The organism is Microcoleus sp. B7-D4, from assembly GCF_036705125.1.
GTDB lineage: Bacteria > Cyanobacteriota > Cyanobacteriia > Cyanobacteriales > Microcoleaceae > Microcoleus.
Genome location: NZ_JAUBTT010000035.1, coordinates 484 through 58,154, shown reverse-complemented (window position 1 = coordinate 58,154; position 57,671 = coordinate 484). Strand labels below are relative to the sequence as shown.

46 protein-coding genes (1 of these 46 running past the window's edge) are annotated in these 57,671 nt (G+C 45.7%); 19 read left to right on the top strand and 27 right to left on the bottom strand.

Annotated features, from left to right (window positions below):
• Both QUB12_RS15915 and QUB12_RS15910 read right to left on the bottom strand, forming a co-directional pair.
• A protein-coding gene (locus tag QUB12_RS15915; RefSeq protein WP_333138948.1) for an aldo/keto reductase crosses the window boundary here: on the bottom strand, positions 1-1,117 show its 5' portion. 14 nt of this gene lie to the left of the window's left edge; only the first 1,117 of its 1,131 coding nucleotides appear in the window; its start codon is at positions 1,115-1,117; its stop codon lies off the left edge, out of view.
• Between the two features lie 5 nt (positions 1,118-1,122).
• Positions 1,123-1,629, bottom strand: a complete 507-nt coding sequence (locus QUB12_RS15910) for a bifunctional nuclease family protein (RefSeq protein ID WP_015176672.1) — start codon at positions 1,627-1,629, stop codon at positions 1,123-1,125.
• Positions 1,630-2,268: 639 nt separating this feature from the next.
• Here QUB12_RS15910 and ribE point away from each other — a divergent pair.
• The 8 genes from ribE (at position 2,269) to QUB12_RS15870 (ending at position 10,771) form a co-directional block, all read left to right on the top strand.
• Positions 2,269-2,982, top strand: a complete 714-nt coding sequence (gene ribE, locus QUB12_RS15905; protein ID WP_333138950.1) for a riboflavin synthase — start codon at positions 2,269-2,271, stop codon at positions 2,980-2,982.
• A 406-nt stretch (positions 2,983-3,388) separates the two neighbouring features.
• Positions 3,389-4,603: a glycosyltransferase family A protein gene (locus tag QUB12_RS15900; RefSeq protein ID WP_333138952.1), complete on the top strand. Its 1,215-nt coding sequence runs from the start codon at positions 3,389-3,391 to the stop codon at positions 4,601-4,603.
• Positions 4,578-6,374 (top strand): ABC transporter ATP-binding protein, encoded by a 1,797-nt coding sequence (locus tag QUB12_RS15895; RefSeq protein WP_333307534.1) that lies wholly within the window; start codon positions 4,578-4,580, stop codon positions 6,372-6,374. The genes QUB12_RS15900 and QUB12_RS15895 overlap by 26 nt, the downstream gene beginning before the upstream one ends.
• Positions 6,375-6,395: 21 nt before the next feature.
• Positions 6,396-7,619 (top strand): glycosyltransferase, encoded by a 1,224-nt coding sequence (locus QUB12_RS15890; RefSeq protein ID WP_333138956.1) that lies wholly within the window; start codon positions 6,396-6,398, stop codon positions 7,617-7,619.
• 60 nt (positions 7,620-7,679) lie between these two features.
• Positions 7,680-8,177: a glycosyltransferase gene (locus QUB12_RS15885; RefSeq protein ID WP_333307531.1), complete on the top strand. Its 498-nt coding sequence runs from the start codon at positions 7,680-7,682 to the stop codon at positions 8,175-8,177.
• The gene (locus QUB12_RS15880; RefSeq protein ID WP_333307527.1) at positions 8,177-8,653 is read left to right on the top strand and encodes a hypothetical protein; all 477 of its coding nucleotides are present in this window, start codon (positions 8,177-8,179) and stop codon (positions 8,651-8,653) included. Before QUB12_RS15885 ends, QUB12_RS15880 begins: the two co-directional genes overlap by 1 nt.
• 46 nt (positions 8,654-8,699) lie before the next feature.
• On the top strand, positions 8,700-9,977 hold the full coding sequence (locus QUB12_RS15875) for a glycosyltransferase (protein WP_333307524.1): 1,278 nt from the start codon (positions 8,700-8,702) through the stop codon (positions 9,975-9,977).
• A 29-nt stretch (positions 9,978-10,006) separates the two neighbouring features.
• Positions 10,007-10,771 carry a class I SAM-dependent methyltransferase gene (locus QUB12_RS15870; RefSeq protein ID WP_333138961.1) on the top strand — a complete coding sequence of 255 codons (765 nt, stop codon included), beginning with the start codon at positions 10,007-10,009 and terminating at the stop codon, positions 10,769-10,771.
• A 62-nt stretch (positions 10,772-10,833) separates the two neighbouring features.
• Here QUB12_RS15870 and QUB12_RS15865 read toward each other — a convergent pair whose 3' ends face one another.
• The 3 genes from QUB12_RS15865 to QUB12_RS15855 form a co-directional block, all read right to left on the bottom strand.
• Positions 10,834-12,231 carry a hypothetical protein gene (locus QUB12_RS15865; protein ID WP_333138963.1) on the bottom strand — a complete coding sequence of 466 codons (1,398 nt, stop codon included), beginning with the start codon at positions 12,229-12,231 and terminating at the stop codon, positions 10,834-10,836.
• 61 nt (positions 12,232-12,292) lie between these two features.
• On the bottom strand, positions 12,293-13,813 hold the full coding sequence (locus QUB12_RS15860) for a glycosyltransferase (RefSeq protein ID WP_333138965.1): 1,521 nt from the start codon (positions 13,811-13,813) through the stop codon (positions 12,293-12,295).
• Positions 13,810-14,247 (bottom strand): GtrA family protein, encoded by a 438-nt coding sequence (locus QUB12_RS15855; protein WP_333138968.1) that lies wholly within the window; start codon positions 14,245-14,247, stop codon positions 13,810-13,812. Before QUB12_RS15855 ends, QUB12_RS15860 begins: the two co-directional genes overlap by 4 nt.
• Before the next feature lie 243 nt (positions 14,248-14,490).
• Between QUB12_RS15855 and QUB12_RS15850 the strand changes: the two genes are divergently transcribed.
• A complete protein-coding gene (locus tag QUB12_RS15850; RefSeq protein WP_333307521.1) occupies positions 14,491-15,831 on the top strand; it encodes a glycosyltransferase family 4 protein in 1,341 nt (446 codons plus the stop codon).
• Between the two features lie 364 nt (positions 15,832-16,195).
• Here the strand turns inward: QUB12_RS15850 and QUB12_RS15845 are convergent, their stop codons facing one another.
• The 4 genes from QUB12_RS15845 to QUB12_RS15830 all read right to left on the bottom strand — a co-directional run bounded on the left by QUB12_RS15845 (position 16,196) and on the right by QUB12_RS15830 (position 21,149).
• Positions 16,196-16,450: a hypothetical protein gene (locus tag QUB12_RS15845; protein WP_333138971.1), complete on the bottom strand. Its 255-nt coding sequence runs from the start codon at positions 16,448-16,450 to the stop codon at positions 16,196-16,198.
• A 30-nt stretch (positions 16,451-16,480) separates the two neighbouring features.
• Positions 16,481-18,799, bottom strand: coding sequence for a hypothetical protein (locus tag QUB12_RS15840; RefSeq protein ID WP_333307518.1), 2,319 nt, complete (start codon positions 18,797-18,799; stop codon positions 16,481-16,483).
• Between the two features lie 186 nt (positions 18,800-18,985).
• Complete coding sequence (locus tag QUB12_RS15835) at positions 18,986-20,728, bottom strand: peptidoglycan DD-metalloendopeptidase family protein (RefSeq protein WP_333307516.1); 1,743 nt, start codon at positions 20,726-20,728, stop codon at positions 18,986-18,988.
• 259 nt (positions 20,729-20,987) lie between these two features.
• Positions 20,988-21,149: a hypothetical protein gene (locus QUB12_RS15830; protein WP_333138977.1), complete on the bottom strand. Its 162-nt coding sequence runs from the start codon at positions 21,147-21,149 to the stop codon at positions 20,988-20,990.
• Between the two features lie 150 nt (positions 21,150-21,299).
• Between QUB12_RS15830 and pgeF the strand changes: the two genes are divergently transcribed.
• Both pgeF and QUB12_RS15820 read left to right on the top strand, forming a co-directional pair.
• A complete protein-coding gene (gene pgeF, locus QUB12_RS15825) occupies positions 21,300-22,178 on the top strand; it encodes a peptidoglycan editing factor PgeF (protein ID WP_333138979.1) in 879 nt (292 codons plus the stop codon).
• 243 nt (positions 22,179-22,421) lie between these two features.
• On the top strand, positions 22,422-23,033 hold the full coding sequence (locus QUB12_RS15820) for a CPP1-like family protein (RefSeq protein ID WP_333138982.1): 612 nt from the start codon (positions 22,422-22,424) through the stop codon (positions 23,031-23,033).
• Between the two features lie 261 nt (positions 23,034-23,294).
• On the opposite strand, the gene QUB12_RS15815 is transcribed toward QUB12_RS15820, so the two are convergent.
• A complete protein-coding gene (locus QUB12_RS15815; RefSeq protein ID WP_333138984.1) occupies positions 23,295-23,978 on the bottom strand; it encodes an HAD family hydrolase in 684 nt (227 codons plus the stop codon).
• 631 nt (positions 23,979-24,609) lie between these two features.
• Here QUB12_RS15815 and QUB12_RS15810 point away from each other — a divergent pair.
• Together QUB12_RS15810 and QUB12_RS15805 are read left to right on the top strand one after the other, a co-directional pair.
• Positions 24,610-26,739, top strand: a complete 2,130-nt coding sequence (locus tag QUB12_RS15810; protein ID WP_333138986.1) for a diguanylate cyclase domain-containing protein — start codon at positions 24,610-24,612, stop codon at positions 26,737-26,739.
• Positions 26,720-27,253, top strand: a complete 534-nt coding sequence (locus tag QUB12_RS15805; protein WP_333138988.1) for a GNAT family N-acetyltransferase — start codon at positions 26,720-26,722, stop codon at positions 27,251-27,253. Before QUB12_RS15810 ends, QUB12_RS15805 begins: the two co-directional genes overlap by 20 nt.
• A gap of 20 nt (positions 27,254-27,273) precedes the next feature.
• Here QUB12_RS15805 and hppD read toward each other — a convergent pair whose 3' ends face one another.
• The 9 genes from hppD to QUB12_RS15760 all read right to left on the bottom strand — a co-directional run bounded on the left by hppD (position 27,274) and on the right by QUB12_RS15760 (position 39,356).
• Positions 27,274-28,335 (bottom strand): 4-hydroxyphenylpyruvate dioxygenase, encoded by a 1,062-nt coding sequence (gene hppD, locus QUB12_RS15800; RefSeq protein WP_333138990.1) that lies wholly within the window; start codon positions 28,333-28,335, stop codon positions 27,274-27,276.
• Between the two features lie 399 nt (positions 28,336-28,734).
• Positions 28,735-29,442, bottom strand: a complete 708-nt coding sequence (locus QUB12_RS15795) for an SDR family oxidoreductase (protein WP_333138992.1) — start codon at positions 29,440-29,442, stop codon at positions 28,735-28,737.
• Positions 29,443-29,808: 366 nt separating this feature from the next.
• The gene (locus tag QUB12_RS15790) at positions 29,809-31,218 is read right to left on the bottom strand and encodes an NYN domain-containing protein (RefSeq protein WP_333307513.1); all 1,410 of its coding nucleotides are present in this window, start codon (positions 31,216-31,218) and stop codon (positions 29,809-29,811) included.
• A gap of 42 nt (positions 31,219-31,260) precedes the next feature.
• Positions 31,261-32,592: an APC family permease gene (locus QUB12_RS15785; RefSeq protein WP_333307509.1), complete on the bottom strand. Its 1,332-nt coding sequence runs from the start codon at positions 32,590-32,592 to the stop codon at positions 31,261-31,263.
• A 601-nt stretch (positions 32,593-33,193) separates the two neighbouring features.
• Entirely contained in the window at positions 33,194-34,045 is an 852-nt protein-coding gene (pstB, locus tag QUB12_RS15780; RefSeq protein WP_333139000.1) for a phosphate ABC transporter ATP-binding protein PstB, read from the bottom strand.
• A gap of 56 nt (positions 34,046-34,101) precedes the next feature.
• Entirely contained in the window at positions 34,102-35,082 is a 981-nt protein-coding gene (gene pstA / locus QUB12_RS15775) for a phosphate ABC transporter permease PstA (RefSeq protein ID WP_333139002.1), read from the bottom strand.
• A gap of 82 nt (positions 35,083-35,164) precedes the next feature.
• Positions 35,165-36,166, bottom strand: a complete 1,002-nt coding sequence (gene pstC, locus QUB12_RS15770) for a phosphate ABC transporter permease subunit PstC (protein ID WP_333307505.1) — start codon at positions 36,164-36,166, stop codon at positions 35,165-35,167.
• Between the two features lie 511 nt (positions 36,167-36,677).
• On the bottom strand, positions 36,678-37,706 hold the full coding sequence (pstS, locus tag QUB12_RS15765) for a phosphate ABC transporter substrate-binding protein PstS (protein ID WP_333139007.1): 1,029 nt from the start codon (positions 37,704-37,706) through the stop codon (positions 36,678-36,680).
• A gap of 210 nt (positions 37,707-37,916) precedes the next feature.
• The gene (locus tag QUB12_RS15760) at positions 37,917-39,356 is read right to left on the bottom strand and encodes an IS1/IS1595 family N-terminal zinc-binding domain-containing protein (protein WP_445300667.1); all 1,440 of its coding nucleotides are present in this window, start codon (positions 39,354-39,356) and stop codon (positions 37,917-37,919) included.
• A gap of 183 nt (positions 39,357-39,539) precedes the next feature.
• On the opposite strand from QUB12_RS15760, the gene QUB12_RS15750 reads away from it, so the two are divergent.
• Positions 39,540-41,048, top strand: coding sequence for a UbiD family decarboxylase (locus QUB12_RS15750; protein WP_333307502.1), 1,509 nt, complete (start codon positions 39,540-39,542; stop codon positions 41,046-41,048).
• A 174-nt stretch (positions 41,049-41,222) separates the two neighbouring features.
• On the top strand, positions 41,223-41,495 hold the full coding sequence (locus tag QUB12_RS15745; RefSeq protein WP_333139009.1) for a hypothetical protein: 273 nt from the start codon (positions 41,223-41,225) through the stop codon (positions 41,493-41,495).
• Positions 41,496-41,780: 285 nt separating this feature from the next.
• Here QUB12_RS15745 and QUB12_RS15740 read toward each other — a convergent pair whose 3' ends face one another.
• Both QUB12_RS15740 and QUB12_RS15735 read right to left on the bottom strand, forming a co-directional pair.
• Positions 41,781-41,993: a helix-turn-helix domain-containing protein gene (locus tag QUB12_RS15740; RefSeq protein ID WP_190663748.1), complete on the bottom strand. Its 213-nt coding sequence runs from the start codon at positions 41,991-41,993 to the stop codon at positions 41,781-41,783.
• Positions 41,994-42,013: 20 nt separating this feature from the next.
• The gene (locus QUB12_RS15735) at positions 42,014-42,226 is read right to left on the bottom strand and encodes a helix-turn-helix domain-containing protein (protein WP_096831645.1); all 213 of its coding nucleotides are present in this window, start codon (positions 42,224-42,226) and stop codon (positions 42,014-42,016) included.
• A 127-nt stretch (positions 42,227-42,353) separates the two neighbouring features.
• Here QUB12_RS15735 and QUB12_RS15730 point away from each other — a divergent pair, with 127 nt between their 5' ends.
• Both QUB12_RS15730 and QUB12_RS15725 read left to right on the top strand, forming a co-directional pair.
• Entirely contained in the window at positions 42,354-42,596 is a 243-nt protein-coding gene (locus QUB12_RS15730) for a hypothetical protein (protein ID WP_333139012.1), read from the top strand.
• A gap of 157 nt (positions 42,597-42,753) precedes the next feature.
• Positions 42,754-43,542 carry a DUF4058 family protein gene (locus tag QUB12_RS15725; protein ID WP_333139111.1) on the top strand — a complete coding sequence of 263 codons (789 nt, stop codon included), beginning with the start codon at positions 42,754-42,756 and terminating at the stop codon, positions 43,540-43,542.
• A 99-nt stretch (positions 43,543-43,641) separates the two neighbouring features.
• Here QUB12_RS15725 and QUB12_RS15720 read toward each other — a convergent pair whose 3' ends face one another.
• Together QUB12_RS15720 and QUB12_RS15715 are read right to left on the bottom strand one after the other, a co-directional pair.
• On the bottom strand, positions 43,642-44,313 hold the full coding sequence (locus tag QUB12_RS15720; protein WP_333307499.1) for an ABC transporter ATP-binding protein: 672 nt from the start codon (positions 44,311-44,313) through the stop codon (positions 43,642-43,644).
• A gap of 23 nt (positions 44,314-44,336) precedes the next feature.
• A complete protein-coding gene (locus QUB12_RS15715; RefSeq protein ID WP_190663726.1) occupies positions 44,337-44,606 on the bottom strand; it encodes a hypothetical protein in 270 nt (89 codons plus the stop codon).
• Between the two features lie 221 nt (positions 44,607-44,827).
• On the opposite strand from QUB12_RS15715, the gene QUB12_RS15710 reads away from it, so the two are divergent.
• Entirely contained in the window at positions 44,828-44,959 is a 132-nt protein-coding gene (locus QUB12_RS15710; protein ID WP_333139016.1) for a hypothetical protein, read from the top strand.
• A gap of 31 nt (positions 44,960-44,990) precedes the next feature.
• Here QUB12_RS15710 and QUB12_RS15705 read toward each other — a convergent pair whose 3' ends face one another.
• The 4 genes from QUB12_RS15705 to QUB12_RS15690 all read right to left on the bottom strand — a co-directional run bounded on the left by QUB12_RS15705 (position 44,991) and on the right by QUB12_RS15690 (position 54,402).
• On the bottom strand, positions 44,991-46,691 hold the full coding sequence (locus QUB12_RS15705; RefSeq protein WP_333307496.1) for a calcium-binding protein: 1,701 nt from the start codon (positions 46,689-46,691) through the stop codon (positions 44,991-44,993).
• A 145-nt stretch (positions 46,692-46,836) separates the two neighbouring features.
• Entirely contained in the window at positions 46,837-50,967 is a 4,131-nt protein-coding gene (locus tag QUB12_RS15700; protein ID WP_333307492.1) for an ELWxxDGT repeat protein, read from the bottom strand.
• A 212-nt stretch (positions 50,968-51,179) separates the two neighbouring features.
• On the bottom strand, positions 51,180-52,961 hold the full coding sequence (locus QUB12_RS15695) for a calcium-binding protein (protein ID WP_333307489.1): 1,782 nt from the start codon (positions 52,959-52,961) through the stop codon (positions 51,180-51,182).
• Between the two features lie 253 nt (positions 52,962-53,214).
• Entirely contained in the window at positions 53,215-54,402 is a 1,188-nt protein-coding gene (locus QUB12_RS15690; RefSeq protein WP_333139022.1) for a patatin-like phospholipase family protein, read from the bottom strand.
• A gap of 314 nt (positions 54,403-54,716) precedes the next feature.
• Between QUB12_RS15690 and QUB12_RS15685 the strand changes: the two genes are divergently transcribed.
• Entirely contained in the window at positions 54,717-56,735 is a 2,019-nt protein-coding gene (locus tag QUB12_RS15685; RefSeq protein ID WP_333139024.1) for an NB-ARC domain-containing protein, read from the top strand.
• Positions 56,736-57,671: the final 936 nt, after the last annotated feature.

Here is a 57,671-nt window from a genome sequence, read left to right as displayed (position 1 = left end):
GCCTGCCTGCTTTGCCGCCCAGTCGCTGGTGAGTATCTTTGAGCAAAGTTGGGATGTCTAACTCTTCGGGACACCGGGGCAAACATTCGCCGCAATCGGTGCAGCGGTTGCCTTTGCTGCCGGGAAACCAGTGTCCGGCATTTTCAAACATGGCGTAGCGGTATTTGCCAAAGTCAGTCATGTCGCACCCGACGGCGAGATTGCGGAGTCGCAATACTTCGGGAATGTTGATGTTTTCCGGGCAAGGCAAACAGGCATAGCACTGGCTGCATTTGTCGGTTTTCAAAGTTGCTGCAATAACCGATTCTAGCCGATCGAACGCAGCGATTTCGGAGTTGGTGAGGGGAAAGTCGCGATCGCAATATTTCAGGGGTTGCTCTAATTCTGTGGCATTTGCAGGGCCCACACTCAAAGTCCCAATCCTAGTATCGCTGAGTAAAAATCGATAGTTCAACTCTAAAGGCGAGAAAGGCGAGCACAATTGTGCGAGAGTTTCCGGGGGCGTGTAGAGTTGCCCTCCTTTATCTGCCGGGGAAATGATGAAAACGCCCATATCTTTGTCTTTGGCGAGTTCAATTGCCGGGGCGTTGCGCTGAAAAAAATAGTAATAATGCAGATTGACAAATTCAAACAAATCTGTATTGATTGCAGCCAAAATCAGATCCAGAGGCCCGTGAGTCGAAAAGCCGACGTGCCTAATGATCCCATCAGCCAGGGCTTTGCGTACAGCTTCCATGCAGCCTGTGGGATCTCGTACAATCGCCAAATGTTCCCAAGTATTCAAACCGTGAATTGCCAGACAATCGATATAGTCTAAATTCAGGCGTTTGAGGGATGCGTCGATGCAGCGTTCCATTGCTGCTGCATCCTCGGTTGGGGAAATTTTTGTAGTGACGTGGAGGCGCGATCGATCGACAGACAAACCCGCCGAAAGGGCCGCGCCAAGATATTCCTCGCTGCAACCGTAACCTGCAGCCGTTTCCAGGTGATTGATTCCCTGAGACACTGCCTGTTGTACAGTCTGACAGGCAGTTTCCTCAGAAGCCAAATAGCGCATGGTTCCCAAGGAAAATACAGACAGGTGCAACTCCGTTTTGCCAAACCGTCGATAGCGCATAAAGTTTAGGAAGTTTCGCCCGGGCCCAAGCCACTTCTCTTAATCAAATCCTCTGGACGGAGGTTTGAGATAAATTCCCGGAAGGCCCGGCGTTCTGCCTCATCAGCATCTCGATCGACCGGTATCGAAGCATCGGCGACGACTTCTTCCATCACCCAGATGGGGCAGTTCGTTCGCAAGGCTAGGGCGATCGCGTCGCTAGGTCGGGCATCGATCTCTTTTTTAACTTCTCCCTGACGGACGATCAGTACGGCATAGAACGTGTTATCTTGCAGCGAGTGAATAACTATGCGCTCCAAGGTAAGACTCCATGCCTCTAAAAAATTGACCATCAGATCGTGAGTTAAAGGCCGAGGAGGCTTGTGGCCTTCGATCGCGCTAATAATAGCCTTTGCTTGCTCCTGACCGATATAAATAGGCAAAGCCCGTCGCTCAGTAGCGTCTCTCAATAGGACAATAGGACTGCGCGTGGCTGCATCTAAGGCAATTCCAGCGACTTTCATTTCAATCATAAAAATGCTCGGTAAGTGGGAAACTCAGAGACTTTAGTCCTGAGAGGGAAACAACATGGGCGGTTTCAACACATTCGACTACGCTCAGTGAGCACCACCTTGAATCCCCTTTCCCCTTTCGGGGGTAGAGGGGTATGGTTGCCCCTCTTTGGAGATATGGTTGTCTCCGGCTCCCTTTCGGGGTAATGTTCGCTTGTCGGTCAATGTTATGAGAGCTTGTTAGACTTGCAACACTGTCGAGCGTGACCTTAAGACTGTTTAATTGCAAATGACAGAGCCCAAAACTAGCGTCGCATTCAAGGAGTGTCGTGACTCAAATAACGTAGCCAGTTAAGGCTGAGGCCCGTCAGCACAGCTTGCTTCGATTGCTCTTACAAGCTCAGTCCCTGGTTTTAGGGCTGGGTTACTGACAGAATTAAGAAACTGCAAGGCGGTAGAAAACTCGGACATAAAGATGACCTAAATCCAGTATGACTCGATCTTCGCCTGAATCTGCAACTGATCTGGGACTATCGATTTTAGATTTGAGATTTTAGATTTTCGATTGACTCCGGGGGACAGGGGGACGGAAAAACCTCCTGCGTCTGGTTTGTGCCTGTGGTTTCATGTAAATAAGCGATCGACTAAGGAAAAATACTTATGTTTACAGGACTAATTCAATCTCTCGGAAAACTGAAGTCGCTAGGCAACGATTATTTCCAAATTTCCTGCACATCAAACAACTCCTACCAGATTTTACAAGATTTAGCCATTGGGGACAGCGTAGCCGTGGATGGAGTCTGTTTGACGGTAGTGGAAGTTTTGCCGCAAGGTTTTGTCGCCGTCGCTTCCCCAGAAACTCTCCGGCGCACTACTCTGGGATCATTCCCCGATGCTTTGGTGAACCTAGAAACCTCCCTGCGCGCCGGTAGCAAATTGGGGGGACATTTCGTGACGGGGCACGTAGATGCGATCGGCACTTTAGCGACATCAACCCAAACCGCCAACGCTTGGGAGATGCGGTTTACTGCCCCACCATCCGCCAATTCGGGATGGCAACGTCAAATCGCACCTTACATCGTTTCCAAGGGCAGCATCGCCGTCAACGGCATCAGCTTAACCGTGGCAGATTGCGATGCTGACGGGAATTGGTTTGAAGTTGCTGTCATTCCCCACAGTTTTGGTGAGACAAACCTCAGCTATTTGCAACCAGGAAGTTTAGTAAACTTAGAAGCAGATATTCTGGGCAAATATGTCGCCAAATTTCTCCGCAGCGGCTCAAAATCCCATCCCGAACCGTGGGAAGAAACCCCGGCAATCAACAGTTTGGGAACAATTACACCAGAATTCTTAGCAGAACACGGATTTATTTAATCAATGAAACAATAAAAATCATTGCTGAACGAAGTAGCTGTGGGCCGAGGAGCATCTCTTTATCATTTAGAATATAACTTTTAGTTGTAAGCTGTTGGGAATCTAAATTGTATTTTTTGGGCGGGCTTTCTGGCCCAACCCCTACTCCCCACAAGAATTTTCTTAAATTTGACTATACAATTTAAATGCACTTCAGCTTAGTCTATCACCATTCTCTTGATTTGCAAAACTCATTGATACGTGCTATATACCATTGACGTTGAACAGAGAATGCGGTACAATTTTTATTAGGGGTTTCTTGGCTATCTCTTCCACCGACTGTGTAAGTCCTGACTGCGACGAGTGTAAGGTAGAGAGGCCAATCTACAAAGCAAAAAAAAAATTTGAAAAACCTTGTTAAAAACCAATGCAGCCAGATTCTCAAAAATCTCCCAATTTACCTCTCGTCTCAGTCATTATCCCTGCATACAACGCTGAGCAATTTATTGAAGAAACTCTCAAATCTGTTCTGGCTCAAACTTATCCAGCCATTGAAGTTTTAGTAGTCGATGATGGTTCCCAGGATCGAACCGCTGAAATTGTCGAAAAAATCAGCCAAAAAGATTCTCGCGTCCAGCTTTTGAAACAGCCCAATGCTGGGGTCGCTGCTGCTCGCAACTTAGGAATTCAGAAGTCGAGAGGAGAATACATTGCCCCCCTTGATGCCGATGATATTTGGTATCCTGAAAACATAGAAAAACAAGTTCAATGTATGATGGAGGGAGAGCCATCGTTAGGAGTCGTCTATTCTTGGTCATTAGATATTGATGAAAAGGGATCTTTAACCGGGGGACTCCGCGCTTTTACGATGGAAGGTGAAGTTTATGCAACCTTAATTTGCCACAACTTTTTAGGCAATGCTAGCGCTTCGATGATCCGGCGTTCTGCTTTAGATAAGGTGGGCTTTTACGCCACTAGCTATATAGAGAAGAGTGCTCAAGGCTGTGAAGATTGGGACTTGTACCTGCGACTGGCAGAATACTATCAATTCGGAGTGGTGCCGGAATTTCTAATTGGATACCGCAAAGTTGACAGCAGTATGTCTAGCAATTATATGGTGATGGCGAAGTCTCACGCATTAATGCTGCAAGATGTAAAGCAACGGCATCCGGAAATTCCCGAGTTCCTACACCGATTGTCAGCCAGTAATTTTTTGATGTATTTAGCACACCAAAGTAGTCGGAATGGCCGCGATCGCACCGCGCTATTTTGGTTATTCCAAGCTTTAAAAGCTGAGTGCATCTCACCGTTGTCCCGTTATGGTTTTTACAGAGTATTGGGGAAGAGCCTTTTAAACCTATTATCCCAGTTTTGGAAACCTCAAGCTGCTCTGGAGACACCTCTGAGTTCACAAGAGCCGCAATCCTCTGACTGTAAACTCAGCAGCCGAGAGCTGCTGGTTGAGAGTCGGCGCAAAAATATCGAATCGATGGTAAGGATTGGGAACATTTTTCACCGCTCAATTTCCCGCATTGTCAAGCGAAATCAAGCAGATATTGACATGCTCCCTCAAGTGAACATTAGCGCCACTCCATCGGCACAGGCAGAGTTGTCTTATGAAAAAAGAGATTCAGGCTATTAAAACTCTGCTTCCCCTCCTCAAGATATACCCTTGGGCCATCCCGGCAATGATTTCCTTGGGTATGCTTGCTTCCCTTTCCGACGGCTTTGGCATTAGCTTATTCATTCCCTTTTTGCAAACTTTACAGCAAGAAGAAACTCAGGCTGTAACTGGCAATTCTTTCATTGATTCTCTGATGAAGATATTCGCTGCTGTCCCTGATAGCTATCGGGTCTTAATCATCCCCTTGTGTATTTTAGTCAGCATCCTCATCAAAAACCTGATTGTCTATAGTAATTCTCTGCTTTTTGCTTGGTTAAATTCGCGAATTAGCAACCGATTGCGCTGCCAAATTTTTAACCAAACTTTAACCGTTAGCTACTCTTTCTTAGAGCGCAGCGAATCGGGAAAGATTATGAATATTTTGGCGACAGAGAGTTGGCAGACTAGCAAAGCTTTGAGTTTGTTTGTTAACTTGATTACGTATGCTTGTACGATTACTGTCCTGGCAACACTGTTGCTACTCATCTCTTGGCAACTCACCTTAATTATCAGTATATCCCTCTTCCTAATTTCGCAGTTCATCCAATTTGTGACGCGCCGAGTCAAACATCTCGCACAGCAAGCTGTAGACGCCAATTCTCAGCTCGCTGTCCGAATGTGGGAAGGATTAGGGGGGATGAGAACCATCCGCTCCTTTGGACGGGAACCTTATGAGCAAGAACGCTTCGATCGCGCTTCCCAGCAGGTGCGAAACACCTTTTTCCAACTCGATATGCTGGGAGGGCTCATCAATCCGCTCTATGAAGTTTTTTCCGCACTCCTCCTGCTAGGAATTTTGGGGCTCGCCCTCCTGCAAAACCAGTCAGCTATGCCAACGCTGCTGACTTTTTTATTCATACTCTACCGCTTGCAACCACAGGTGCAACAGCTAGATGTAGCGAGGCTAGGTTTAATATCTACCGCCAGTTCTGCTGAACTGGTGATGGCTTTTTTAGACACTTCTGATAAACCTTACATCCGCTCAGGTAACGTTCCCTTTGACAAGTTGAAGCAGGCGATCTATTTTGAGTCAGTTTCCTTAACTTACAACCCTGAAGATCGGCCGGCAATAGAGGCTGTCTCCGTCGAGTTCAAACGCGGCCAAACGACGGCTTTAGTGGGGCCATCTGGTGCGGGAAAATCGAGCATTATCAGCCTACTCTGCCGCTTTTACGAGCCAACTTCAGGAGAAATTTATATTGACAACAGCCCCTTACAAGAACTGAATTTAACGGACTGGCGAAAGGGAATTGCGATTGTCAGCCAAGAGGTTCATATCTTTAGCGGGACGGTGAAGGATAATATCGCCTACGGGCGCTTGGAAGCAACGGAGGCAGAAATTTTTGACGCTGCAAAACTTGCCAATGCTCACGATTTCATTAGCCAACTGCCGGAAGGGTATGACACGAAAGTGGGCGATCGCGGCGTTCGCCTTTCTGGCGGACAAAGGCAGCGTATTGCCCTCGCTCGCGCGATTGTCCGCGACCCCGATATTCTAATTTTGGATGAAGCAACGAATGCTCTAGATAGTATTGCTGAAAACTTGATTCAGGAGGCCCTCAACACGCTCAGCCAGAACCGCACCGTCATTGTCATTGCTCATCGCTTATCGACGATTGAAAATGCCGATAAAATTATTGTGATGGAAAATGGCAGGGCGATCGAACAAGGGAACCTCCAGTATTTGCTAAAACTCGATGGCTTGTTTGCCAAGCTTTATCATCTGCAACACCGCAACTTACAAAACTAATAGGAATTTGGTGAATCACTTATGCCTTATCCGATTATTGACATTGAAGTGACACAGCCCCTTCCCACTCTGACAATTTCTGAGGAAGATACAGGAATTGCCTTAGTGGTGCGGCGAAAAGATAAAGCTGTTGGTTTGATCATGCAGCCTCTTCCTCCAAAGAGCGTCCTTTCTCCTGAAGATTTAGCTAAAATGATTGAACGGGAAGTCGGCGCTAAGTTACTTCAGGAAGCGATTAGAGAAGAGTTAAATCCTACCGAAAAAGGCGATACTTTTCCCTCGCTCACAGTGGCAATTTGTACGAAAGATCGGCCGGAAAACCTGGCCCGGTGTCTGCAACATTTACTCAAGTTGCAAACACCTATTTCCGGTGAAAATCTTAACTTTGAAGTGTTAGTAATTGATAATGCACCTTCTAATGAAAAAACACAAGAATTGGTAGACTCCCTACCAGGAGTTCGCTATGCCAGGGAACCAAAACCCGGTTTAGACTTCGCTCGCAATCGCGCCTTGCAGGAAGCAACTGGGGAAATATTAGCTTTTCTAGATGATGATGTCACGCCCGATCGCCAATGGCTGAACGGATTGAGGGAAGCTTGGGCAGAAAATCCCGATGCGGGTGGTTTTACAGGGTTAGTGCTACCTTATGAGTTAGCCACTGAAGCCCAAATTTTATTTGAAAGTCGGGGCGGTTTTCGGCGCGGATTTGAGAAAATTCGTTATGGCAAAATATTGCCTCACAATCCGTTATACCCCTGTGGTGCAGGCATATTTGGAGCTGGCTGCAATATGGCATTTCGCCGCGATGTTTTACTCAAACTAGGGGGATTTGATGATGCACTCGATACAGGTGCGCCCCTCCCCGGCGGTGGCGATTTAGATATTTTTTATCGAGTTGTTCGCGCTGGCTATCCCCTCGTCTATGACCCTCGCTATCTGGTGTTTCACCAACACCGCCGGGAATATGAAAAACTGCGCCGCCAGTATTGGACTTGGGGGTTAGGTTTTATGGCTTTTGTGATAAAATCCTATCAGACCGATCCTGCCAAGAGATCGCAGCTAATCCGGCTGATCGCTTGGTGGATGGGCTATCAGTTAGATGAATTGCAAAAGAGTATTAGGGGCTGTCATCCTTTGCCCCCAACGATGATTTTAGCTGAAATGTGGGGTGGGATCGTAGGGCTTTTTGGCGAGTACCCCCGTTCTTTAAAACGTATCGAGCAGATTCGGCGGCAATTTGCCTAAAAAAAGGAGATTTGCTTCAGAAATCTATTTCTCGTTCCATGCAGGAAACGACAATTAAATATGACTAAGCTTCCGCCCATTGATATCGTCATCTGTACTTATAACAATGCTCCTCTTCTCAACAAAGCTCTATCGGCCCTTGCCCAACAGCAAGTGTCGCCCGAATTAGAGTGGAAGGTGTTAGTGGTCGATAATAACTGCACGGATAACACGCAGGAAGTTGTCGAAAAATATCGAGTGTCGGGAACAATTCCCTACCTTTCTACAGGCTCAGAAACACAGCAAGGATTAACCTATGCGCGCCACTACGGGGTTCAAAATACAACGGCTGATTGGATTGCTTTCGTAGATGACGATTGCTTCCTGGCAGAAGATTGGGTGGAGCAAGCTGTTAAATTTGCTGCGACTCATCCTGACTGCGGCGCTTTTGGTGGGCGAGTGATTTTAGATTGGGAAACTCCACCGCCTAAATATGTATTGAATTATGGTTACTCCTTCGCACAACAAGAACACGGCACAGAACCCAAAAAAAATCTTGTCTCGTGGGAGCAGGATTAGTGTTGAATAGAGGAGCTTTGGCACATACTGGTTGGATTGATAAACCGTTACTTCACGATCGCATCGGCACCAAGCTGATATCAGGGGGAGATGTGGAAATTGCTTTGCGGATTTATGGTGCGGGATACGATCTTTGGTACACTCCTGATTGCCAGTTAAAGCACTTTATTCCAAGTAGGCGTACTTCTCAAAAATACTTGATAGATATTAACTATGGTCTAGGGACTTCTCAAGTTTTGGGCGATTCTCTTCTCTGGTCGGGTTCTTATCAAGATTGGTTGTTTAAATTTATTTGGGATGGGGTAAAAGCTTCCCAAAATATCGTAATTCAATCTTTAAGAACGGCTTTGGGGCGAATGAATCCGGCGGAAGTGGAGATCAACAAAAGTTTTGTGCGGGGTAAGTGGGCCGGAATTAACCGGATGATCCGCATGAACCGGAGGAACGCCGAGAGTTCTTGGGTCGGGCAAAATTAGTCGGTTAGCCACCCGATAAATCTATTGCTACTTTGAGGTAATTTCTGTGAGCAACTCCTGGAAAGTTATTAACGTAGAGCTAAGTAAAGCCATTCCTGACTTGCCTTTAATTCCTGGTTATGGGGGCATTTACACTGTATTTTGGTGGCATAATATACCCCTTGGTCAACAGGAGATTTTAGCCGCTCAGTTGCCAATGTCAGCAACAGAATTGACTAATTTAGCGGTACAAGCAATTACTCCTACCATCGGTAGCCATTTGCTAGAGCAAGGTTTTAAAGCAGCTTTGCCAGTTATTTCCAAGAATCCGGCGCGCGATCGCCCCCCTGAGTTCCAAGCTCTAATGGCTTTGGAACAACCTCTTGCAAAGCTTGAGCAACACTTTTCACACTTAAATAGTGAAACTGTTTCTGTTGTGATCTGTACTCGAAATCGACCAGAACAATTAGAGCGATGTTTGCAATCCTTCCAAAACTTATCCCATCTCCCCCACGAAATTATTGTTGTTGACAATGCTCCTAGTTCAGACGCTACGCAGCAATTAGTTGCCAAAATACCAGAGGTTAAATATGTCTTAGAACCTCGCCCTGGTTTGAGCGTGGCCCGCAATACTGGCATCCGTCACAGTACAGGCAATATAATTGCTTTTACTGATGATGATGTGATTGTTCATCCTGATTGGATTGCCAGAATTGCCCAAAGTTTCCAGGGCGATCGCGTCATCGCCATGACGGGACTTATTCTACCAGCAGAACTTGAAAATGAAGCCCAATTGATCTTCCAAAAAGGTCATACTGGCTTCGGATGGGGATACCGCCCTACAACCTTTGATACTCAATTTTTTGAGGAAATGAAGCCGTTCGCTGTCCCCGTTTGGCGCATTGGTGCAGGGGCAAATATGGCGTTCCGGCGCGAACTTTTTGATAAAATTGGATACTTTGACGAACGGTTGGGTGCAGGCGCTTCTGGGTGTAGTGAAGACTCTGAAATTTGGTATAGAGTGCTTGCCGAAGGCTGGTTTTGTCGCTATGAACCAACAGCGGTCGTTTACCACTACCACCGCGGCGATCTGGATAGCTTAAAACACCAAATGTATCACTATATGCGCGGACATATCGCAGCGCTTTTTGTGCAGTTTGAAAGGTACAAACACTGGGGCAACTTGCGTCGCGTTTTCATCGCTTTGCCTAGATATTATGTCAAGCGATTCATCATAGGATCGTTGACAGGATTTAGAGGGGTCAATAAAACGCTCTTTTCTGAGGCGTTAGGCTGTTTGGCTGGAGTACAATTTTATATCCAGAATCAGAGTCACAAAAATTAGTAATTTTTGGAGTTTATAGGAAAAAAACAATGGTAGCAATTCATCCGTCAGAGACAAGAGGAAATAAAGAAAATTTGGGTCGTTTTTTATCCCGCAACCCCTTTCCGCATGGTTTGACTCAAGGATTCTTTTATCGGGAAAAGATGCGAGCAATTTACCGCATTGCCCCTGACGTTCCCTGTAAAGAAGTATTAGAAGTCGGAGGCGGTCAAGGCGGCTTGACGGCTTTACTCTATCCGCAAGCACAGATTACCAACATTGACCTCGATCCTAAATATGCAAATGCCCCTTGTAACCAACAAGAAAAAGTCCGCTTCATCTGCGGTGATGCCACGAATTTACCGTTTGAAAATGAATCATTTGATATAGTAACGATGTTTGACGTGATCGAGCACGTTCCCGACCATCAAAAAGCAATCTCAGAAGCGCTGCGAGTGCTCAAACCCAAGGGATTTTTATTAGTGAGCACTCCCAATGAAAATTGGCGGTTTCCCTACTATGGATTTATGAAACCACTTTGCCCACCGGAAGCGGAGGTGATGGCAGAATGGGGTCATGTCCGGCGCGGCTATACGATCGATGAACTGACAGCATTAATTGGTTTTCCTTGCCAAATCTCTGCGACTTTTATTAATCCATTGACGGTACTTTGTCATGATGTTGCTTTCTCCCGTTTATCTTCTCTCAAGCGCCAATTTTTTTGTACTGCACTCACTCCTTTAACCTGGGTGAGCTATTGGCTGCATAAACCTGAATCATTGGGGACGGAAACTGCATACGCTTGGCAAAAGTAGGGAGAAACATCAGGCGGAAGGCAGGAAATGGTGCGTTCGCAGAGGCGCTGTTAAAAACTGATTTACTGGGCAATATTTTTATCGGAATCATTAACCGTATCTTCTCGCATTTGAGCAAAAACTCCTACTCGAGCTTGGTAAAGCATCTGCATATTATCTGCCAATTCCCGATCGCTCCACCAGTGAACCAGAGAATCTCGGTGACGCTTAGCGAGGAGCGATCGAGGAATTCCATTAGCAATATCTTGCTCAACTGAGTCCATGACACCATCATACCAATTGCCAAACATCTGAAACCCAGCTAGGGTATTTAAAGGAAGCAGTAGCAACATCCCTAAAAACAGTCCCCACTGAACAATTTGTTGCCATTTTCGAGAGCCGTACAATTCCCAAATAAAGAAGGTTGTACATAGCATGGGAACTGCAAACATCACGTATCGCATGGGGAATCCTTGAGATGGAATCAGTCCAGCTCTACCATAGCCTACTGCTAAGGAATAAACACCGAAAACACCACATAATAAGAGCATTGTCAAGGCTCGCTGTCTCTCCAAACCTTGATGGCTTACAATGCCTAAAATGACTACTCCCAAAGTAGGCATGAAAATCCCAAAGGCTATCAATACAAAAAAACTCCACGAATAAGCAGCAACGCCTCCGAAACTGTAAGCTAAAAATTTAGCAACTGTCTGGAGTGTGGGCCCTAAACCGGGACTGGGGGGATTCCAAGTGGGACGTTGATAGCCAATAAAATATACACCTATTAAACACAAGGCAATCGCTGCCAAACTGATTGAAATAATACTCGCCGATCGCTGTTTATCTTTGGAATCCGTAGCGTAGAAGTTGATAAAGCCACGATAGATGAACCAAGGTGCGAGCAAAGGAACTAATAACAACCCATTCGCTCCACAAAAGGGAAGTGCAACCAAACTCACCCCACCGATTGCTACTGCTAAAGGCGTTGTCAGAGTGGGTTGAATGACAAAGACAAAGACTATAATGTAGGTGAGGGCAGTAGGCAAGACTTGGGTAAACTGCCAACTCCAAAACAGATTAGGCCAATTGCTGATATTCAATAAAGCAATGGGAAAAAAGGCATCCGCATAGCTGGTTTTTCCCCCTCGCAAAGAGCGAGCGACTTGAATGGCAGCCGCAGCAACAAAAGCGAATGTCACGACATTAAGTACCATCCCTGAACGAAAATCACCCTTAGTAAACTTGAGCAAAGTTAACAAAATTAGGCGTGGTAAAGGGATACGATGTTCATTATTCTGCTGCCATAACCAACTAACTAGGTGGGGTTCATGTCCTGTCAAGGGCTTAACCAACAACCAATCTTCGGCCAGGGGAATATTTCTCCCATAGTTCGCTAAACAGATGAAAGCAGCGATTAGCATTGCTAACCAAATACCCCAGACAAATAGCTTGGAGTTGCGATCGCTGGAAACAATAGACATAGAAGTATAGTCCTAATGTACTGTTAATCACGAGATTTTGAACTGGCGAGTGATGATTTTGTTAGCGCCTTTTCTTGAACAGATTTTTTAACCACAATTGCCACAAAACTTGCCCATATCCCCCACCTACTCGGATCAGTCGAAACGATGAAATTCCCATATCTGGGGTACGATTAATCCAAGAAATGGGAACTTCAATGAGTGAATAACCTTTCAAAAGAGGTTGCAGTCCTGTCTCTGCATTGATGGCAAATCCTGGCTGAGTAAGTTCTAGGTTCTCAACTACCTCTCGCCGCATGAGTTTGAGATTATTGGTTAAATCCCGAAAATTTCGCAGGAATAATATCTGTGCCAAGAGATGAAATCCTCGATTGACAATTATTTTAGATAAAGGGTAATTAAGCAATACGCTATGGCGGGAAAATCGACTGCCCACTACTACATCATAGCCCTGATTTGCCTTGTCAAACAAATCGCGAATTTCTGGAAGAAGATGCTGAAAATCACAATCCATTGATAAAATATACTGCCCTGTCGCTACTCGATAGCCATCTGCAAGCGCTCTTCCTACGCCATTGGGTGGAACCCGGAAGACAGGTTTAATCAAGGGATCTGCGTCTGCTAAACGTTGAATTACTTCACGGGTTCTATCTTGACTATTGTCATCGACGGGAATAATTTCGTGGAGATAATCGCCAAAAAAAACCTTGAGTCGAGTAATTAGGGGTTCGATGTTCATCTCCTCATTATGGCAGGGAATGACGACAGAGACTGCTCCCCGTAACTGCTCGTGTTCACACAGAGAGATTTGGGGACTGTTAATAACTCTAGGTGGCTTTTGAGCATGAATGAGAATTGATCCCGCCAGGGTCTTTAACCCAGGAGTATTTTCGAGAATAATCGAAAGATTTCGTAATAGCCAAATCAAGTCTTTGGTGAGGGGAGCATAAACAAAATCGTTGAAAATAGCAAAGATTCTAATAAAGCCAATTTCGGAAATTAGTTCATATAATTCTGGACGATTGAGGAGTTTTCTGGGGTCTTTATTTCCAAAATTTTGAGAAATAAATCGACGTAATCTCAGAACGATATTCCAGGGATTACTGTCATAAAAAATGACTTGACCGCCCGGATTTAGAAGTTCATAAACTTTTTGGAGAAACCAGCCGCTATTTCGCTTATCCAATAAATCCATTGCCACAATCAAATCAAAATGTCGTCCTTCAAGGGTTCCTGGGATAGACATTGCATTGATAAACTCAACTGAAGAAACCAAAGTATCTGGTTTAGGGAGTTCGGTAAAGGTAACTGCTGTGATCGGATTTTCTCCGCGAGATACGGTGAGAAGTTGTTCTGTAAAAAGACCTTCGCCACAGCCAATTTCTAAGATGGTTTGACCCGGAATTAGGTGAACTAGATGACGGAAAGTTTGCGCTCTCCAGAGGAGTCTATCTTGATAAATGGCATCGCGCTTTTTCCAATACTGATCTCGATACTGCTCTCGAATCCCTAAAATTTGACTCTGGAGTAGATCTGGATCGTCTTGGGTAGGTGGTATGTTTGCAGAATTGATTTTAATCATTTGCTATCTCCCGATTGAGCAGAATTTTTATTTTTTGTGAAGACCCATTTTTCACTGATAACATAGTTGATAACAGATCCGAGAATAATCCCCGTTAAGGTATTAATTTGATAATTCACTTTTAACCCCTCTAAAATAGGGAAAACCAAGAAGCTTCGAGTAGCGACAACTAATCCACAAGAGATGTGGTAGCGAGGGATCTGCTGCCCTAAAATCTCTTGCCAACTTGAGTGATGACTTACCAAAACCCACGTTCGATAAACAAAAAAACTAAATAATAAAGAAATTTCAATCGAAATAATATTGGCAACATTGCGGAGAATTTGTGTGTTAAATTTCCAAGTTGCGATAATAAGATAAATTAACACAACATTGAAAATTGCTGTAATAATCCCACAAATTAAATATCTAAAAATTCGTTGTTTAGATTTCACTCTAGCTCGAGTCCTAATTTTTTTATAACTTGCTAGTTTTGTTCGGTCAAGTGACTTTTAAAGTTTTACATCCTTTTTATAAAAAAGTTCCAACGCTCGCTCGCTCAAAGTTGAGCCTCTCGTTCAACGGCTACTCATCCCGTAACATTTCTGTAGATCGGGGATTGCGTATGTATCTATTTGATCCCGTGCCTTATTTAGTTGTTTACTGGATATTATATAATGAGCATTGATAAAAAGTAAATGAAGTTTGATAATAGCCCACCAGAACCAACGATCGCCCTCCTGCACTGGGGCGATTTAATCGAAGATTTTTTAGATACCATCGGGGTTTCCTTTGAAGCTTTTTGCAACGAAATGACGGGGGGTTGGATGTTTGGCTACATTGAGGCGCTGCGACGGGCAGGGGTGCGGACAGTGTTATTCTGCATCTCTGGTAGCGTGGCTGAACCCGTGCGCTACACCCACAAAGACACAGGAGCAACAATCTGCACCCTGCCGGCACCTCAACTTTACCAAGCTGTCCGCCGCCAGATGGTTAACCCTCAAGGGTGGACGGTTCAGGATATGTTTGGAGAGGTTCGAGGCCTGGGCCGTCTGATGTTGGCAGGAGTGAAAAGCGTTACTCCTTACCTGGCTACACCGCTGGGGTTGCTGGCTGCAGAACTGCGACGAGAAAACTGCCAAGCGATTCTCTGCCAAGAATACGAGTACCCGCGCTTCGACGCTTGCACTTGGTTGGGGTGGCGGATGGGGCTGCCTGTTTTTGCCACGTTTCAGGGGGGCGATTTTCAGGTTAGTCCTTGGGAAGGTTTGTCGCGCCCGATCGCCCTCAAAGCGAGCGCGGGTTTAATTATTGCTTCGCAAACCGAGGTACAGCGCGTGCAAAGTCGCTATGGCGTGCCTCCTGCCAAGATTGCCCGCATTTTTAACCCGCTGGATTTGGAACTGTGGCGGCCAATGGATCGCGCTGAAGCTCGGCAACTGCTGGGTTTTCCCGGTGACGCTGAAATTGTCGCCTGTCACGGGCGGATTGACATCCGCCGCAAGGGGTTAGATATTTTGCTGGAAGCTTGGGAAGGGATCTGTCGCGATCGCCCAGGCCGAGATTTGCGGCTGTTGCTGGTGGGGACTGGTAGCGACGCGGAGGAATTGAGCCAGCGAATCGCTCAGATGCAGCTTTCGGGCATTGTTTGGGTGAATGAATATGTGCGCGATCGCGCTTTGATGCGACAGTACCTATCGGCTGCTGACGTTTATACTTTGCCTTCTCGGCATGAGGGGTTTCCGGTTGCACCGCTGGAGGCGATGGCTTGCGGGTTGCCCGTTGTGGCTGCTGACGCGCCTGGAGTGCCTGATATTTTCGAGGGGGGCGAAGCTGACGGCGGGATCGTTGTGCCCCGTGAGGATGCAACCGCTTTGGCAGGGGGGATCGGTCGGGTTTTAGACGATCGGGCGTGGGGGCGGGAGTTGGGCAAGCGCGCTCGCATTCGGGTGGAAACTCATTTTTCTCTGGAGGCGATCGGTGTGCAACTGCGGCAGTTTTTGTGCGATCGCTCTTTAGCGCACATTCGGCATATCTGACTCGCAGCACTGGGAATGCTTGAAAAATTCCCGCCCGAAAAATTTATCTCCGCCTAATTTTTCGGGTTTTATTGTCACTTTTTGTGCCAATTATCGGAGACTTAATAAATTTTACTTAACGGATTTTTTTAATATATTCATTCTTTCAACTAAGCAATTTATTCTGGGATGGTGACAAAGATGTCTAGGAACTAGAACGACTCAGGGTTTCTCCCTGTATACGCTGTTGATAAAAGCTAATTTTATTACGAGCTAACTTGATTAATTATTGCACAGGTTCAGAAGATTGTTCCAGATAATTTACCCGCTGCCATCCATCTCAACCAAGGCCAAATCTACTCCCTATTCGGTGTTTTTGGCTCGGTTATTTACTGCGAGATACATATCTTTGCACCTGCATTTTATGAATATTAGTTCCTTCAAATCCAGCATTTTGAGAACTGAAAAATGCCGCGCGATCGCCTATAGCATTATAGTAGCTGTAAAGGTAATCGATCAGTTGCTGGCTGCCAGTAGAATAGATATTATCCGGCAGCGCGTTTACCGTTAGACCTCCGATTAAGCAGTGTGGTGTTTCCACAAATCGATTTTCCCGATTTTGCAGCCAATCTGCCGCCACTGAACCGTATTGAATTATAACTGCTATATTTTAATTTTTCAAGCGATACAACACCGACTCAGTATTAAAATCTTTTCCGAAAACTTGTTGCAGCGGGCCCTGGGCACTTGTCAGCCAAGATAGAGCTTTTCTGGTAGCTGCGTCTGTCCCAGTATGGGGCCCGAATCCCACAGTCCTAATTTTATTTCGCCGGAGGTTGTCAATCCATGCCGAAAGTCGATCGGCTCTAAACGGCACAGATAAAACTTGTCTGTCCAAATTTCTCCCATAAAACAGGTAGCTGCGGGAACTTAAAAAGAAGCCTATTCTTTCATCAGGTACTGTATTTTTATCAATATATTCGTAAATACCGCGATACAGTTCGGTGCGTGCAAAATCTCGCTTTTCCCTCCAATGACCAATTACTATCAATCCTATACAGACACAAATTATCACTATGTAAATCGATTTTTTTCGAGTGGGAAATAGATGACTCAGCCATCTATAGCCAGGATTGATTTTCCACAATATCGCAGCCAGCGTCACTGACACAATATAAAATATCGGATCTCTTAATATATCTTGCCAACTGGGGCCTAATATTTTCCCGATAGTATTAATAGCTTGTATTGGGTTAGACTTAAAATTGTCAATCAACAAACTTCCCCAAACAATACTATCTCCGGTGAAAGAAGCATTTTTAATATAATCAAAAATTGTGTTGCTAGTAATTCCGAACAAACCACTAACCAAAACCACTGCCAGAACAACTTGATTTGGAGTTTTTATCCGAGTTGCTGTAGCTGCAGCGGCTATGCCCAGCAAGCTTAAAAAGGGAAAACCGTATCTGAGATTAAAACCCAGTAAAGGGCTGATTTTACCGATCGAATCTCCCGCAGTACCTGACGTGTAAGGTGTAATTAAATACAGAATTCCGGTGCTGGCGAGAACTACAATTAAAATGATATTATTTTGATTGATTGTTCTGGTTTTACCTCTGATAAAAGCCAGAGGTGCTGCCAATACCTGAAGTGCGATCGCCAGAAAGGGCAGTTGCAATCTCATGATAATTTGTAAACCTAGAGTTTGCCAGTGGGAAATATTGGTGGGATTAAATTGAGCTGCTAAAGTGCTTTGCCAAGCATTGAAAGACGGCGAAGCGAGCGGCACAAGTAGGATAGGTGTGGGCTGCTGTACGGGAGGTATTGGCGTAGTTACTGGAGACTGTAAGGGAACAGGCTGTAAGGGAACTTTAATATTGCTGGTATCGGCGACAGGATAATTGATGTGCAGCAAGTTTCTCGCATACCAAAAACCTCCTAAAAACAAGCAACAAGCTAGGCCGCACAGCAAGACTGGTTTGATAAAGTGGCGAATTCTAAAATTAGCTGGTGTGGAATTTTTATTAACCGCGAATCTTTTAATTTCTAAGATGGCTAATCCTACTAAAAGTGAGGCTGCATAGACTATCCCCGTGATTTTTATTCCGGCTAGCATTCCTGCGGCTGCCAAAAATAGGGATAGTTCGGATTGCGATCGGCTGCTATGATAGGATAAACCTAGATACAAACCCGCTGTAAATATTGCAGCTAGCGGTAAATCGGGGTGAATAGTGTTAACTTGGTTGAGAACCATCGGTACTGTCAATACTAAAGATGCTGCTGCCATACCGTGAATTCGGGTGGCTCCAAATTTTACGCTCAATAGATAAACGGCAATTCCCTCAAGTACCCACGCAATTAGCAGGGGAAAAGCTGTGAGAAAATCTTCTCGGAAGGGGAGCAAACACAAAGCCGACAAAACGTGCCAATTGTAGGGATATACTCGTGCTTGCTCCTGATCGAAAATCCAATTTCCGGCGGGATCTAATAATGTAAATGAATGGGTTTGATACCATCGGGCGATCGCAGGCAGGTGAAACCACAATGAGTCATAATTGGTGGTGGGTTTGCTTGCTAGAGTGTCCCACAGCACAAATCCTGCAACAGCGGTGGCAACAATAATTAGGCGTTCGGATTTGCCCAGAGGTTGCTTGAGTTTGGGAATCTGCCACTGCGAGAAGGTAAAAGCTCTGTGGTTTTTGGTATAAATCAGGATTACGCCCATCGCACCAATCATAATTTCTGCTATCATGACCGCAGAAATATTTAGTCGCTCGGCACTTCCTAAAATCAAGCCGATACAAACTTGTGCAATGCTCCATCCTGTCAGGAGTACGAGGAGAAAATGGGGAAATGAATAGTTACCGTTTTCCTTCTGATTCTCAAAGGCCAGAGACAAGCTTAAGGGAATCGGGCAGACTACAATAATCAGAAATAAAATTAATTCCCACAAATGCTGCGCTATTAGCATAAGCTGCAAGTTACCCATTTTTATTGGTTTTTCTTGGTTCCGAGGTTTTTTCTGGTAAAGAGAAATCCATCGGATCTGATATCAACACATCTTGCGCCATGCTCAGCCACAGGGTAGGAGTGCCGATTTTACAAAACATCAATTTTCTTGCGGGGTGGGCGAATAGCCCGCCCCTAAAAAATTAATGTATCCAAGCCTCCATTTTTACCTGTTAGCTTGCTTCTGAGTTTTGGGTTTGACTGCTTCGGGCTCTTTGGGCTTAGAAGTGTCAGCTTTTAACAGTTCCGGGAATGGCGGCTGGAGGTTGTGAACTTCGATGTCCATTCCCAGTGGCAGAGGTGGAAGCTGAGGCAGATCGTTTTCCAAATCCTTGAGTCCGCTAGCGGTTTGTATTTCCACCATTTTCGGCATTTGGGGTACTTTGGCGGTTTCCAAACTGCCGATCATTTTTGCCAGAGCGAATTCTAGCTGAGAGCCCGGGTCGATCGCCACCCAACCCTGGTCAGTCATTTGCCGAACCTCGAAGTGGAGGTGAGGCCCTGTAGACATTCCCGTACTGCCGACGCGGCCGATAGTCTCTCCCTGTTTCACCCACTCTCCCGGTTTCACAAACAGTTCCGAAAGGTGAGCGTAGAGAGTTTCCTGAGACTTTTTGTTGTGGTTGAGAACCACAGTCAAACCGTAGCCACCCAACCAATCTGCGATCGCCACTTGACCGGCATAGGCGGCCAGTACGGGCGTTCCCATCGGGGCCCCCAAGTCAGTTCCGGTGTGAAACCTGCCGTAGCCCATAACCGGATGAGTCCGCCACCCAAACGGCGAAGTAATGGCCGAAGCAATAGATAGCGGAAACAGCAAGCTGGTGTTGCCATTTCCGGGCATACCTGCGGGACGCGGCGTGAGATTGTAGTAAGCAAAACCGGTATTGCTGCCGCTGCTGACACTAACCGCACCGACTTGAACCGGGCCGAGTCCCATGCTGGGCGCTGGAGCGCCGCCGCCGTAAGATGCAGATCCGGCATAATACCCCGCGTCTGCCGAGTATCCAGCGTCTGCGGAGTAGCCGATGTTAGCCGAGTAGCCGGTGTCTGCCGAGTAGCGTGGGGGTGCGTAAGCAGATTCCGGCGGGTTGGAACTGCCCCAAACCTGGCTGCCTATTTGTTGAACGGCTTGACCGAGTTTACTGACAGGATTCCCGCTACTATTTCCGGCAACAGTTCCCCGAACATCGCTCGGAAGGCTTTCTGGCAGATTTCGAGGAGGAGGGGCTGCAATATAACCGTCGTCTGCGATCGGAGTTTCCGGGCTGTAGTTGGGTTCTCCTGCATCTGCAGTCACTGGCTCGGAAACAGCAGGAGGCGCGCACAAACCGCCACCTCCTTCGCAGCCGGTCGATCGTTCTGCAAACTCTATGGTTGTTGGCGCTTGGTACTCGCTGGTAGCGCCAACGCTGTAGTCTGTTTGGTCGATTTCAGCGTGGGCTGGGTTAACTGGCGCTTCAAAAGGCGGCTCCTGGGCCGTCGCTTCTGGCAGGGGAATCAGCGCGGGATCGGGCAGATAATATTGGCTGGGAGGTGGTTCGGTGGCGTACTCCGGCTCGGACGGCGGTTGGGCATCGAAAGGCTCGGACGGCGGAACTTCTGCCTGCGGTTCAGGGTAGGGTTCAGGCGACCCTTCGCTGAATTCGGGTTCCGGGGGCGGGAGAGGAGCTTCAAATAATGGCTGGAGGTCTGCTGCGCCGGGGACGGCTTGTTCTGCTGGCGGAATTTCGGCTTGGGCCCAAACTAAGCCTTTGCTGAGCAGTCCCAGACTGGCAAGACAACCCAGTCCCACCAGCAGTGAGCGATCGGACAAAAGGCGCGATCGACTCCGGGCGCCTGTAGGGTTCTTTTTTTGCTGTTTGGTGTTCAAATGGGCTGTTATTTGCTTGTCTGGAACTGGTTTCACGATTTTTTTTCCCAACTCAACAGGGGGCACAAGGATCTCGAAGTCAGGATCGAATGTATGGCAATCCTTGTCTTTATATACAGGCTTAACTGATTTTACCGGGCTTGAGGCAATTTTTTTGCACATCGAATAAGTCGAATGCCACGGGGTAGAGTCGCGATGGATACCCTGGTTTTTTCGACCCTGATTGCACCCGTAACTCGTCTGTGACGGTCACACCGATGATAGCGCTTTGGCGTTCGTTTATGTTAATTAGTTACTAAAATTTTGCTCTCGGGTGGTGCAAAATTTTGGTGGCGTCCGCCGGAGTTAAGCGCCCAGGAATGGGTATTTTTTGATTAAAGCCGATCGTGCGTTTAAACTCAGATGTTGCACCATTGTCAATAAGCTTTTTATGAACAGGCTTTTCGGCCTGTTCCACAAAGAGTGAATTTTCTTGTGGAACAGGCCGAAAAGCCTGTTAAGCGAGAATGGTGCAAGATGTGGGTTTAAACTGCATCGGCTTAATCGGCAAAATTTTTGATTGTTTACAATACAAGGCAAATGATTCGCTTGGGGAAGGATGGGTTTCATGACTGTAGCTGGCGATCGCTTGACAAATTTTCCTGACTCTGAATGCGCCGGACAACCTGACGGTATCAGTTGGGACTGGCAGAGCTGGCAAGGCTTGCCCTATCTGACTTGCAGCTTGCTTTCTCGCTGGTCTCACGGCTTTTTTACTCGCGATTTCTCGCCCCAGGGGCCGATCGAGCTGACGGAAGTTCTCGAACCGGGAGCTAAGGTTTACCGACTCCAACAGGTACACGGCAATGCGGTACTCAAAACCACTGAGTTGTCCCCGGTTGTGGCTCCGGACTCGGAAACCGCTGCCTCAAGCTATGCTGAGGCTGATGGCTTGGTGGCAGCTCGAGAATTGGAGGCGCTGTGGGTTTGCTCGGCTGACTGTGTGCCGGTGCTGATTGCTGACGATCGCACGGGACTGGTTGCGGCAGTTCACGCGGGTTGGCGCGGGACTGCTGCTAAGATATTACCAGAGGCGATCGCTCAACTTGTGGCACAAGGCAGTCAACTAGAAAATCTGAAGATTGCTATGGGGCCGGCGATCGCTGGAGAGGTTTACCAGGTATCTGTGGAAGTAGCAGCGGAACTGGGAGCCACCATTGCTCCTAAGAGTGCCGTTAGTGCAACAGCCGACGGCATCTGCGAGTTTTTGCATCAACTGCCGGAAACGCCTGTCTTAGCCGATCCAGAACCGGGAAAAGTACGCTTGGATGTTCGCCTCTGCAATGCTCTGCAATTGCAGCAGTTGGGAATCGATATTTCTCAAGTGGCGATCGCTCCTTTCTGTACTTATTCTGACTCGGCTCGCTTTTTTTCCTACCGCCGCGATCGACTTAAAAAAGTCCAGTGGTCGGGAATTGTGAGCGCCAGCAGGACAAGTCCCTTCTGAGGGCATTTGGCAGAAGGTAAAATTTTAGACGGCAAAGATAAAAATAAAAATCTTTGGATTCATTATTTTTTTTTTACGAATGCCAAATGCCTTCTAGTTTCTACCTTCGTAAGGTTTGCTGGTTCCTGTTTTCAAGCACTAAAAACTAGCAGCAAAACTCTTGGGAAAGCGGCAGAGCTCCCGCCCCGCTTTCCTCTCTTGTTAAGATTGCTATATAACGAGAGTCTTCAGCGGGTTATTACAATGAGTGAGCCAACTCCCTATCAACTTCTTGAAGTCGATGAAGATGCTTCCTTTGATGAAGTGCAAGAGGCCCGCACGCGCCTAGGCGAGCAGTACAGCGGTGACAAGAAACGTTTGGAATTGATCGAAGCCGCTTACGATGCGATCCTCATGGATCGCCTGCGGCAGCGACAGGAAGGGAAAATTAAAGTACCCGAACGCATCCGCTTTCCCGAACGGCTGACTCCCCCACCCCCAAGCTTTACTCCCTCTCCTCCGAGTGGCAGCCCAGCTTGGTTGCAGCGGTTAATCGATACTCCTAGTCGATCGGACATTTTGTGGCCGGCTGGGGTGTATGTGGGCTTAGGCGGACTGAGTATTTATCCGGCGGCTAATGATGGTTTACTACAGTTGACTCTGGCTCTTGGGGTCGGCTGTTGTCTTTATTTTGTTAATCGCAAGGAACAAAAATTTGGTCGCGCCGTGCTGCTGACTGTGGCTGGCTTGGTTATAGGCTTGTTGCTGGGAGGATTTTTTGGTTCTTTGGTCAGTCCGGCATTTATAACAACAGAGAAATTTATCGCTTTGTTTACGTTTTTAATTCTGTGGCTGGTCAGCGGTTTTCTGCGATAGTCAGCAGTCATTAGTCAGCAGTTATTAGTCAGCATTCATTAGTCAGCATTCATTAGTCAGCAGCCAACAACTAATAACTGTGAAATCAAGACCTCTGATAAATAACATCAGCTAACAATTAATAACTAATGACTAATGACTGGGGAATTGTTGACTGTTGACTGTTGATTGATGACTGGGGAATTGAGGACTAATGACTGTTGACTAATGACTGGGGAATTGAGGACTAATGACTAATGACTAATGACTAATGACTAATGACTACTGACTATCTAAAATAATCTCAACTGCTTCACTCAAATTGTTAGCAATTAAATCCGGTTGGTGCATTTCTAGTTGGGTGCGATCGCGAATTCCGCACAAAACACCAATTACCTTGACACCGTGCGTTTTTGCTGATATGATGTCCGCCTCCGTATCGCCAACCATCCAAGTGTCAGAAGCCGGCGGCAGTTCGGCCAGAGCTCTTGCCATCAACAGGGGCTTATCTTTGACATCCCCGGTTTTAACGTAATCGTTGGGGAGGCAATAGCGGCGGTTTTCTGGGAAAAATTGCCCTAAATTGCAGCGGTTGAAGGCTTCATCTAGTTCCCTAACGCGGCGCATGGTCATCACCACTAAGTCTACTCCAGCGCCCTGCACCTTTTCGAGAGTTTCCAGAGCGGTGGGAACGGGTCGATCGTAAATCATGTAGGGTAGGGTGTGGACGGTTTGACGACGTTTCTGGGCAAAATCGCGGGCTTGGGCTGCGTCTAATCCTGAGAGGATGGCGATTTCGGTTTCGGGAACCCGCGCGCGCTTCATGTCCCAAAACTCTGCCTTGGGGAGTTCGCGCACTGGTTGCCCCTCACGCTGAGTCTCGGCCAGACAATACTGGTAAACTCGGTAGTAGCGATCGGACACGTCCATGATCGGGCCGTCAAAGTCGGTAATAAGTCTCAGCATTTAGCAGAGTATTTTTAAGCTTTTATACAAATCCTTCGATACTATATCATTTAAAGGTAACACTTTCTTTACAAAAATTGACACAAATACCCTGGGGAGGTAAGGTCTATAGGAATGGTGCTAATTAAAGCAAACATTTGAATTAAACTGTGCTGTTCCTCAACTTGAGCGGTTGTCAGCCATATCGGGGAATTCAAAATTAAAATGTGCCGCACAAATAGTGTAAACAGCTACATATTGTTCATAAATCTCTACCTCAATCGAGGCTGATTTTGACTGCGCTTTCTCAAAAAAAGTGGGTTTAATTAATATTTAGCCCCATTTTTAAAACAAGCAAAAAAATGCTTGGATAATCCAAAGTGTACTGTTTGCATAAATTAGCTAGCGGTAACAGGTGATGACATCAGCCAGTATAAAAATTCCCATGATAAATAGCAGCCAAACAACAACTAATATCGTTTCCGGTTGCATCGGCATCCTAAAATCGAGTCAACAGTTAACACTCAACCATTCTGTTTTTCCACCCCTCCTTCTACAGTCAACAGTCAACAGTCAACAATCATTCCGGTGCAACCGGAATTGATGTAACTTTACCGGCTAACCTTTGAGAGAGATGCTCTACAATAACGAGATGCTTCCAACATTAACTGTAGAGAGCAGCCCCAGAAGTATTAATATTCTTCTTTATAAGCTGTTATCCTTACGCAGGATTGAATACCTCACAGTCGATCGGGAACTTAAGATTAAAGAAATATCTTTGAAAGTGCAAGATTTTGCCTACATTCATGAGGAAGTAGGCGAAGGAAAAGACGTGCGCGATAGTTTTCCTGAACTGATTGGAATTGAAGGAATCCTTGAAGATATTATTGAAGAACGACAGCAAGACTTTCAGTTAAAGTCAATTAGCAGAGTTCTCAAAGACGGCTCTTATTTGTATCTAAATTTGTACATTTTTGGTTGTAAGGGACAAGCCACTGCTGACAGATTGATTATTTTATGCGAAGATGTGACAGATAGCATTGGATCTCCGCAAACCATCGTTCATGCTGCCAAGAAAACAAGTATTAAAGGCGATAACTTAGCTGCGGCTGGCGATTATATTGACAAAATTATTAATTCCCTAGGGGATGTTTTGTTCGTAACAGGAACATCGGGCCAAATCAAAAAAGTGAATCAAGCTGCACAGCAATTATTTGGATATACCGAATCGGAATTAATCGGCCAATCCATATCCATGATTACGGCTGAGGAGGAATTGTTACGCAAAGTCAGCCAGCTACCTCCTGCACTTAAAAGCGAATATTGGCCTCAAGTAAAAGTAGCTTGCCAAACGAAAATAGGTTTAAAGCTGATTGTTGCGTTTTCATGCTCTAGTTTCGAGACAAGCACAGGAAGCCCGGATGCAGATAGCGAGGTTATACAAGATTTTGTTTATATCGGCAAAGACATTACCAAGCAACAACGCATAAAAAAGTGTCAAGAAGCACAGTATGCTGTTACTCATATCCTATCAGAATCAAGTTCTCTAGATAATGCAACTCCGAGAATTTTGCAAGCTATTTGCCAAAGTTTTGGGTGGGATCTTGGCGAACTTTGGACGCCTGCAGAGGCGGAGGAAGAAACTAGATTGGGTGCGGAAATAAAATCTGAAAAAGAGTCACTTTGGTACCTGCCACTTTGCTGTCCGATCGAGGAAACTGCTGGTTTGCGACGGGTGGCAGTTTGGCAGGCAGCGGAGGAAGTTAGGGAGTTTGCCGAAAACAACGAGCAGATTACTTTGGCGGCGGGTGAGGGTTTGCCCGGAGCGGTTTCCAAGAGCGGTTCTACGCAGTGGATTACCGATCTTGTGGGCGATCGCAATTTCGTGCGATCGCACTTGGCAGAGGAAGCGGGACTGCGATCGGGATTCGGTTTCCCCATTCACGCTAGGGGCCAAGTTGTAGGAGTAATGACTTTTTTTTGCCGGGAAGAACTGCCACCCGATCAAGATTTACTTCAGATAATAGCGGTGGTAAGTTCTCAATTAGGAGAATTTGTCAAGCGCAAATATGCGGAGCAAGAATTGTACGAAGCTGAAGCTTCAATCCGATTTTTGTACGAACAAGAAAAACGGCAAAGTGAAGAATTAGCTCGGCAAAATTTAGCTTTAGAACAAGCCAAATTAGAATTACAAGCAGCTAACATGGAATTGCAGCGGCTCGCTTCGGTGGATGGATTGACTCAAATTCCCAACCGCCGCTGTTTTGACAAAAAATTGGAGTTAGAATGGCAGTTGATGGAGCGAGAAAAAGAGTCGCTGTCTTTAATTTTGTGCGATATCGATTTTTTCAAACTTTACAACGATCATTACGGCCATCAAGGAGGCGACGAATGTTTAAAAAAAGTTGCCGAGATTTTAGCTAACAACGCTCAGCGGGCAGGAGATTTAGCCGCCCGCTACGGCGGCGAAGAATTTGCGGTAATTTTGCCGCGAACTGATGTGCAGGGAGCAATACGGGTAGCTGAAGCAATTCGCAGCGATTTGAAAGCGGCGACAATTTTTCATGCTGCTTCCAAGGTAAGTAAGTTTATAACTCTCAGTATGGGGATCGCTACTACTGTACCGGCTGCTGGTGTATCGATTGAGGGGTTAATTGGACAAGCCGATCGAGCGCTGTATCGAGCTAAACTAGAAGGGCGCGATCGTATAGTTGCCCTCGACTTGAAAAGAGAATTTCAGGGCCCCAAAGGAGTATTTTCTGATGATTGTGAGAGAAGCTAAAATCGGTGACGCACCTGCAATCGCACGAGTTAATCTAGATACTTGGCGGACAGCTTACCGGGAAATTGTACCAGCAGATTACCTCGCACAGTTATCCTATGAAAAGCGAGAAAGCAATTGGCAAGAAATCCTCCTAAACGCAGAAAAAAGTAAAAATTTTGTGTGCGTTGCGGAGAATGAATCGGGAGAAATTGTGGGTTTTGCTGCGGGTGGTTGCGAGCGCACCGGCAAATATATATATAAAGGAGAATTATTTGCCATCTATATTTTGGAGGAATATCAGCGTCAAGGAATCGGACGGCAACTCGTGAGAACAGTTGCCACAAAATTGGCAGAATTAAGTTTGAACTCGATGCTAGTTTGGGTACTAGGAGACAATTCAGCCTATAGGTTTTATGAATTATTAGGAGGTGAAAAAGTAGATGAACAGCAGACAACTAGAGCAGGAGTTGCACTCAAAGAAATTGCCTACGGGTGGAAAGATATCGCCGTGCTGATTAACACGCGGATATGACCAAAAAAGTGGAAGCTTTATCAATCATCTATCAAACTTCCCCTCTTCATTTGTTCGCGTTCAATGGCCTCAAACAAAGCTCGAAAATTCCCCGCCCCAAAACCTCCAGCTTGCACCGGTGTGCCGTTAACTAAACTAACTCGGCGCTCAATAATCTCGAAAAAGAAAGTCGGTTCTGCAAAAATTGGCTGGGTAAAGATTTGCAGCAGCATCGCTGCGGGAGTATCTTCTTGCCAATCTGCCAAAACTTGACAAGCTGCAATTGATTGCCAATCTGCGGGTAAATAGTTTTGTCGCTGCTGCAATTCGGAGTAGTATGTGGGAGGAACAGGCAGAAAAGGCAAACCGCGCGATCGCAAATCGGCAACAACCCCCACAATATTATTAGTTTGCAAAGCCATGTGCTGAATTCCCGGCCCCCGATTTGCACTCAAAAACTCTTGAATTTGAGAATTAGCTGATGCCGGTTCATTAATCGGGAATTGCACCCCACCTTCAGCGTGCACCATAACTTGGCTCCGCAAAGCCGACTTCTCCGTCTGAATGTCAAAATTTTGCTGCGGTTGAAAACCTAATATTTTTTGATACCAACTAACAGCACTTGATAAATCCCCTGATTCAACATTTAACACTACGTGGTCGATTAGGGTAAACATCGGCAGCTTAGGAGAAGCCGATAGCAGTGAATGGCCGCCAATGCGCTCAACGAGCGTGTGGATTAAATCTCCCCAACCAGCGATTTTTGCCCGCTTAAAATAGCCTCTTTCGTTTAGGTCTTCTTGAATCGGTTCCAGGATTTTAGCGCCTGCCGCAGCCGCTCTAGCTACCGCTAATTCGATATTTTTTACCCGAAAACCCACATCGGCAATCCCTGGAGGATGAAACTTCAACCAACTAGCAGCGGGACTAGCGGGTGTCAGGGGCGAAGATAAAACAAAACATACATTGCCGCTGCTGACAACTTCAGTTTGAGTGTGGCTGTTGGCATAACCGGCAGTTGATTGAAAGCCTAAGCGGCTGACAAACCAGTCGCGGGATATTTTAGCATTTTCAACGTAGAAGTGAATGCGATCGAACTCCATAATCAATAATTGAAAATGGAAACTGAAAAAGGGAAAATCTGCTGATTTTCAAGGCGAAATTGCAACGGAGGAATTGAGTAATGGATATTTTTCATACTTTTTATTGCGCGCCCACTTAATAATAACCTAAAAATTGAATATTCTAGCTCCCTCTGAAGGTAGAAATAAGTCGGCACTTAAAAGAAACCCGGTTCTGTGATAACTGAGGTTTGACCGCTAGGCCTTCGCCAATAGGACTAAGGCAAAAAAATGGTTTGACGCGCTACTTATAGGGGTAAGGTGCACCAGCCCGTGCACCTACATAATTAAGTGCTGTACAAGTTCTCAAACCTAAAAATATCATAATTTTTATTGCCTTCAGCTTCCGCTGCTTTCTGCATTCAAATCACTCCTCAATCGCTAAAAGAACAAATGACTTTCCGGCTGAATATTAATCTCCATCGGCACAGCTTGCGGGTCAGCCGAAAGAGCAAACATAATCGCATTTGCAGCAGTTTCAGTAGTCAGCATTTTTGACCTGTCTACCTTCAAACTCACATTATCCCAAAACGGAGAATCCACCCCGCCAAAATAGAATAGCGTAAACTTAATGCCGTAGCGTCGCAGCTCATCTGCCATGCACTTGCTGAAACCAACTACCCCAAACTTTGAAGCGCAATAAGCCGTTCCCATCGCCATCGAATGCTTGCCCAAAATCCCGATGACATTGCAAATGTGCCCGGATTTCCGCTCTTTCATCACATTCGCCGCTGCTTGAGACGTGTAAAAACTGCCTTTTAAGTTCAAGTCAAGCATGGCATCTAAATCAGCGGGTTCTAACTTGTTCCACTGCTTGAGAATTCCGGCACCGGCGGCGTTTATGAGGGCATCAATTTGTCCGAAATGTTCCACAGCTTTGTGCATCAGCGTCTCGACTTGCTGCAAATCGGTGATATCTGTGGGCACGCACAGTACCTCTGTTGTTGAAAGTTCGCTAGCTAAAGCGTCTAACTTACTGCTGTCTCTGGCGGCGAGCACTAGCCTCGCACCCGCCTCAGCGAGTTTGCGGGCCACTGCTGAACCGATGCCGCCAGTCGCACCCACCACAACCACAACTTTGTCCTGCATATCCCTTTACATTTCTTTACGTCCAGATTGTATGATAGCTCAAGTTGCTAGTAATGGGGATGTTGCACCATTCTCAATAAGCTTTGTATGAACAGGCTTTTCGGCCTGTTCCACAAGAAAATTCACTCTTTGTGGAACAGGCATCTTGCGTATGAACAGGCTTTTCGGCCTGTTCCACAAGAAAATTCACTCTTTGTGGAACAGGCCGGAAAGCCTGTTCCGGTGCAATATGTGAGTTGTAATTGGACGTTTACATAGGGGTTCTCAGGAAAGTAAGGTACTCTTCCTGTTTGGCCAATGCCCTGTTTGGTCAATGCCCAAGAACACCTCATGTTACTGAGAAAGGCTATATATTTTAATTTTTAATTAATTGAGGGAAACTTGCCAGCCTTTTTCGGCTTTTTTTAGCTGGAGAGAAGCGCAGGATTGCAAAAATTTAGTGAATTTCCTACCGAGATTAAAATCTTTAATTATTTGGGTAATTTGTTTGCCGTATTGTCGGTGAAATTCGCTGCCTACATTGGAGAGAAATACAGAATTTTCAGGAGAGTTGCCGGTTAACTCGCCAACGATTTTGACAAGAGCTCTTTCCAAGTCTTCCAGAGAATTAATATCTGTCAAGGTGGCAGGTGCTGCCTGGTGGTTATTCAGATTTTCTTGGTTAAGTATTGGCGGTGGAGGCGATAATCTCACTTCAAAAAGAGTGACATAAGTTTGAGAAGTTTCTGAGGGTTTGTGGAGGGCAAAATCGGTGGGATATTTGAGAAAGATATCCCTGGTTTTAGTGCCGAGCAAATGATGAGAAACAACTTGATTTAGGACTAAGCCGTAATTTTCCTTAAATAAAGCTGAAACAGTAGAAAGTTTGATCCACTGAGTTGATGTGCGTTTTTGCTCTTTTTTGATTAATTCTTTTAGCTGAATAACTAATTGTTCTAGGGGTGTAATTTCCGGTGTGGTTACGAGGGAATGGGTTTCTACTTGTCCGGTTTTGCTGTTTAAAACTATGATTTTATCTATTTGTTTGCGGACTTGAAATACTGTTAATCCGTGGGCTTGCAGTGTATTGCTGAGGTGAGTGAGGGCGCGATCGGACGAACAGACAAAAATCTCTTTGGCTGTGGGATAATGTACGAAAATCGATGCGCCGACTGTAGCCATTTTTAAGTCGGCGCTGTCTTTGCCGGGGGGGACGTGAATGAGTTGATAGCCGCGCTGGTGAAATTCAGCATCTTTTTTGCCCATGCTGCGCCAGTTGGCAAAGGCAACTTTGATTTGGATGGGATAGTGGCAAATTCCCTCTAGGAATTTTTCGGTTTCGATGTTGAGTTGCAAGTTTTCGACATCAAGCAGCAAGATAGCAATGCCGCTAGGAAGCGGGGCTGGTTGATTGGCTGTTGGAGTTGGAGGTTCTGACGAAACTGAGTTTTGTGATTTAGCTGGTGCTGTTTGAGATTGGGCTAGCTGCTGAATTTTGGCAGATAATTTGCTGAATTGAGGTGAATTAACGAATTCTGGAACCAGCAGAATTTGCAGGTATTTTTTCGCAGTCAGCAGCAGGGAATCTGTATCGCTGGCTACGCTGAAACTTTTTGTCAATTTTCCAATCAAAACTGACTGAAAATCAGGTTTGCCCCAGGGGGTTTTCCTGTATTTTTCAGCTATCCATTCGGGATGCTTTTCCTGAATGGTAATGAGGGTTTGAGCTATATAGCGACTGATGGCGCTGAATGCGAGAGATTCTTGAGTCGCCAGCAAGGGGGTTCGATCGGGCATGGCCCTCTACAATGCGGGATGCTGTTTCAATTTATCACACTTCTAGTTTCTCGCCGGGATTCGGACGATCGCCCGCCAAATTAAACCGGCGACAATTAATGCCAATCCTGTCAGCCAAATTTGCCTCTCCACCCAGAAAGCCAGAAACAGACAATTCCCCAAACCCACCCAAGCCAACCACTGCGGATAAAGCCTTTCGGCGGGGGAAAGTTGCAGCGCGGCGAGGTTGGTGATAGCGTAGTAAATCAAAACGCTAAAAGCGCTAAATGACCAAGTGGTTTTGACATCGCCGACGAGGATTAAAAGTGCGATCGTAACTTCGACAACCACCACAGCCACGTAGGGAGTTGTCCCTGAAGGATTCAGCCGCGCCAAGACTCTCGGCATATCCAAGCGCCGCCCCATCGCCAGCCAGATGCGCGACAGCCCTAAAATTAAGTTCAGCAAGACTCCCAACATAGCGGTAATTGCGCCGACGGCTAGCAGTTGAGAAACTCCTGGAACTGGGAAACTGCGGGCGATGACTTCCAAAGGTGCAGTCGTACCGCCTATTTGTAAAGACAATTTATCGGCTCCCCCCGCGCCCGCGACAACTACTGCTACCCCGACGTAAAGCAGCATTGTCAGCACCAAAGTGAAAATTATGGCTTTGGGAATGGTTTGCCTCGGTTCCCGCACTTCCTCGCTCATTGTGGTGATGCGGGCGTAACCGCTATAAGCGACAAACATTAGGGCGGTGGCCTGGAAGATGGAGCCGATCGAGCTATCATTCTGTACGGTGGCCATTTCCCACCTTACCTCTGGCAAACCGACAGCAACAAACACCGCTAAGGATAGAAGTGTAACTGAGACTATGGCAGTATTGGCAATATTCGATCGCCTAATTCCCGTCAATACAATTAAAGTGATGGCGGCGAGGGCGACTAAAGCTGTTAGGATCAGGTAAGTGCGATCGGCTACACCAACTGCATTTAAAAAATACCCCGCAAAACCTAAAGCAGCAGTAGCCGCAGAAGCCGTTTTCGCCAACAAAAACATCCAGCCTGCAGTGAAACCCAGCCAAGGATTGAGATATTTGTAGCCATATTCATAAGTACCACCGCTAACAGGATGATTTGCCGCTAATTGAGCGCTGTTAAGGCCATTGCAAACAGCAACAAAAGCTGCAATACCTACAGCCAAAATCACTCCCGGCCCAGCAACTTCCGCAGCAATGCCGATACTCACAAATACTCCGGTACCGAGGATTGAACCCAGGCCCATGAGAGTTGCGCCAAAAACACCTAACTCTCGCTTCAGAAGTGGTGAAGACATAAATATAGCAGGCAAGATGCCTGCACAAAAATATTTATCTGTTTGTTGTGGAACAGGCATCTTGCCTGTTCTGAAGATATAACTATAGCAGGCAACCTGCCAGCTCCACAAAAATATTTGTCTGTTTGTTGTGGAACAGGCATCTTGCCTGTCCTGAAGACATAACTATAGCAGGCAAGATGCCTGCTCCACAAAAATATTTGTCTTGCCTGTTGTGGAACAGGCATCTTGCCTGTTCTGAAAACATAACTATAGCAGGCAACCTGCCAGCTCCACACAAATATTTTTCTGTTGTGGAACAGGCAAGATGCCTGTTCTGAAAACATAACTATAGCAGGCAAGATGCCTGCTCCACACAAATATTTTTCTCTTGTGGAACAGGCATCTTGCCTGTTCTGAAAACATAACTATAGCAGGCAACCTGCCAGCTCCACAAAAATATTGGTCTGTTTGTTGTGGAACAGGCATCTTGCCTGTCCTGAAGACATAACTATAGCAGGCAAGATGCCTGCTCCACAAAAATATTTTTCTGTTGTGGAACAGGCATCTTGCCTGTTCTGAAAACATAACTATAGCAGGCAAGATGCCTGCTCCACACAAATATTTGTCTGTTGTGGAACAGGCATCTTGCCTGTTCTGAAAGAGGCTCAAGATGTAAGTATTAACCGAAACGGCCTTGAATGTAATCTCTCGTACTCGAATTGCCCGCAGAAGTAAAAATCTTACTTGTCGGGCCAAATTCAACCAGGCGGCCGATGCGACTTTCATCAGTATTAAAAAATGCCGTGTAATCAGAAACGCGAGCAGCCTGCTGCATATTGTGCGTCACAATCACAACAGTTAACTGCTGCCGCAAAGTCTGAAATAACTCCTCAATCTTCATCGTGGAAATCGGATCAAGAGCAGAACAAGGTTCATCCATCAGCAAAATTTTCGGCTTCACAGCCAAAGCGCGAGCAATACAAAGTCGCTGCTGCTGTCCCCCCGAGATCCCCTGAGCCGATTTCTTCAAATCGTCTTTGACTTCATTCCAAAGCGCCGCACTTTTGAGTGCAGATTCCACAATTTCATCTAATTCTGCTTTGCTTTTGCGACCAAAAATCCTCACGCCGTAAGCAATATTATCGTAGATGCTCAGCGGAAAAGGATTTGGTCTTTGAAAAACCATCCCAATTTGGCGTCGCAAACTATTAATGTTTACTTTTGGGCTGTAAATATCCTGTCCAAAAAACTCTACTCTTCCTTTAATTTGAACCTTTCCCTCCAATTCACCAATCCGGTTGAGAGCTTTGAGAAAGGTAGATTTCCCGCAACCTGAAGGCCCAATAATCGCCGTAATTTGCGGATGAGGGATATTCATCGATAAATTTTCTAAGACTTTGTGAGTTCCGTAATAAAAACTCAAGTCCTGAACCCGCAGGGCTGGCATTGCATTGGGGTCAATTTCCGGGGTGGCATCTTCTAGGAATTGATGTGTATAGTCTTCGGATTTCAAGTTAGCTTTAGGTTTCATTATTTGCCTGGTTATATTGTTAATATTTGACTGAGAGATGCACTTTAGTTATTGAATTATCGATTTTGCAAGCGTTTCCGAGTTACTGTACGGGATGCGACGCTAGCAATTAAAACCATGCCCAAAAGCACAGAGGCAGCAGTCCACGCCAATTCGTTCTGCTCCTTGTAAGGAGAGCTAGCGTAGCTATATATTAATACCGACATAGAAGGAGTCGGAGTCAGCAGTGTTTCGGGAATTTCTTTGAGTTTTGAGATAGTTTCTGCACCTATGGGAGACTGCATTATCTCGCCCAACTTATCAACTAAAGGAGGCCAAAATTGACTCGATAACGCCGTTACAATCAGCGGTGCGGTTTCGCCGGCGGCGCGGGAAGCAGCGAGTAAAATACCTGTGGTAATAGTTGGAAGTGCTGAGGGTATGATAATGCGAAACATAGTTTGAAAGCGTCCCCCTCCCAAACCAGCAGAAGCGAGGCGGTAAGAAGTAGGCACTAATTTTAATGCTTGTTCTGTTGTCAGAGCAACAACTGGAAGCATGATTATGCCGAGGGCAAAACCGCCTGCTAAGGATGAAAATGCTTTGGTGGTAACGACAATTAGGGCGTAGGAAAAGACGCCAACTACGATCGAGGGAACGCTGCTGAGAATGACGGTTATAAACCGGATACTATTGGTAATCGCTTTGTTTTCTCTCCCAAACTCCGACAAAAATATTCCCGTCATTACGCCTATAGGTACGCTGATTAATGTCGCAATTCCTACCATTAAAGCAGTGCCGAGAATCGCATTTGCAAAGCCGTTGGGCTGGTCTTCAACTCCGACGGGTGCTGGTAGAGACAATAGCACTTCCCAGCTCAAATGTGTCAGTCCTTCCCCCAGAATTTTGTATAAAATAGCAAACAAAGGGAGCAGGGCGAGAGCTGTCAGAGCGAAAGCGATAACTGTCATTCCCCGGCTGAAAAAAGTTCGGCTTAGCGACAGGGGGTTGTTGATTTCTGCATCCAGAATACTGTTGGAATTTTGTGCTTGAGTCATGCGATTTGAGATTTGAGATTGTAGATGGAACCAGCGGGGAAATCCGGCGGTGCGGCTTGCGATCAAATTGCTTTCGATGATGTTAAGTTTTAGCTTTCTTGGCCCCAATTAGCTGAACTAACAATACTGCGATCGCATTTACCAACAAAGTGATCACAAATAGAATTAGGGCTAAATACATCAAAGCGCCGGTGTGCAGCGGTTCGATAGCTTCGCGAAATTGACTTGCCAAAACAGCAGGAATTGAGTAGCTGGGAGCGAGCAGGGATGGGTTAATTTGAATCGAGTTGCCAATTACCATTGTGACGGCCATTGTTTCGCCTAAAGCGCGTCCCAATGCTAATATGGTGGCGCCGATAATCCCCGAACTAGCTGCTGGTAATAACAGCTTGAATATTGTTTCCCAGCGGGTAGCGCCGAGGGACATGGAAGCACTTCGCAAATCTACTGGAACCGACAGCAAGACATCGCGGCTAATGGCGGCTACTGTGGGCAAAATCATAATTGATAACAGTATTCCCGCCGGCAGCATTCCGGGGCCTAAAGGTTCGCTACTGAACAGGGGAAACCAACTGAAATTATCGAACAATGACTGCTGCAATGGCAACAAAAAGGGAATCAAAACAAAGATTCCCCACAGCCCAACTATCACGCTGGGAATGGCCGAGATTAATTCAACCATGAATCCCAAGGGCGATCGCACCCAAAGGGGTAAGAAGTTCTCGCTAGTAACTATAGCTACTGACAGCCCTAAAGGAAGTGCGATGATTATGCCGATCGCAGAACTAATTACAGTACCGTAAATAAACGGCAAAGCCCCAAATTGCAACTCGCCGATATCCCACTTGGGATTCCACAAGAATGAGAGTCCAAATTTGCTAATAGCAGGCCAAGCATCTTTAAAAATTACCGCACTCATCAAAAACAACGTACCCGCTGTAGCTAGGGCAAAACCCCACACAAATACTGTAAATCCTGACTCTATCCATAGACCTTCACCAGCAGTATCTGTCAAATCTACTTCTGTGTTTATTTCTGTCGGTTTCCGAGTCAATTTGTTCGGTTTTTTTGAAATATTGGTCATACCGAAATTATTGCGGAAAAAGTGAAATATTTGCTTTAACGACGAGTGATTCTAATTAGTTGCTAGAGTTGCAATGTGTACCATTGATGTCAACTTAAGGCTGAAACCTTCTATCTCTCTCGTTTGTATCGAAACCTCGCTCCCCCTAAATCCCCCTTAATAAGGGCAGGGCTGTTTCATTCTCAGAAAAACCAGGGTTTTGTAGGGGCGGTGCCAAGAGTGCCCGCCCAGCCGATAGACGAGCGGGTAGGGGTTTCAGATATCGGGGCAACCACGGGGGGATTGCCCCTACAAGAGAATGAAACAGCCCTGCCTTAATAAGGGGAGTAGGGGTTGACTTTGAAAGCCTCATAAATCCCCCTAAATCCCCTTAATAAGCGGAACTTTCAATGCTCTTGTTCCCCCCTTTTTAAGGGGGGTTAGGGGGGATCGAGGATTTAAATACGAGCGAGAGGAATGTAAAATTTAGATGGGTCTCCGCTTAACTCATAACCCCGTGCGATCGCCCCAATTAACCTCTAGCAACCACAGTCTGATTAACTGCTTGAACCACCTTTTGAGCTGTAGCTGAAGGAATTGTAGTAAACTCTAGCTGTTTGTTGATACCTTGACCTGTAGTCATCACCCAATTAACCATCTTTTTAATAGCCTCTGCTTTCGCAGCAGGGTACTGTTTGTAGATTAACAGCCAAGTCAAACCAACAATCGGATAACCGTCGTTAGGATTGCCTTCTACTAAGCGGAAATCTGCGGGGAATGTTTCCCCTGCTAAAGCTTTCTCTGCTTCAGCCAAGCTAGGCTCTACAAACCGGCCAGCTTTATTTTGAATAAATGCTGTTTGGAGATTGTTTTGCCGAGCAAAAGTATCTTGAACGTAGCCGATCGCACCGGCTGTATTCTTCACCAAAGCAGCTACGCCGGGGTTTCCTTGACCACTGACAGGGCTTCCTGGCCAACTCGGCTGAGCGGCAGCTTTGATGCTGCTACCAGTTGCCTGCAAGTGGTTAGCAAAAATAAAGGTTGTACCGCTGCTATCTGCGCGTACAGCTACTCGAATCGCAGTATTTGGCAAGCCTTTAGCTTGTCCAGAAATTCCGGCTATTTTAGGATCGTTCCAGCGAGTAATCTTCCCTTCAAAGATGCCTTTCAGAGCATCGTTACTTAGCCTCAGATTGGTCACTCCGGGCAAGTTATAAACAACTGCAACAGCGCCGCCAGCCGTGGGAACAGCTATTACACCCCGCTTTACCTCAGCGATTTGTGCAGCAGTCATCAGCGCGTCGCTGCCTGCGAAATCAACAGTCCCTGTAATTAATGCTTTGATGCCAGCACCGCTACCAGTTCCTTGGTAGTTTACAGTAATTTGATTTGCACTTCTCATCTGAGAGAAGTAGCGATCGTAAAGGGGTTTCGGAAAAGTGGCTCCCGTACCGTTTAGGGTAACAGCAGCTACAGCGGAACTAATCAAAGTCAGCGAAAATGCTGCTGCTGCTAGTGTCACTATAAAACTACGTCGCCAACGTCCTGTGAAAAAATTCATATTCCTCCTCTCCCTTAATAGCCGACTTTGCAAATCTACGACCTAGGATAGACTGAAATCCGCAAGGAAAGGGAGCAAAAAGAATAAGGTTGTTTTAAATTTTGGTTAATAATAGATTAAATAATAAAAGAATAAGCTTGTCTTAAATTTTGGTTAATAATAGATTAAATTTTTCGACCGAAAACTCGGAAACCTGATTTATTAAATACATCAGGGAGCGGACTGTGCGATCGCCACTTCATAAATTTTACCTTTTTTCTTAACTTTAAATATTTTACATGACTGCAAAAAATCGGCAAACTTGGTGTCCAAATCCAGCGATTTCAGCTTTTTAGTAATTGGTTGACCGTATTGCTTTTTAAATTCGCCGGCCACCTGGGGAATCGGAATGTAACTACCTGGAGATTCAGCAGTTAATGCCATTACAATTTTTGCTACCGATGCTTCGAGGGCGGCAGATAATTCAATTTTTGAATCGGAGGGTTGTTGAACGAGTCCCACTTGATGTTCTGTACCGATTAATTTAATTTTAAACGTAGCTGATTGCAACTGCAAAAATTTGATTAAACTAGAAGCTTTACCCAAAAAGCTTTTTACAATTAAATCAGCATGAGAGTGATATTTAGCAAAAAAAACTTTCTTAATTCTTGTTACAGGAATAGCATCCTCTTTCAACTCATTTTTTGCAGAGTCAATTATTTCTACAAGTATATTTTTTAAAACATCCAGCGACTCAATAGCCTTTGAATTGACAGCAGGTATTATTTCTGGCAAATTTTGCTCCGCAATATTTGGAGGAACAGCAACGGTCGCCAAAGATGGTTCAAGCACCGGGGGAAGTTGGTTTTGTGCTGACTCCGCCAGTGCTGCTGCTGGGGAATTTGTAGAATTGAACGCAACATTACGGCGCTCTTTAAAAAGCTCAGCCACACTATAAAAACGAGCGATTCGCTCATCAATAGATTTGTGTTCAGCCTTCAACAACTCTGCAACTTGATTAGCCAATTCTTCAAAACTAGGGATTTCCTCTTCCCTTTCGCAAGAATAGTGCTTGCTCTCACCATTCTGACAGTTTTCTACAGACAAAACCGAATTTTGCCGACGCACCCGAAACACAGTCACTCCCTGATTTTGCAACTGATTGCAAAGATGATTTAACAAACCATCCGAAGAACAGACAAAAACTTGTCGCACATCCCGATATCGATATAAAATAGCAGCGCCAAAAGCAATCATCTTACCATCAGCACTATTCGCACCGCCCGGAACGTGAATCAGTTCGTAACCGCGATCGTAAAGTTCAGCATCCAACTTCCCCGTACTCGGATTTTTCCAGTTAGCAAAAGCAATTTTAACTTGCAGGGGATAGTCGCACAAACCCGCTAAAAATTGTTCTGTATTAAGCTTAAGTTTCAGATTTTCGGCATCTAACAGCAAAATCGCAATCCCGCCGGACTCTGTGGTGGTTGCAGGGGCGATTCCTTGCGGGATAACTTCGTTTAACCGTGTTTCGGTGCATTTGCGACTGAAAGACTGCGGACTGGGCGGCTCAAAGAATTGTTTGCGGCAAGCTTTGCAAAGATACCGCTGGTGCCCGTTGGGACGGCCGTTTTTACGAAGTTGGTCAGATTCGCATCGAGGACATTTCATTAACCCATTATGCAGCCTACTCCCGAACCGAACAAGGCATTACCTATCTTCTTCTTTCTCTTCCTTCGCGCCCTTGGCGTCTTCGCGGTTCGTTAAATACGTATGTTTTGAGCGGTTCAGGAGTAAATTGTGGCAGTCGATCGGCTCATAATAACAAAAGAACGTTAACAATTCTTAAAAAAAATGGCTAGAGACTTGCGGGGATTCCTAAAACTACTCGAAGAACGGGGACAACTGCGCCGGATTAGCGCCTTAGTCGATTCCGACCTCGAAATTGCCGAAATTTCCAACCAAATGCTGCAAAAAGGCGGCCCTGGACTGCTGTTTGAAAACGTCAAAGGGGCCGAATTCCCCGTCGCAATCAATCTGTTGGGTACGGAAGAGCGCGTTTGCTGGGCGATGAACATGGAAAAGCTGATCGAACTAGAAGAGCTCGGCAAAAAACTGGGAATGCTGCAACAGCCAAAACCGCCGAAAAAGATTTCCCAAGCGATAGAATTCGGCAAAGTGCTGTTTGACGTAGTAAAAGCCAAACCGGGCCGCGACTTTTTCCCAGCTTGTCAGCAAGTGGTATTTGAAGGAGAAGGGCTGGATTTGAACAAAATCCCGATGATTCGCCCTTATCCGGGAGATGCGGGCAAAATTATCACCCTGGGTTTGGTAATTACCAAAGATTGCGAAACGGGCACGCCGAATGTGGGGGTTTATCGGTTGCAGTTGCAGTCAAAAAACACGATGACTGTACACTGGTTATCGGTGCGGGGGGGCGCGCGGCACTTGCGGAAAGCGGCGCAGGCTGGTAAAAAGTTGGAAGTTGCGATCGCCCTGGGAGTCGATCCCCTGATTATTCTCGCCGCAGCAACCCCCATTCCTGTAGATTTATCGGAATGGTTATTTGCCGGACTTTACGGCGGTTCCGGCGTGCAATTGGCGAAGTGCAAAACGGTAGATTTGGAAGTACCGGCGGACTCGGAAATTGTGTTAGAAGGAACGATTACGCCGGGGGAAGTTCTGCCCGACGGGCCCTTCGGCGATCACATGGGTTATTACGGCGGCGTGGAAGATTCGCCGTTGGTGCGGTTCCACTGCATGACGCACCGCAAAGACCCGATTTATCTGACCACATTTAGCGGGCGGCCGCCGAAAGAAGAAGCAATGATGGCGATCGCGCTTAACCGTATTTATACGCCTATTTTGCGGCAGCAAGTATCGGAAATTGTCGATTTCTTCTTACCGATGGAAGCCCTGAGTTATAAAGCGGCAATTATCTCGATCGATAAAGCATATCCCGGTCAAGCGCGCCGGGCTGCTTTAGCATTTTGGAGTGCATTACCGCAGTTTACTTACACTAAGTTTGTGATTGTTGTCGATAAAAGTATCAACATTCGCGACCCGCGTCAAGTAGTTTGGGCAATTAGTTCTAAAGTCGATCCGGTTCGGGATGTATTTATTCTGCCGAATACGCCTTTTGATACGTTAGATTTTGCCAGTGAAAAGATTGGTTTGGGAGGCAGAATGGGGATTGATGCTACTACGAAGATGCCGCCGGAAACCGATCACGAATGGGGGGAAGTTTTGGAGTCCGATCCGGATGTGGCGGCGATGGTAGAAAGGCGTTGGGCTGAGTATGGTTTGGCAGATTTGAATTTGGGTGAAGTCGATCCGAATTTGTTTGGATATGAGATGAAGTAGGGGAATCAACCGTAAAGGCGCAGAGGAGGAGGGGAGAGTGATAATTTCTCCCTTTTTTTCGGAATTTTGATAAACTTAGAGTAACGTTTAGTCACTTCTGAGATTTTCAGTATGTTGGAATAGTTGCTCACGCTTAAAAATGCAAAATGAAAAATTAAAGATGGAGGATACACCATGACATCGCAACTTCAACAAACCATCAATCTGGCTCGGTCACTTTCATTTACAGAGCAGCTTGAACTCCTAAAAACACTATCCACAATCATTCAACAAACCCATTCTCTAGAAAACCAAATCACGCCCGAAGCAGACACAGATTTTTCAGGAGAAAGCTTTCGCACATCCTGGCGACAAGCTGTAACCGGACAAACTCTACCCCTTTCTGAACTTTGGGAGGGCATCGAACAAATATCTTGCATTTGTTGCGACATTCCGGCAGGGGTTTAAACCCCTGCCTCAAAACGAAAGTCCACGCTTTGTGGACTGAAGAAATGATTGATTCAAAATTTAAAAAAAAGGATTGAAGCGGAGAGCGATCGCCTTTTCAGTCGTCTTTAGACGACTTGAGCTTTGATGCGGGGGTTTCAACCCCCGACGGACTGTTGCAAAAAAGGATTGAAGCGGAGAGCGATCGCCTTTTCAGTCGTCTTTAGACGACTTGAGCTTTGAGGCGGGGGTTTCAACCCCCGACGGACTGTTGCAAGAAGTGCAAAAACTAAATCACAAATCAGTTTACCGTTCCAAAACCTCAACCAAGTCTTCCACCATCACATCGAAGACAGCAGCAAGTTTCTGCAAAGCCGTATAGTCCACCGTTGCCATTTTGGGAGCTTGGGCGTATTTTTTAACCGTGCTGTAGGGAATTCCCGTTCTGTCAGAGACTTCTTTGAGCGTCCAACCCTTTTCCTCAGCTAGTTCTCGAACCCGCAACCGAATTAATCCCATCTTCCCGCTGACAAATCAGTTTACTGTTCCAAAATCTCAACTAAATCTTCGATCGCAATATCGAACGCACGGGCCATCTTGTCCAAAGCTGTGTAGTCAACGGTAGCCATGCCTGGAGAATTGGCATAGGTAATGATCGTGGTATATGGAATACCTGTTCTTTTGGATACTTCTGTCAGATTCCAACCCTTCTCTTGAGCAAATTCTCGAACTCGCAGCCTAATTCGTCCCATTCCCTCTTGACAACACTCGAGTATTCGAGTTTAATATAAAACATAAATAAGCGATCGCCCTCGGACCTGAGAAATCAAGGGCGATCGCCTTTCATTCACCACCCACAAAAGTGGGAAGGATTTTCCTATGATACCAAAACAACCGACATATCGCGATCGACTTCAACCTTGGTGCATAATTCGCCACCTCCCCAACTGTCAGCGCTTAACAGTCGCCCGTTTCGCCCGCCGCCCCGATGCCGAATCTTACCTAAATGCACTGCGCCGCTTAATGCCCGCAGTCCCGCATACAATTGTTTTCCTAAATGCGGTGTCTGTGTTAGATGAAAACAGCGTTCCAATTCCGGCACAATTGTCGATCGAAGTTTAAGCGTTGAAAAGTGTGAACAACAGGTAAGATGCCGGTTCCACAAACATTAAAATATGTTGTGGGGTGGGCATCTTGCCCGCCCAAGAAACAGGCAAGATGCCTGTTCCACAAATATTCAACTAAACTGGAAATAGATTTGAGTCAAGGAGTCACATCAATGCCATCTCCCTTCCCCGGTATGGACCCGTATTTAGAGCATCCTGAACTCTGGCCTGCCCTACATCACTTGTTAATTAGTGAAATTTTTAGATTTTTGTCTCCCCAACTGCGTCCTAAGTATTTAGTCTCGTTGGAAGTGAGAATCTATGAAACCGCTGACGACAATTTATCAATTGGCATTCCTGATGTAAACGTAATTCAGCCAAGAACTACAACCGAATTAATCACATCAAACGTAGCCATTGCAGCGCCCCCAACACAACCCTTGACAGTAAATATTCCCATGCCCTACCAGGTTCGGGAAGGCTATTTAGAAATTAGAGAAAGAGGAAACCAAGAACTAATCACCCTGATTGAACTCCTCTCGCCTAGCAATAAGCGCACAGGAAAAGGGCGACAAATGTACGAAGAAAAGCGAGAAGAAATTTTATCCAGTCGCACTCATTTAATTGAAATAGATTTATTGCGGCGCGGTCAAAGAATGCCAGTTATTGGCAATGACATTGAAAGCCACTATAGCGTTTTGGTGTGTCGGGGAAATCGCCGTCCCAGAGCAGATTTGTACGCTTTTAACGTGCAGAACCCGCTGCCTGCTTTTCCTTTACCACTGCGATCGGGCGATACCGAACCTATAATCAATTTGCAGGAATTATTCAATCAAATTTATGACATAGCAAGTTACGACCTCAAGATAGATTATCGCAACTGGGAAGTCATACCAGCGCTGTCAGAAGCCGATACAATTTGGGCAGATGCTTGGTTGCGCGATCGAGGATTGCGAGATTGATTTGGCGTACCGCCATCCTCTTAGTCTGCGGAGGCAGACTTCGTTTCTGTAGAAGCGATTTCAATCGCCGAATGACTTAATTCAAGCATTGCTTAACACCTAAACATCTTGACTTTGCATCAACCGCTGCTTCAAACGCGCCGGATCTCCCCGATCGACCACCTCGCCCTTTTCCAACAAAAAAGCCCCATCACAATAATTCAACTCATCCAAACGGTGAGTCACCCACAAAGCCGTAATCCCGCGATTTTTCACCAACCGCTGCACCGCCGCCACCAAATCCAACTGAGAATCAGGATCTAACAAAGCCGTCGGTTCGTCCAACAGCAGAATTTCGCAGTGACGGGCGATCGCCCCAGCAAGAGCAATTCGCTGCTTCTGGCCCCCACTCAAAGCATAAATCGGCCGCCGCTGCAAATCCAGCAAATTCACAGCCTCCAAAGCCTCCGCCACCCTCTCCCGCACCTGAACGTTAGAAAGATTTTCCTCCACCAAACCAAAAGCCACATCCGCACCCACCGTCGGCATCACCAATTGGTGGTCGGGGTTTTGGAACACAAAACCCACCCGCCCACCCAGGTCAATTTCTCCCGACTGGGGGTGCAGCAGCCCAGCCATCAGCCTCAACAGCGTAGATTTGCCGCTGCCGTTAGTACCCAAAAGCATCCAAAACTCGCCCTTGGGTACATCCAGAGAGCAACCTTGCAACACTCGATCGCCCGACGGCCAGCAAAAACCCAAATCCCGCACAGCAACGGCTGACTGGCTCATATCGGCACCAACACCCCCAGCCCTCATTCTGCTGTCATCGAGACAAAACCAGGGGATCTGCCTGTAGATGACGCCCCCGATTTCTGAGAAACCACCACCCCAGAAATCTCGCTGCTGAGTACAGCCACCTTTTTCTCAGGATTTTTCTCGCAGGTGAGTTCCAAAATTTGCGGTTGGGAGTTGCGAATCGCCGCCAGTACCTGCTGGTAAACAGTCTCAGCGTCTTCCTCCAACTTCCGCTGCACCGACAGCGAGACGGGCGTATTTTTCACAATGATGTCAATGCTGAACATTCGGTTTAAAAAAATTAACTGTAAGATCCCAATTTTAAGTATAGGTGCTGAGGAGCAGAAGAGGATGATGGGATGGAAAAGATGGGGGGATGGGGAAGATGAGGACAGTCATTCGATTTTAGATTTTAGATTTTAGATTTTGGATTGACTTGCGCGAGATCAATTCGGGGGCTTGAGGATTTTAGATTTTAGATTTTGGATTGAGCCCACGGATAAATCACGTGGCGGGTACCACCTTTGAAATTCGTGGTCATGGACGCAACTGGCACATGGTGATGAGTGCGATCGCCCCTCGAACAGGAAGAATACAAGTGCGATCGCCTCCTCTCAAACTCAAAGGCGATCGCGATTAATTTCACTCAAATAGAGTGGACAAAGCCCATGCTACAGAATCACAAAAGCATTTGCCGTCAAAGCGCTTTGCGCTACCCCTTGAACGATACCCAAATAACTGGAGTCGGCTTTAACTTTAATTGCTATAGAATTGACAGCAGGTTGTCCAGTCAGAGTCAAACTGACATTTTCAAAGGAGAGGCCGCCAAATGTATTCCCGTCGGTGAGACCAATTTTGTCGCCAGTCTTGAAGTCTGTAATCACATCTGCATCTGTTAAACTGGTTGCGGCTATCTGTCCCCCACCTAAGACAAATGTATCGTTTCCATCGCCACCGGTGAGAAAATCTTGATGGCGATCGCCATAGAGAAAGTCGTCGCCAGCACCACCAGTTAGGCTATCTTTCTCTTTACCGCCCCGGATAGTATCATTGCCTTCTCCTCCGGTAAGAGTATCGTTGTCATTGTTGCCTAATATTTGGTCGTTGCCAGCACCACCTTCAAGGGAATCTGACTCTTTACCGCCGGATAAACAGTCATTACCCGCACCTCCGTCAATTGTATCGGCTCCTTGCATTCCGTTAACTGTATCAGCGCCGCTGGTGCCGGTAATTTTATCGCTGCCAGATAGGGCTAAGATTTGTTTACCAGTAGCAGTCGAGGGCAGTGAGAACAGCAAAATATCATCATTACTGTCTGAGAGGTTGTAAAATAGACCCGTAACAGTGTTTGCTGATTGCCCAGTAGGATTGCCTGAGCCGGGGGCATTAATTGTTGGTGTTGCGATATCTACAGGTGTACCGAAAATCTGTGGCGATGTTCCCCCATTAGAAATATCTGGCAATGTGGAAGCGTCGGGTACTTTTCCACCACCGCGCCCTAATTGCAGAGTTTCGCCACTCCGAGGGGTTAATGTGACGCTACCTTGAGCAACACTGACCTGTAAACTGTAATCAGCAGCAGAAGCTGTGGAATTGGGAAATGTAGTGTTACTGCTGACGCGGATTCTGTAATCAATACCTGCGCGCGGAACAGTAAGCTGTGAGTTCAAACCGCCGCCGCTGTTATTATCTGAGACAAAAATTTCGGGATTCTTAGGGCTGATGACTGCTACGAAAGGGTCAAAGCCTATTGTTGTACTGCTAAGGGAAATTTTGAGCGGTTCGTTGTCGAGTGATGTACTTACGAGAAATTCATCAGCAAGTGTGTTACCACCTATACCTGGAAAAGTAAAGTCTTTGTTGACCTCCAATTTACCAGTTAATGCAACCGTACTTCCCGTTAGAGGGCTGCTAAAGTTGCTACCTCTCGGAACTAAACTGACATTACCATTAGGAACGCTGGCCTGTAAAGTGTAGGGATAAGTAGACAATAGGTCGGTAACAGAATCCACGCTAAAGACGCGCACTTTGTACTTGGTAGTGCCGTCAATTGTCAAAGAATCAGGAATTGTTGAAATGTCAAATATATCGCCACTTTGGGAAGGCTGACCAGGCGCAATCAATGAGTTTGTACTAATACCACCCTCATCGTCATTATCAGCAAGAACCTTACCCGTATTGGCATCTATAATTTCTAAGAATGTGTCAAATTTGCTTTGATCTGTAGCATCCAGAGCAAGTGTGATTCCTTGCCCGATTGCATCTGTATTTAAGTCATATTCATCCAGCCAGGTATAGCCACCGATATACCTAGCTGGAAACAGAAAGTCATTGTTATCCAACCGACCCGTTTTTGTATCAGAAGTGGTCATTTTAGTTTACCTCACCAATTAAATTTTATTGAAATGAATGATATTTTTCTAAGAGGCGAGAAAACGGGTTTCCTGGTAGATATCTAGTTGAGAAAGCAAACATCTTTTAGAGAAACCCGGTTTCTTGGCATAATTCCTGCGAATTTTACAAGAAAGAACCACTATTCAGAGCAGATTGATTCACGTTGTAAACCAATCCTAAATAGTTATCCCCCGATTTAATTGCCGTTGAACCTACAGCCGCCGCTCCATCTAAGATGATCTTCACTGACTCAAAAGTTAATTGACTGTAATTAACACCAACTAACTTGATTTTATCTTCAAAACTAAAGTCAGTAATAAAATCAGCTTCATTAGCATTAATAGCAGGGAATTCTAAGACAAAGTTATCCTTTCCTGCGCCACCTGTAAGCACATCAAATCCTTTATCTCCCCATACCTCATCATCGCCATTGCCACCAAGTAAGACATCATTTTCCTTGCCACCATAAATGGTGTCATTACCCTCGCCACCGGTGAGAGTGTCATTCTCATTATTACCACTCAATACGTTATCACCATTGCCACCAGATAATTGATCGGAATGTTTTCCGCCAAATAATTGATCGTTACCATTACCACCATCAATGGTATCAGCACCTTTGTTACCAAAAATCGTGTCATTACCGTCACTTCCGGTCAAGTTATCATTACCTGATAACGCAAAAATTGGTTTGCCAAATGCTGATTCTGGGATGTTATTGTCATCTCCATCTGTCAGTAAATATTGGTTATCTACCACTTGATCTTGTGGGAAATTAGTGGGTTCTCCACGATCGATTAGACTGATTGATGGCGTGTTAATTTCTACTGTTGCCGTTGGTGTTACTAAGGGTACTACCGTTACTGATGGTGGGGCAGTTGGTGCGGTATTTACAATCAGATTAACTGCACTCGAAGCACTAGATATATTACCTGCTGCGTCAGTAGCTATGGCAGTAAAGGCATAATTGCCATCGGCTAAAGTTTTTGTAGGGGTAAAACTCCACTTACCGGAAGCATCCGCTGTGACAGTACCAAGTTCAGTTGTACCTTGCAAGATTTTCACGGTACTATTGGCTTCGGCAGTCCCCGCCAGAGTTGGAGTGGTACTTTTAGTTGTGCCAGTGGTAGTCGTGAAGGTGGGTACTGGGGGTACTGTTGCATCTATTGTCAGATTGACTGCACTCGCGGCACTAGATGTATTACCTTCGGCATCGGTGGCTGTGGCTGTAAAGGCGTAAGTACCTTCAGTTAAGGCAGTAGAAGGTGTAAAACTCCACTTACCCGAAGCATCCGCTGTCGTAGTGCCGAGTTCAGTTGTACCTTGTAAGATTTTCACGGTACTATTGGCTTCGGCAGTCCCCGCCAGAGTTGGAGTGGTACTTTTAGTTGTGCCAGTGGTAGTCGTGAAGGTGGGTACTGGGGGTACTGTTGCATCTATTGTCAGATTGACTGCACTCGCGGCACTAGATGTATTACCTTCGGCATCGGTGGCTGTGGCTGTAAAGGCGTAAGTACCTTCAGTTAAGGCAGTAGAAGGTGTAAAACTCCACTTACCCGAAGCATCCGCTGTCGTAGTGCCGAGTTCAGTTGTACCTTGTAAGATTTTCACGGTACTATTGGCTTCGGCAGTCCCCGCCAGAGTTGGAGTGGTACTTTTAGTAGTGCCAGTGGTAGTCGTGAAGGTGGGTACTGCGGGAACAACACCATCAACTAATACACCTGTGGTGCTGCCGCTGCTGAAGGTTAAGGTAGCTTTGGTGTTGCTGGCATTTTGAATGGTGGCACCGGTGGGTAAGGATAAGGCTGTGCCAACTGTGATGCCGTCGGTATCTAAGGTGCCAGAGGCAACAGTATAACGGAAGGTATGGGTGGTGGCAGATGCTCCTGTACCATTGAGGATAGCGTTGACAGCACCGCCAGTATCTAGGGTAATGGGTAAGTTTGCACCGCCAGTGATGGTGACGGCTTCGGAGAAGGTAACGGTGAAGTCCAGGTTTTCTCCGACTATGTAGGTTTTGTTCGCGGGTAGGCTGACACTGGTAATGGTGGGGGCTATAGTATCAATGACAAGGGCTTTACTCCCCCCAAGGGATTGGGCTGAACCCAAGACGGGAAGGGTTAAATTAGCATCGAGTCCCTCACTGTCTTTAATCGTGCCGCTATTGAGGGTGAGGGAGTTGGTGGCCAAGTATTCTAGGTCAGAACTATTATCTCCTGTTTGGACTGTGTATTTAAAGGTGAGGGTATCAGTGGCGCTACCGCTTAGGTAGGTAGCGAATTGATTGGTTGTACCGGTTTTCAGTTGCAGTTGAGGAATGGCTGTAACGGTTACAGGTTCGTCAAATTTTACCGTAATGTTGATGTCTTGGCCGACTTTGTAGAGTCCATCAGCGGTGGTAGAGGAGACTTGGGTGATGACGGCGGGGGAGAGACTCCACAACTCAATACCATTAATGCCGTCATTGGCAGTGAAATACAATTTACCATTTACGTTCGTGAGGTTTTCAGGGAGTGAAGTAACACTCGCTGGCCTGATGTCTTTAACCAAGACGGTACCTGCGGTTGTCCCATCACTTTTCCACAACTCATAACCATTGGTGCCGTCATCGGCAGTGAAATACAATGTGCCGTTGACATTCTCCATGTAGGGGAACCCTAAGAAAGCACTTGTCCCTGGGTTGATGTCTTTGACCAGGACGGTGCCAGCGGCTGTCCCATCACTTTTCCACAACTCATAACCATTGGTGCCGTCATCGGCAGTGAAATACAAGGTGCCGTTCACGTTCGTAAAATTGCCATCATATTTGTGGCTAAGACCTGAATTTACCCCTGGGTTGATGTCTTTGACCAGGACGGTGCCAGCGGCTGTCCCATCACTTTTCCACAACTCTTGACCATGGGTGCCGTCATCGGCAGTGAAATACAAGGTGCCGTTCACGTTCGTGAAAGACTGAGGCGGCGGTGAAGTTACACTCCCTGGGTTGATGTCTTTGACTAAGACGGTACCAGCGGCTGTCCCATCACTTTTCCACAACTCTTGACCATGGGTGTCATAGCCACTGAAATACAAGGTGCCATTTACGTTCGTGAGTTCGGAGGGGTTTGAAGTAACATCCCCTGGCTTGATGTCTTTAACCCAGACGGTACCGACGGCTGTCCCATCACTTTTCAACAACTCATCACCACCATAGATGCCGTATTTGGTGTTGGTGTAACGGTCAGTTAAATACAACGTGCCATTTACGTTCGTGAGGTTGTGGGGGAATGAATTTAAACCGAGATCGTTGAGCAAGAGGGTACCGGCGGCTGTCCCATCACTTTTCCACAACTCATAACCACCATTGGTGCCTTTCTCGACGCTGAAATACAAGGTGCCATTCACGTTCGTGAGGTATTGAGGGCCTGAACCACCTGTCCCTGGGTTGATATCTTTAACCAAGACGGTGCCAGCGGCTGTCCCATCACTTTTCCACAACTCAATACCATTAATGCCGTCATTGGCAGTGAAATACAAGGTGCCGTTCACGTTCGTGAGGTTGGAATAGCTGGATGAGAATGAACTACCTACCCCTGAGTTGATGTCTTTGACCAAGACGGTGCCGGCGGCTGTCCCATCACTTTTCCACAACTTTTCAAGACCATTGGTGCCGTCATCGGCAGTGAAATACAAGTTACCATTTACGTTCGTGAGGTTTCGAGGGAGTGAATTACCTGCCCCTAGAGAAATGTCTTTCAATAGCTTGAAACCTAACAAGCCAGAGTAAGTCGCCAAGGCTTGAGATCTGAAGGGAGTTGGGCAGTGGGAGAGGGAAGAGTCTCCAGGGTACTGATAAGTGAGTGACCAGGTGCCGCCTTTTGCCGCATTCCCGGTGGGGTTGGGGTTCGCACTGATAGCTGCACCGCTGAGTTGGTGTAATTTTTCGATAAATTCTGCCCCTGCATCTCCCGCCGCAACGGAGCACCCATAAAGAAAGATGAGGCTTCCTGTCCTTCCCCACTGTTGTAATTGGTGGGCGTATAGGTTCAGAGTATCCAGACTCAGTTGGGTATTACCGAGATAGAGGATACCCGGAGCCCCGTGTGAAAGGATATGTATCGCTTCAATATCTTTTTGATTGGCTAAGGCATTAGTAATTTGTGTGATGCCGCTCAAATTTTTATTTAAAATCACAAGTTGAGCGCTATCTATACCTTGGATCAGGCTTTGATAGTCTTGTACAGAGGAGTCAACGAAAATAATTTGCTTGTTCATAGTAGTCACCTTTTTTATTGTTTGTTGAGTCTAGGACTTACGTATTCAGGGCAATGACCAAGGTAGTAACTAGGCTTTTGGTATCTCACCAGAAGCTGAGTATAAGGAGATATTGTCTGAGTGCGTAAGTTCTCTACAAGTGCGATCGCCTCCTCTCAAACTCAAAGGCGATCGCGATTAATTTCACTCAAATAGAGTGGACCAAGCCCATGCTACAGAATAACAAAAGCATTTGCCGTCAAAGCGCTTTGCGCTACCCCTTGAACGATACCCAAATAACTGGAGTCGGCTTTAACTTTAATTGCTATAGAATTGACAGCAGGTTGTCCAGTCAGAGTCAAACTGACATTTTCAAAGGAGAGGCCGCCAAATGTATTCCCGTCGGTTAGACCAATTTTGTCCCCAGTCTTGAAGTCTGTAATCACATCTGCATCTGTTAAACTGAGCGCTGCTATCTGTCCCCCAGCTAAGACAAATGTATCGTTTCCATCGCCACCGGTGAGAAAATCTTGATGGCGATCGCCATAGAGAAAGTCATCGCCACCACCACCAGTCAGGCTATCTTTCTCTTTACCGCCCCGGATAGTATCATTGCCTTCTCCTCCGGTCAGAGTATCGTTGTCATTGTTGCCTAATATATCGTCGTTGCCTGCACCACCTTCAAGGGAATCTGACTCTTTACCGCCGGATAAACTGTCATTACCCGTACCTCCGTCAATTGTATCGGCTCCTTGCATTCCGTTAACTGTATCAGCGCCGCTGGTGCCAGTAATCTTGTCGCTGCCAGATAGGGCTAAGATTTGTTTACCAGTAGCAGTCGAGGGCAGTGAGAACAGCAAAATATCATCATTACTGTCTGAGAGGTTGTAAAATAGACCCGTAACAGTGTTTGCTGATTGCCCAGTAGGATTGCCTGAGCCGGGGGCATTAATTGTTGGTGTTGCGATATCTACAGGTGTACCGAAAATCTGTGGCGATGTTCCGGTATTCAAATTACCTGTCGATGTTCCGGTATTCAAATTACCTGTCGATGTTCCGGTATTCAAATTACCTGTCGATGTTCCGGTATTCAAATTACCTGTCGATGTTCCGTTACCGCCACTGTTCGACGATGATCCGGTGTCACCACTGCGGGGGGTCAAAGTGACAGTATTGCCCGAAGAAGTGCTGACCTGTAAGCTGTAATCAGCAGAGGAAGCTAATGCAGTTTTACTGCTGACACGGATTCTGTATTCAGTATTTGCTTGGTACGGGACAGAAAGCAGCGCATTCTTACCACCGCCACCGTCATTATCGAAGTCAACAACTTCCCCAGTATTAGCGTTGACAACTTCCACATAAGGGTCAAAGCCATTTGTCGTGCTGCTGAGGGAAATTTTGATCGGTTCGCCCACCGAGGATATTTTGACTTGAAATTCATCAGCAAGTGTGCTGTCCTTACTGGGAGCCTTGACCGGAAAAGTAAAGTCTTTGGCGCTCTCCAATTTACCAGCGAAGGTAATAGAGTTGCCCGTTAGAGGGCTGCTGCTGAAGTTGCTACCTCTCGCAACTAAACTAACATTACCATTAGGAACGCTGGCCCGCAAACTGTAGGGATAAGTAGACGACGAGCTGGTAAATGAATTCACGCTGGTGACGCGGACTTTGTACTTGGCGCTGCCGTCAATTGTCAAAGAATTAGGAATTGCCGGATCGTCAACTAAATCAATATTTCCTGCAGGCTGACCGGCTTCAATCAATGAGTTTAGACTCTCTGAAGATCCATCGTCTGAATCAGCAACCACCCGACCCGTATTGACATCTATAACTTGCAGAAACGGATCATATTTGCTGTTTGGATCTGTAGTTGTAAGAGCAAGCTTGAGTGCTTCCCCGATCGCATCTGTATTCAAGTCATATTCATCAGCCCGCGTGAAGCCACTAAGCTCAGGGGGAACTGGAAAAATAATGTCATTGTTATCCAATTGACCAGATTTTATATCAGAAGTAGCCATGGTAGTTTACCTCAAGAATTAAAATTTGTTGAAATGAATGATGTTGGAATTTCTGTAACTCAACATCAATATCGACTAAAGAAACCGGGTTTTTTACTGAATCTGTGGCCTTCAACGAAGTATTTTCGTAAAAAACCAAGTTTCTAGGACTTTATGCGTAAGTCAGATCGAAATTAGTGGGCTAATTTCTCTCAGAGAAGGCCAGAAATCCTTGCAGGGGAATAAATTTTCTGATCTTGACTCAATAGTGATCTTACAATTGACTCAAATAAGGAATTACCTCCCGCATAGAATCCAATAAGGAATGATGCGATGTCAGAGATTTAACAAGCTTACTCATATCCTCCTTGCATTCCTTAGTTTTAAGGAATTCTTCTGCTATCTCAACCAATAAATAGAGATTATCTGGATCGGCACTAAAAGCCTTAACATTCTCTGTCAGAAGCGGTTGAAAGCGGAAGTATTCGCTCTCTCCGTCAAGTAATTCTTTGGCAACATAATCATTGGCATCATTTGAACCATCAAACAATACATCTAGCATCGGGATACCTTTGACTATGCTTACCCAATTCAAGCTACCCCACTCTTTCGCTTCTTCAACTGTAATCCGATTCAAAGCCATACCAGAACCAAAAGAAGCGACTACAGAAGGAAAATCTTTAAATTGTTTGCGTCCTTCGGCGATTGCACAAAGTACAGGGTTATTGGCAACAACACCGCCATCAATTAAAGGGATACCTTCATCCGGGATTTTTATAGTTGTCTCTTTCCCTGCTTTTGTAGCTGTTTTTGCCTTTACTTTAAGAGATTTAAGAAATTCCTTATTCTGGGTAACGTGAGCTGGAAAAGCCATAGGTGCAGCGCACGATGCTCTACAAACCTCCCACACTGGCATTGTTTTATACTCTTCTCGATAGTTCTTGAAGATTACAGCATCGTGATTATAGACATCGTAGCTTGGGATGACTACTAATTTTGGCAATTGACCAAATTCCTGACAGCCAAATACACTTTTGATTACCTCCTCCAGACCTTGGCCATCGGAGAAAGGTTGAAGCATAAATTTCTTGTCATTCTTATCGTCTTGACAAAATAGATGTAAAGGATCTAATTTGCTGAAGTCAATATTTTCCTGAATCACCTCACCCAACCAAACTTTCAAAGTCTCTTTGAAATTAGGAAAAATTTTCATGCCATTTTCTAGGTAAAATCCCTTCAGTTGTTTGGCGGAAAGTCCACTAGCTATTCCGCAAGCAATCAGGCTACCTGTGGAAGTTCCGGCAATGATATCAAAGTAATCTTTTAATTCCTTTTCGGGATTCTTTTCCTGTAGATCTTCTTCTAGCTTTTCTAGCAAAACCGCCGTTAAAAGACCACGAATTACGCCACCGTCAAAAGAAAGAATATTGTATGGAGATTTTGGATGTTTATGGGTGAACATTTCAGTTCCTCTCTGAATGATAGGTTGTTAATTTAGTGACTCGATACTAATTTCCAAAGTTTTCGTGATAAGAGAAGGTGTTACATCGTTGGCAATTTACAGATTTTTTTCATACTTACCTTATGCTCACGAGTCCTTTAGTTCGTAGTTACACAATAACCTTCTCACCTCAGCCCTCACAGTGGGAAAAAGTCAGAAAAGGCCAGAATTTTATATGAAGATTTAATAACTAAAGTAAAAAAAAGTAACAAGAGTCAGAAAAAGTGATAGTCTATAAGAGTAATTACTTAGTCACTGTTTTACAGTCACAGCTAATGACTCTCGAAGAAGCCTTAGCAATTTTAGACACCCTACTCAAACCAGGCCACTTAAACGACGTTCAAGACCTAGTATTCCGCCAATCTTGGCAAGGACAGTCTTATCAAAACATGGCGGATACATCAGGATACGATGCCGACTACTTAAAAGATATCGGTTCCCAATTATGGCGAACAATTTCTCTGGCATTGGGAACTCAAGTCACAAAACGCAATATTCACTCAATCCTTGAATCATGTACACGCCCGTCTCCAGATAAAACACCGAAAACCACATCACCAAATTTGCCCGATTGTTGGGCTAATTGTCACCTTTGGGAAGCTTTGGGCTTAAAACGTTATCCAGAGGAACAAGCGATCGCCTTCCCAAATCCTTCCCTAATAACAAAAACCCACCACAATTTATCAGAGGCGATCGACGTTTCTATTTTCTACGGGCGTACTCAAGAATTAGCTACCCTTAAACATTGGATTTTACAAGATCGTTGCCGCTTAATTACCCTGATCGGTATGGGCGGAATTGGCAAAACTGCTTTATCGGTAAAGTTAGCAGAAGAAATTCAAGGTGAATTTGAATTTGTCATCTGGAAAAGCCTGCAAGATAGTTCACCTTTACCCGAAGAATTAGCTAAAATTATCCAATTTTTATCACAGGATCAAACTACCGATTTACCCCAGGTTGTAGGCGAACGCATCTCTCTTCTTATCAAGTATTTACAGCAGCATCGGTGTCTGATTATCCTTGATGATTTAGACTTCCTTTGCCAGAGTGGTAGCTATGCAGGCACTTACCGCGACGGATTCTCTAACTACAGCCAACTTCTGAGACAAATTGCTGAAACCAATCACCAAAGTTGCGTGCTAATTGTCAGCAGAGAAAAAGCGAGAGAAATTGCATCTTTAACCGGAGCAACTTTACCCGTCCGATTCTTGCAACTGCAAGGTTTAGCACCAGTCGCAGCCAAGGAAATCCTCAAACTTAAGTCTTTAATAGGAACCCCTGCTGAAGAAGCGGAACTAATAAAATGCTACCAAGGTAATCCTATAGCTTTAAAAATAGCAGCGAGTTCCATCCAAGATTTATTTGCGGGGAATATTCGAGATTTCTTAGAACAAGAAGAAACTATTTTTAATGGGATTCGCCTTTGGTTAGATGAACTATTTAATCGCTTATCTCCGATAGAAAAACAAATTTTTTACTGGTTAGCGATTAACCGAGAACCAGTTTTGCCGACAGAACTTCTAAATGATATCGTCCCGCCAGTTTTCCAGGCAGAATTATTAGAAAGCTTAGAATCTCTCCAGTGGCGCTCTCTCATTGAACAAGCCGCAATTCAAGTCCCGGAAAAAAGTATTTTTGGCTTCACTCAGCAGCCATTAATCAGAGATTATATCACAGAAAAAATAATTGAGCAACTCTACCAAGAAATTACTAGAGAAGAGTGCAATAGTTCTACATCCTCTTGTTCCTTGTTTCCTTTTCTTCAAAACTATGCTCTGATTAAAGCTACAGCCGAAGAGTCGGTCAGAAAAAATCAAATTAGCGCCATTGTTACGCCTTTAATTTCCCGACTCCTAGTTACGTACAACACCACCGAAAAGTTAGCGGAAAAACTAAATTACATTTTAATCAAATTAGCAGAGCAGGGTGTAGCACCCGGATATGGGGCTGGTAATATCTTCAATTTATTATGTCAACTTCAACTAGATTTAACGGGCGCTGATTTTTCTGATATCACTATTTGGCAAGCAGATATGAGGGGTATTAATCTGTACCAAGTCAACTTTTCTGGATCTAATTTAGCCAAATCGGTTTTTAGTAGACCAAGAGAAAATAGTCATAATTTAGTTAGAGATGGCCGCGAACAAACGATTGAATGTTCAACGGTTGAAATGCAGAAGTATGGAAAAAATCTCTCCCCTTCAAGAATTTATGAAGGCATGAATATCAAGGGCGTTACAGGTTTAACTCAAGGGCAAAAATCCTTGCTAAAAGCTTTAGGTGCTGTCGAGTAAGCTGTCAAATTATTTAATTTGGCAACTAAAAAGTCCCGATGTTCCGATGTTTATCGTTTAGTTGGTGGGTGATGCTGTGGGGCTAGACCGCCCTAAAGCCCTTGTGACAGTTCCTAAGTCTTGCGGGTTCGTAACCGTTTGTGATAAACCTAGTTAAATCTATAGGATTTAACCTAAAATGATTACAGGTAAAGCCACCGCAAACGCCAAATCGTAAAACGCCCAATCGTAAGCAGTTCTTTACCGAATATGACAGCCAAGACAACATTTTTGTTGAATCATTGAGGCGGATTTTGATTGACCGAGAAAATGGGATGCAAGCCCCGTCCTTTTAGGACGGCTTTATGCTATAGTTTAATTGGTTGAAATCCCCACCTAAGATTGCAGCGATATATACTCATCTTGAGTTGAAACCGGGACTGATCCAGTAATAGGGAAAGACCCAAGGGCAATGGTTAAAATCCAACCTGGAAGCAAAACAAAGTATTGTTAATGTTTTTCAAACAAAACGATACATATAGTCGGGATAGGGCATTGCCACGACTTAAAATGAACATGGAGGCGCTCGTAAGACTACTTCGGTAGCATTGGTCGATGAAGTGTTAAGAATCCTCTCGCCTTTAGGCAGGGGAGTATGTCAAAAAAGTAATTCCCCACTAGGTTGAGGGAATAGGGGGCTTGCCGTTTAGCCTCTGGGTGCTAAATTCACTCAAAATGTCGATCGCTAGCAATCTCTAGTTTTTAACCAGCGGTTTCTCACTCATTTTCATGCTCAGCAATTGCCCTGAGCTCCGAAACCCGGATTCTCTCATACTTGATTGAGAGAGAAACCCGGTTGCTCAATCATTTTCCGGCTTTGAGCAATTGCCCTGAGCTCCGAAACCCGGATTCTCTCATACTTGATTGAGAGAGAAACCCGGTTGCTCAATCATTTTC

What these genes read in the sequence shown, in the direction of transcription:
- QUB12_RS15910 (WP_015176672.1), bottom strand. Translation starts at nt 1,629, where the DNA reads ATGATTGAAATGAAAGTCGCTGGAATTGCCTTAGATGCAGCCACGCGC.
- ribE (WP_333138950.1), top strand. Translation starts at nt 2,269, where the DNA reads ATGTTTACAGGACTAATTCAATCTCTCGGAAAACTGAAGTCGCTAGGC.
- QUB12_RS15900 (WP_333138952.1), top strand. Translation starts at nt 3,389, where the DNA reads ATGCAGCCAGATTCTCAAAAATCTCCCAATTTACCTCTCGTCTCAGTC.
- QUB12_RS15895 (WP_333307534.1), top strand. Translation starts at nt 4,578, where the DNA reads ATGAAAAAAGAGATTCAGGCTATTAAAACTCTGCTTCCCCTCCTCAAG.
- QUB12_RS15890 (WP_333138956.1), top strand. Translation starts at nt 6,396, where the DNA reads ATGCCTTATCCGATTATTGACATTGAAGTGACACAGCCCCTTCCCACT.
- QUB12_RS15885 (WP_333307531.1), top strand. Translation starts at nt 7,680, where the DNA reads ATGACTAAGCTTCCGCCCATTGATATCGTCATCTGTACTTATAACAAT.
- QUB12_RS15870 (WP_333138961.1), top strand. Translation starts at nt 10,007, where the DNA reads ATGGTAGCAATTCATCCGTCAGAGACAAGAGGAAATAAAGAAAATTTG.
- QUB12_RS15865 (WP_333138963.1), bottom strand. Translation starts at nt 12,231, where the DNA reads ATGTCTATTGTTTCCAGCGATCGCAACTCCAAGCTATTTGTCTGGGGT.
- QUB12_RS15860 (WP_333138965.1), bottom strand. Translation starts at nt 13,813, where the DNA reads ATGATTAAAATCAATTCTGCAAACATACCACCTACCCAAGACGATCCA.
- QUB12_RS15850 (WP_333307521.1), top strand. Translation starts at nt 14,491, where the DNA reads ATGAAGTTTGATAATAGCCCACCAGAACCAACGATCGCCCTCCTGCAC.
- QUB12_RS15840 (WP_333307518.1), bottom strand. Translation starts at nt 18,799, where the DNA reads ATGGGTAACTTGCAGCTTATGCTAATAGCGCAGCATTTGTGGGAATTA.
- pgeF (WP_333138979.1), top strand. Translation starts at nt 21,300, where the DNA reads ATGACTGTAGCTGGCGATCGCTTGACAAATTTTCCTGACTCTGAATGC.
- QUB12_RS15820 (WP_333138982.1), top strand. Translation starts at nt 22,422, where the DNA reads ATGAGTGAGCCAACTCCCTATCAACTTCTTGAAGTCGATGAAGATGCT.
- QUB12_RS15815 (WP_333138984.1), bottom strand. Translation starts at nt 23,978, where the DNA reads ATGCTGAGACTTATTACCGACTTTGACGGCCCGATCATGGACGTGTCC.
- QUB12_RS15810 (WP_333138986.1), top strand. Translation starts at nt 24,610, where the DNA reads ATGCTTCCAACATTAACTGTAGAGAGCAGCCCCAGAAGTATTAATATT.
- QUB12_RS15805 (WP_333138988.1), top strand. Translation starts at nt 26,720, where the DNA reads ATGATTGTGAGAGAAGCTAAAATCGGTGACGCACCTGCAATCGCACGA.
- hppD (WP_333138990.1), bottom strand. Translation starts at nt 28,335, where the DNA reads ATGGAGTTCGATCGCATTCACTTCTACGTTGAAAATGCTAAAATATCC.
- QUB12_RS15795 (WP_333138992.1), bottom strand. Translation starts at nt 29,442, where the DNA reads ATGCAGGACAAAGTTGTGGTTGTGGTGGGTGCGACTGGCGGCATCGGT.
- QUB12_RS15790 (WP_333307513.1), bottom strand. Translation starts at nt 31,218, where the DNA reads ATGCCCGATCGAACCCCCTTGCTGGCGACTCAAGAATCTCTCGCATTC.
- QUB12_RS15785 (WP_333307509.1), bottom strand. Translation starts at nt 32,592, where the DNA reads ATGCCTGTTCCACAACAAACAGATAAATATTTTTGTGCAGGCATCTTG.
- pstB (WP_333139000.1), bottom strand. Translation starts at nt 34,045, where the DNA reads ATGAAACCTAAAGCTAACTTGAAATCCGAAGACTATACACATCAATTC.
- pstA (WP_333139002.1), bottom strand. Translation starts at nt 35,082, where the DNA reads ATGACTCAAGCACAAAATTCCAACAGTATTCTGGATGCAGAAATCAAC.
- pstC (WP_333307505.1), bottom strand. Translation starts at nt 36,166, where the DNA reads ATGACCAATATTTCAAAAAAACCGAACAAATTGACTCGGAAACCGACA.
- pstS (WP_333139007.1), bottom strand. Translation starts at nt 37,706, where the DNA reads ATGAATTTTTTCACAGGACGTTGGCGACGTAGTTTTATAGTGACACTA.
- QUB12_RS15760 (WP_445300667.1), bottom strand. Translation starts at nt 39,356, where the DNA reads ATGAAATGTCCTCGATGCGAATCTGACCAACTTCGTAAAAACGGCCGT.
- QUB12_RS15750 (WP_333307502.1), top strand. Translation starts at nt 39,540, where the DNA reads ATGGCTAGAGACTTGCGGGGATTCCTAAAACTACTCGAAGAACGGGGA.
- QUB12_RS15745 (WP_333139009.1), top strand. Translation starts at nt 41,223, where the DNA reads ATGACATCGCAACTTCAACAAACCATCAATCTGGCTCGGTCACTTTCA.
- QUB12_RS15740 (WP_190663748.1), bottom strand. Translation starts at nt 41,993, where the DNA reads ATGGGATTAATTCGGTTGCGGGTTCGAGAACTAGCTGAGGAAAAGGGT.
- QUB12_RS15735 (WP_096831645.1), bottom strand. Translation starts at nt 42,226, where the DNA reads ATGGGACGAATTAGGCTGCGAGTTCGAGAATTTGCTCAAGAGAAGGGT.
- QUB12_RS15730 (WP_333139012.1), top strand. Translation starts at nt 42,354, where the DNA reads ATGATACCAAAACAACCGACATATCGCGATCGACTTCAACCTTGGTGC.
- QUB12_RS15725 (WP_333139111.1), top strand. Translation starts at nt 42,754, where the DNA reads ATGCCATCTCCCTTCCCCGGTATGGACCCGTATTTAGAGCATCCTGAA.
- QUB12_RS15720 (WP_333307499.1), bottom strand. Translation starts at nt 44,313, where the DNA reads ATGAGCCAGTCAGCCGTTGCTGTGCGGGATTTGGGTTTTTGCTGGCCG.
- QUB12_RS15715 (WP_190663726.1), bottom strand. Translation starts at nt 44,606, where the DNA reads ATGTTCAGCATTGACATCATTGTGAAAAATACGCCCGTCTCGCTGTCG.
- QUB12_RS15705 (WP_333307496.1), bottom strand. Translation starts at nt 46,691, where the DNA reads ATGACCACTTCTGATACAAAAACGGGTCGGTTGGATAACAATGACTTT.
- QUB12_RS15700 (WP_333307492.1), bottom strand. Translation starts at nt 50,967, where the DNA reads ATGAACAAGCAAATTATTTTCGTTGACTCCTCTGTACAAGACTATCAA.
- QUB12_RS15695 (WP_333307489.1), bottom strand. Translation starts at nt 52,961, where the DNA reads ATGGCTACTTCTGATATAAAATCTGGTCAATTGGATAACAATGACATT.
- QUB12_RS15690 (WP_333139022.1), bottom strand. Translation starts at nt 54,402, where the DNA reads ATGTTCACCCATAAACATCCAAAATCTCCATACAATATTCTTTCTTTT.
- QUB12_RS15685 (WP_333139024.1), top strand. Translation starts at nt 54,717, where the DNA reads ATGACTCTCGAAGAAGCCTTAGCAATTTTAGACACCCTACTCAAACCA.